The sequence below is a fragment of the Nocardioides sp. YIM 152588 genome, from assembly GCF_040191335.1.
In the GTDB taxonomy this organism is placed as follows: Bacteria; Actinomycetota; Actinomycetes; order Propionibacteriales; family Nocardioidaceae; genus Nocardioides.
Genome location: NZ_JBEGDJ010000018.1, coordinates 1 through 56,598 on the forward strand (window position 1 = coordinate 1; position 56,598 = coordinate 56,598).

The window sequence follows — 56,598 nt, forward strand, 5'->3', positions numbered from 1 at the left end:
GGCGCCGCGCTCGCGGCCGCCGCGCTGGCCGAGCCCGGACCGCTCACGGTCTGGTCCCACGGCGACCACCCGGCCGCCGCGGCGATCGCCGCGCGCTCGGGGCTGGCCCGCGTGCGCGAGCTGTGGGTGATGCGCCGCCCCGCTGCGGACCTGCTGCCGGAGGTCGACCTGCCGCCCGGCGTCACGATCCGCGGCTTCGCCGGACCCGACGACGTGGCCCCCCTGCTGGCGGTCAACGCCGCCGCCTTCGCCAGCCACCCCGAGCAGGGCGCGCTCGACGAGGCCGGCCTCGCCGAGCGGATGGCCGAGGACTGGTTCGACCCGGCCGGGCTGCTGATCGCGGTCGACGCCGAGGGCGTGGTCCTGGGGTTCCACTGGACCAAGCGCCACGACGCGGCCAACGGCGAGGTGTACGTCGTCGGCGTCTCCCCCGCCGCGCAGGGCCTCGGGCTGGGCCGCGCGCTGACCGTCGCCGGCCTGCGCCACCTGGCCCGCCGCGGCGTCCACGAGGTGCACCTGTACGTCGAGTCCGACAACGCCCCCGCCCGCCGGCTGTACGAGGGGCTGGGCTTCGCACACCGGGCCGCCGACACCCACGTGCAGTATGCGCGACACTGAGTTCACCTCATCTCCGTCAACCGGCCCTCACGGGGCTCCAGCCTGAGTACGATCACGGCTCATGAGTTTTCTCACCGACGACGGGCGCGATCATGGGGAGTCGGGCGCTGAGTCCGGCTCCGTCCGCGCGCGCCGCGGACGGCGGTGGGGACGCGGCAAGAAGGCGGAGCAGGACGCCGCCGCGCCCGGGCCGGCGGCCGACGGTGCGCCCACCGTCGCCGGCGACGAACGTCCGGACGCGACGCCGCCGGCGGACTGGGGCAGCGTGATCGACCGCTCCGTCGCGCTCGCGCGCGCGTCGTCCGACGCGGCCGCGGCCGAGACGCCGGCAGAGGCCCCGGCCGATACGCCGGCAGAGGCCCCGGCCGAGGACCACGACTGGCCCTCCACCGACACCACCGAGCGGGTCTACTTCCCGACCTTCGAGGAGGACCCCCTCACCGGCGAGCTGCCCGCCGCGCTCGTCGACGACGGGCGGCGACCGGAGCCCCGGCCCGCGGCGCAGGACAACCCCGACGACACCGCGCCCGCCGCCGAGCCGGCGCCGACCGGCGCCGCGGCGGACGCGACGCAGGGCGCCACCACATCGCCCGAGGAGAGCCCGATGGACGAGACCGCAGCCACCGAGCCGGAGGCCACCGCCGGTCCCCCCGAGCCGCCCGCGCTCCACCACCTGGACGCGCCGCCCGAGCCGCTTCCCGCCGAGGAGGTCGCCGCCGCGGCGGCCGAGGTCGCCGAGCCGCTGAACGGTGAGAACGCCAAGCAGGCCGAGGCCGTCGCCGCCCAGGCCGCCCGGCTCCGACGCGACGCCGAGATGGCGGCCGCCGAGCAGGCCGCGGAGCGGATGCTGGCCGAGGAGGCCGCCCAGCGTGCCGCCGAGGCCCGGGCCGAGGCCGACCGGCTCGCCCTCGAGCAGGCCGAGACCGCCGAGGAGGCCCACCGCGCCCGGGTCGAGGCGGAGAGCCTCGCGCACGCGGAGGCGCAGGCCCGCGAGGCCGCCGAGCGCGCCGCCCGCGAGCGCGCGGAGCTGGCCGGCGCCGAGTCCGCCCGCCGCGCCGAGGCGGAGCGGAACGCCGTCGAGCAGGCCGAGCGGGCCGCGGACGCCCACGCGGAGCGGGAGGCGGCCGAGGCCCGCGCCCGCGCGCAGACCGAGCTCGCCGAGCAGGCGACCCTGGCCCGCCAGGAGGCCGAGGAGACGGCGCAGCGGTTCGCCGGCGAGGCCCAGCGCGCCCACGAGGAGCGGGCCGCCGCCGAGGAGCGGGCCCGCAGCCTGGCCGAGGCCGCCGCGTCCACGGCGGCCGAGCACGCCGACTTCGCGCGCCGGATGCTGGAGGAGCGGGAGGCGGCGGAGCGGACCTCGGCGGAGATCGCCGCGGCGCGCACGCTGGCCGAGGAGGCCGCCCGGCAGCAGGCCGCCCTCGCGGCGGAGGCCCACCAGGCCGCGGTCGAGGCCGAGGAGCGGGCGCTCGCGCTCGCCCAGCAGGCCGCCGAGCACGGGGCGCTCTCCCGGGACGCCGCCGAGCAGCGCGCCGCCGCCGAGGTGGCCGCGACCGAGCACGCCCGCCTCGCCGAGGAGGCGCACGCGGCCCGCACCGCCGCCGAGCAGTCCGCACAGCACCAGGCCGAGCTGGCGATGATCGCCCTGGAGACCTCCGAGGCCGCCGAGCGCCGGGCGCGCGAGGCCGCCGAGCGGGCCGAGCAGCAGGCGACCGCCCGCAGCCAGGCCGATGAGGCCGCCGCGGAGCAGGCCCGGCTGGCCCGGGAGGCGTACGACGCCCGTCGCGAGGCCGACGAGGCCGCCGCGCTGCAGGCCCGGCTCGCCGAGGAGGCGATCGAGGCGCGCCGCAACGCCGAGCAGGCCGTGCAGGCGCAGAGCACGATCGCCCGCGAGGCGCAGGCCTCCGCGGCGCTGGCGCACGCCTCCGCCGCGGCCGCCGCGGAGGAGCAGAGGGTCACCGCCGCGGCGCTCGCGTCGGCCGAGCAGCGCGCTGCCGAGGCGTTCCGCGCCCGCGCCGCCGCCGAGGAGCGGGCCGTGGAGACCCTGGCCCGGTTGCACGAGGCGGGCCAGGAGCACCAGCAGTCGATGTCCGCGCTGCGCCGCGAGCTGATCGCCGTCCAGGAGCAGCTGCTCTCCGCCACCCGCGCCCGCGCCGACGCCGAGCGCGCCGCCACCGAGCAGGCGCTCGCCCGGACCCAGGCCGAGGCGCGCGCGGCCGAGCTGATCCTCAAGCACGAGGAGACGCTGGCGTCGCTGCGCACCGACGCCGACCACGAGCGGGCGAACCTGGCCGAGGAGGAGCGAGCCCGGGCGATCGCGACCGCCCGGGCCGCCGAGATCGCCCTGGAGGAGGCGACCGAGCGCGGCGCCGCCCAGCTGGAGGAGCACGAGGCGGCACTGGCCGAGCTGCGCCGCCAGGCCGACGCCGACCGCGAGGCCGCCGTCGCCGAGGTCCGCGCCGAGCTCGAGGCCGCGCCGGCCGCGGAGCCCGAGCCCGAAGCGGAGCCCGAGGCGCACGTCGCCGAGGCCACGGCGGACGCCGAGCCCGAGCGCGAGGTCCACGCCGAGGTCGACGCGGGGGTCGACGTCCTCGCCGAGGCCACGGCGGACGGGGAGCCCGAGGCCGCGCTGGACGCCGAGCCCGAGCCCGCGCTGGACGCCGAGCCCCAGGCCGAGGTCGACGCGGATGCCGAAGCGGAGGCCGAGCTCGTCGCGGACACCGAGGCCGAGCTGCTGGACGGGCTCGACACCGAGCTCGACGCAGACGCCGAGCCCGAGCCAGAAGCAGACGCCGAGGCGCGGGCGGAGGAAGCGGCGGACACCGGCGCTTCGAGCCTGCTCGCCCAGTGGCTCGCCCGCCGCCACCAGCCCGACGAGCCGGCGGCCCCTGCCGGGCCGGACGTCGACCACGAGGCCGGGCCGGACGTCGAGCCGTACGCCGACCAGGACGGCGAGCCGGCGCTCCCGGTCGAGACCGTCGAGGCGGTCGAGACCATCGAGGCGGAGGAACCGGTCGAGCAGGTCGGGGGCCCCGCCGCCTTCGACGCTGCCGCCGCGTCCCTCGCCTTCGACGAGCCCGAGGCCGAGCGCACCGTCGAGCGCGCCGCGATCACGGCGCTCATCGACCAGGCCGCACCCACCGCCGACGGCGAGGCGGAGGGCGACACCCGCGTCGAGGCGGAGGGCGAGACCGACGCGACCGAGGGGCCGACCGGGCGCCCGTACCGCTCCAAGCGCGGCACCGACATCCTCGCTCCGCTGGCGATCATCGTCGCGCTGGCGTGCGCGGCGGTCGTCGGCCGGATGGCGTTCCGCGGCACCCTGCGCGAGGACATGGGCCTCGCGGTCGCGATGACCGTGGCGGCCGCGGCGCTGCTGCTCTACGCGCTGCGCGCCAGCAACAGCTCGCGCAGCGTCACCATCGACGAGCACGGCTCGATGACGGTCACCGTGGGCGACGAGGTCAGCCAGTTCGACCTGGCCAACCCCCAGACCCACCTGCAGCAGGTCGGCAAGCCCGGCCGCCGGGGCTGGCGGGTCATGGTGCTCCGCCGCGGCATGCCGCCGGTCGTGATCGACTCGCGGACCGTGCAGTCCGCGAGCTTCCTGGAGGCGGCCCGTCAGTGGCGACCGGACCTGTAGGCGACGACTGCGCGGCGCTGCGCGCCCAGGTCGACGCCCTCGCGGCGCGGCTCTCCCTCGCCGAGGCCGAGGTGGCCCGGCTGTCGGCGGCGCTCGGAGACGCCCGGGCGGTGGCGCCGCCCCTGACGCCGGGCGACGAGCTCGGCCTGTTCGGGCCGGACGACGACGGACCGCTGGCCGACGGCGCCGACCGCCAGCTGCTCTCCAAGGTCCTCACGGTGACCGCGGTCGTCGCCGGCCTGGTGGCTCTGCTGGCCGTCCGCACCGGCACCCTCTTCTCCGCGTTCGGCGTGCTGATGGTGGTCCTGACCGTCGGCCTGGCCTGGGCCGCCGTGCGGACCCGCGTGGTGCCGGTCGAGGTGTCGGTGACCCGCGGCATCGTCTACGTGACCCGGGGCGACTCCACGCACCGGTTCGACGTGCGCGAGTCCGCCTCCTCGGTGCAGATGGTCGGTCGCCCGGGCGACCCCGGCTGGCAGCTGCAGTTCCCGCGCCGCGGCCTGGACCCGTTCGTCATCGACGCCAGCATGGTCGACGCCGACGACTTCGTACGCCGGCTGCGGGAGTGGCGCCCCGAGCTCTGACGGAAGCGCGAGTCGGCACAAACTGACGCGCCGGTCCGGACCGACGAGCGCGAGTCGGCAGAAACTTTCTGCCGACTCGGCGCAATCGACCGTCAGTTTGTGCCGACTCGCGTCATCGCGCCCGCCAGCCGGTCGGCGATCTCGTCGACCGCGGCGCGGCTGCGGCGGCCCACGCCGACGATGTTGAGGAACCCGTGGATCTGGTCGGCGAACCGCCGGGTCTCGACCGCGGCGCCCGCCGCGGCCAGCCGGGCGGCGTACCCCTCCCCCTCGTCGCGCAGCGGGTCGAAGCCCGCGGTGACCACGTACGCCGGCGCCAGCCCCACCGGGAGGTCGGCGTGGAGCAGGTTCACCCGCTCGTCCGCGCGCGCCTCCGCGGTCGGCAGGAACGTCCGGGTGGCCAGCTCCATGAAGTCGCCGGTCAGGTAGAGGTCGCGCTGGAACAGGTCGTAGCTGGCCGTGGCGTGCGTGGTGGTCGCCACCGGGTAGACGAGCAGCTGCCAGGCCAGCGGGAGGCCGCTGCGGGCCGCGTGCACGGCCACCCAGGCGGCCAGGTTGCCGCCGGCCGAGTCGCCGCCCACCGCCAGCCGCGCGGGGTCCAGGTCGAGGTCCGCCGCGTGGTCGAGCACCCAGGCGTGGGCGGCCTCGGCGTCGTCGAACGCCGCGGGGAAGGGCGCCTCCGGAGCGAGCCGGTACTCCACCGCCAGCACCGGTACGCCGGAGCGCTCGGCGAGCACGCGGCACGGGGCGTCGTGGGTCTCCAGGTCGCCGTAGAGGAAGCCGCCGCCGTGGAAGAAGAGCAGCAGCGGGCCCGGGCCGCCGCGCCGGCCGCTCGGCAGGTAGTGCCGCGCCGGCAGCCCGGCCACCTCCAGGTCCCGGACCGCGCCGACGGGCTGCCGCCCGCGGACCACGTCGGTGTGGTGGCGCATCGCGTCCCGGCCCGCCGGGATCGGCAGCGTCTCGGCGCCGGGGATGCGCAGCAGCCGCTGCAGCCGCAGCGTCACCTGGGTCTCGGCCGCCAGCGTCTGGCCGTCCAGCCGCACCGGAGGGCCGGCGAGACGGCGCAGCACGCCGTCCGGGAGGGCGAGCAGCCCGCGCAGGGAGGTGGCCTCGATCACGGTTCGCAGCGACACCTGAGGCAACCTACCGGCGCGTCACCTCGGTGTGGGCCGGTCGTCACCCGATCCGTCATCTTCCGTTCACCGATAGGTGCCAAACTCGTGGACATGACGGCGGAGATGCACGCGGAGCCAGGACCGACCCCCGCGGAGCACCCGATCGACGTCGTACCGACCGACGAGGCGACCGACGAGACCCCGGCGATCGAGGACTTCAAGGACCGGTTCCTGGACCGCGAGCTCTCCTGGCTGCGCTTCAACGAGCGCGTGCTCGAGCTGGCCGAGGACGACTCGCTCCCCCTGCTGGAGCGCGCCCGGTTCCTGGCGATCTTCACCAGCAACCTCGACGAGTTCTTCATGGTCCGGGTGGCCGGCCTCAAGCGCCGCATCGCGACCGGCCTGGCGGTCCGCGCCGCCTCCGGCCTGATGCCCCGCGACGTCCTGGAGCGGATCTGGACCACGGCCCGCGAGCTCAGCGAGCGGCACGCGGCGGTGCTCCGCGACGACCTGGTCCCCTCGCTCGCCGAGGAGGGCATCCAGCTGGTCCGCTGGGCCGACCTGGAGCCCGACGAGCAGCAGCAGTGCAAGACGCTCTTCCGCGACCGCATCTTCCCCGTGCTCACCCCGCTCGCCGTCGACCCCGCGCACCCGTTCCCCTACATCTCGGGGCTCTCGCTCAACCTGGCCGTCGTGGTCCGCAACCCGCGCACCGGCAAGGAGCACTTCGCCCGGGTCAAGGTCCCGTCGAACTTCGACCGGTTCATCCCGCTCGGCAACGCCCGGTTCGTGCCGCTCGAGGACGTGATCAGCGCGCGCCTCAAGCGGCTCTTCCCGGGCATGGAGGTGGTCGAGGCGCACACCTTCCGGGTCACCCGCAACGAGGACCTCGAGGTCGAGGAGGACGACGCCGAGAACCTCCTGGCGGCCCTGGAGAAGGAGCTGCTACGCCGCAAGTTCGGCCCGCCGGTGCGCCTGGAGGTCGAGGAGTCGATCACCCCCGCCGTACTCGAGCTGCTGGTCTCCGAGCTCGACATCAGCTCCGAGGAGGTCTTCCGGCTGCCCGGCCCGCTCGACCTGCGCGGCCTGCACGGCATCGCCGACCTCGCGCGCGAGGAGCTGAAGTACCCGGCGTTCCTGCCCTCGACCCACGCCCGCCTCGCCGAGGTCGAGTCGGCCGCGCCGGTCGACGTCTTCAAGGCGGTACGCCGCCGCGACGTGCTGCTGCACCACCCGTACGACTCGTTCTCGACGTCGGTGCAGCGGTTCATCGAGCAGGCGGCCGCCGACCCGCACGTCCTGGCGATCAAGCAGACGCTCTACCGGACCTCCGGCGACTCCCCCATCATCGACGCCCTGATCGACGCCGCCGAGGCGGGCAAGCAGGTCCTGGTGCTGGTGGAGATCAAGGCGCGCTTCGACGAGCAGGCGAACATCCGGTGGGCCCGGAAGCTGGAGCAGTCCGGCTGCCACGTGGTCTACGGGCTGGTGGGCCTGAAGACCCACTGCAAGCTGGCGCTGGTGGTCCGCGACGAGCCCGACGGGATCCGCCGCTACGCCCACATCGGCACCGGCAACTACAACCCGAAGACGTCCCGGCTCTACGAGGACCTCGGGCTGCTGACCACCAACCCGGAGATCTGCGAGGACGTCGCGCACCTGTTCAACAACCTGTCCGGGTGGTCGCGCAATGCCCAGTACAACGAGCTGCTGGTCGCGCCGGACTCGGTCCGCAGCGGACTGGTCGAGCTGGTCGACGCCGAGATCGAGCACCACCGCGCGGGGCTGCCGGCCCGGATCCGGATCAAGGCGAACTCGATCGTCGACGAGCAGCTCATCGACGCGCTCTACCGCGCCTCCCGCGCGGGCGTCCCGGTGGAGCTGCTGATCCGCGGCATCTGCGCGCTGCGTCCCGGCGTACCGGGCCTCAGCGACAACATCACCGTGCGCTCGATCCTCGGCCGCTTCCTCGAGCACAGCCGCGTCTTCTGGTTCGCCGGCGGCGGCGACCCCAGCGCCTGGATCGGCTCGGCGGACATGATGCACCGCAACCTCGACCGCCGCGTCGAGGCGCTGGTGCGGCTGCCCGGGGAGGAGTCCAAGCGCGCCGTCACCGAGCTGCTCGACCTGGCCTACGACGACGACACCCAGGCGTGGCTGCTGGAGCCGAACGGCGAGTGGCGTCGCAACGAGGGCACCGTCCACCTCCAGGCGGCGCTCATCGAGCGCCAGCGCCACGGCCACCGGCCGGTCAGCTCGGCTCCGAACCGCCGCTAGGGGTAGTCCCTGACGAAAAGCACCTCCCAGCCGGGTCTGGCGGTGCTTTTCGTCAGGGACTACCCCCTCCGTGGTGGCGCGGAACACGGCGCGGTCAGGGCCCCGCATTTTCCTCGCCCGGGTTGGACACCCCCTAGGCTGTGGACGTTCGTCTCCGCCTCAACAGGAGTCCATGTGGGTCTGCGTCTACGTCCTGTCGACACAACGTTCTTCGACCTCTTCGCAGAGTCGGCCCAGCACCTCGTGACGGGTGCCGGGCTGCTGGCGGAGATGCTGTCGGAGGACTCCGACAAGGCCGACGTCGCCGAGCGGATGCGTGCCGCCGAGCACGCCGCCGACGAGACGACCCACACCCTCGTCCGCAAGGTGAACAGCACCTTCGTCACGCCCTTCGACCGCGAGGACATCTATGCCCTCGGCGCCGGCCTGGACGACGTGATGGACTGCATGGACGAGGCCGTCGACCTGATCCTGCTCTACGACGTCAAGGCCATCCCGGCCCAGCTCTCCGAGCAGGTCGACGTGCTCCAGCGCTGCGCCGAGCTGACCGCCGCCGCGATGCCGCGGCTGCGGTCGATGCGGTCGCTGGACGACTTCTGGATCGAGATCAACCGCCTCGAGAACGCCGGCGACCGCAACCACCGGCAGATCCTGGCCCACCTGTTCTCCGGCGCGTTCAAGACCATCGAGGTGCTCAAGCTCAAGGACATCGTGGAGTCGCTCGAGGGCGCCATCGACGCCTTCGAGAAGGTCGCGAACACGGTCGAGCAGATCGCCGTCAAGGAGAGCTGAGCGGGTGGACGCCACCCTTGCGATCGTCATCCTCGTCGTTGTCGTCGCACTCGTCTTCGACTACACCAACGGTTTCCACGACGCCGCGAACGCGATCGCGACCTCGGTCTCGACCCGCGCGCTGACCCCGAAGATCGCGCTCGCCCTGGCCGCGCTGATGAACTTCATCGGCGCCTTCCTGGGTCAGAAGGTCGCCCAGACCGTCAGCGACGTGATCAGTCCACCCCAGGACAACCACGGGCTGATCATCGTCGCCGCCGGCCTGGCCGGCGCGATCGCGTGGAACCTGATCACCTGGTACTTCGGCCTGCCCTCGTCCTCCTCGCACGCCCTGATCGGTGGCCTCGCTGGCTCCGCGATCGCCGCGGGCGTGACGGTCAACTGGGACACGGTGCTGAACAAGGTCGTCATCCCGATGTTCCTCTCGCCGCTCTTCGCCTTCTCCGCCGGCTTCGTCGTGATGGTGGCGCTGCTGTGGCTGTTCAAGCGCGCCAACCCGCACCGGGCCAACCGCGGCTTCCGGCTCGCGCAGACGTTCTCAGCCGCCGCGATGGCGCTCGGCCACGGGCTGCAGGACGCCCAGAAGACGATGGGCGTGATCTTCCTGGCGCTGCTCACCGGCGGGTACGTCGCCCAGGGCGACCCGTTGCCGATCTGGGTGATCGTCGCCGCGGCCGCCGCGATCTCCGCCGGCACCTGGGCCGGCGGCTGGCGGATCATGCGGACGCTGGGCCGCCGGATCATCCACCTCGACCCGCCGCAGGGCTTCGCCGCGGAGTCGGTGGCGGCGTCGGTGCTCTACACGACGGCGTTCGTCTACGAGGCGCCGATCTCGACGACCCACACGATCACCTCGGCGGTCATGGGCGTCGGCGCCACCAAGCGCCTCTCAGCGGTCCGCTGGGGCGTGGCCCGGTCGATCCTGACCGCCTGGGTGCTGACCTTCCCGGCCGCCGCGGGCATGGCCGCGCTGAGCTACTTCCTGCTGCACGGCATCACGCGCCTCTGAGCGGCACGGTGGTGGTTTCGAGGCTCGCTTCGCTCGCACCTCAACCACCGGCAGTGGTCAGTCGTCGACGGTCAGCGAGTAGCCGCGGCCGCGGATCCGGCGTACCTCGGCGGCCTCGCCGAGCCGCGCCCGCAGCCGCGTCACGTGCATCGCGATGGTGCTGCCGCTGCGGGCGTCGTCGGCGCCGCCCCACAGCGCGACCCGCAGCTCGTCGTCCGAGATCACGTCCGGCGCCCGCAGCATCAGCGCCCGGAGCAGCTCGAACTCCTTGAGCGGCGGGTCGGGGATGCGGTGGCCGTGGATGGTGACCCGGTAGGCGGCGGCGTCGAGGTCGATCGGCCCGAAGGAGAGCCGCGCGTGCTCCTCGAGGGCGCCGGGCGAGGCGACCAGCACGTCCCACAAGTCGTCCACCTCGTAGGGCCGCGCGACCCAGGCGCTGGCACCGGCCACCATCAGGCTGCCGACCGCGGCGTCGGAGGCCTGCTCCAACGCCGCGATCACGTACGGCGACCCGTGCCGCCGGATCGTGCTGACGAACTCCTCGGCGGGGATGCCCTTCGCCTCCGGCGCCACCACGACCGCGTGCGGGTCGGTGCGGCCGAACTCGACCAGGGCGTCCAGGGTGGAGCTCACCCAGGTCAGGTGAACGCCGCGCCCCGCCATCGCGTCGCGGAGGTCGGCGCGCTCGCTGTCCGGGTCGACGACGAGCAGCTGGGCCCCGGCCGTCTCGGCCCAGCGGTGGAGATAGGAGCGGACGGAGGCCTGGCGCGTCGAGACCTCCCCGTCGCCCCCAGAATCCGGCGCCCGCCCGAGCGAGCCGCCCATCGATCAGCCGAAGCGACCCGAGATGTAGGCCTCGGTGGCGGGGTCGTCGGGGTTGGCGAACATCTTCGTGGTCGGGTTGAACTCGACCAGTCGCCCGGGCTCGCCGGTGGCCTTGAGGTTGAAGAATCCGGTCTCGTCGCTGACCCGCGCCGCCTGCTGCATGTTGTGGGTGACGATGACGATCGTGTAGTCGCTCTTCAGCTCGTGGATCAGGTCCTCGATCGCGGCGGTGGAGATCGGGTCCAGCGCCGAGCACGGCTCGTCCATCAGCAGCACCTCGGGCTCCACGGCGATCGCGCGGGCGATGCAGAGCCGCTGCTGCTGGCCGCCGGAGAGGCCCATGCCGGGCTTGCCGAGGCGGTCCTTGACCTCGTTCCAGAGGTTGGCGCCGCGCAGCGACTTCTCGACGATGTCGTCCGCCTCGGACCTCTTCATCCGCTTGGAGTTGAGCTTGTTGCCGGCCAGGACGTTGTCGTAGATCGACATCGTCGGGAACGGGTTGGGCCGCTGGAAGACCATGCCGATCTGGCGGCGCACCGCGACCGGGTCGACCCCGGCGCCGTAGAGGTCGTGACCGTCGACGACGATCTTCCCCTCCACGCGGGCGCCCGGGATGACCTCGTGCATCCGGTTCAGCGAGCGCAGCACGGTCGACTTGCCGCAGCCCGAGGGGCCGATGAACGCGGTGACCGCCCGCGCGCGGATGGACATGTTGACGCCCTCGACCGCGAGGAAGTCCCCGTAGTAGATGTTGACGTCCGAGACGTCGATGCTCTTGGCCATGGTGGTTCCTTCTCTTCCGAGCCGGGTCAGCGGCCGGTCTTGGGGCTGAAGATCTTGCCCAGCAGCCGGGCGATCAGGTTCAGGGTCATCACGATCACGACGAGGACCAGGGCGGCGCCCCAGGCGCGCTCCTCCTGGATCGCGGCGTACTTGCCGCCCTGCGTCACGCTCGAGTAGATGAACACCGGGAGCGTCATCATCCGGTCGGAGAAGACGTTCCAGTTGGTCACGGTCGTGCTGCCCGCGATGATCAGCAGCGGTGCCGTCTCGCCGGCCACGCGGGCGATGGCCAGCGTGACGCCGGTGGCGATGCCGCCGAACGCGGTCGGCAGGACCACCTTGACGATCGTGCGCCACTTGGGCACGCCGAGGGCGTACGACGCCTCGCGCAGCTCGTCGGGGACCAGCTTGAGCATCTCCTCGGTGGCCCGCACCACGATCGGCATCATCAGCACCGACAGCGCGAGCGAGCCGCCGAAGCCGGAGCGGTAGGCCGGGCCGAACATCAGCGTGAGGAGCGAGAACGCGAAGAGGCCGGCGACGATCGAGGGGATGCCGGTCATCACGTCGACCAGGAAGGTCAGCACCCGGGAGAGTCGGTTCTTCTTGCCGTACTCGACGAGGTAGATCGCGGCCATCACGCCGACCGGGACCGAGATCAGGGTCGCGGTCGCGGTGATCATCAGGGTGCCGACCAGCGCGTGCTTGATGCCGCCGGGATCGCCGGTGAGCCGGTTGGTCTCGCCGAGCACACCGACCATGTCGTTGGTGAAGAAGTCGGCGCTCAGGGCGGCGTGGCCCTTGCTGATGACCTCCCAGGTCACCGCGACCAGCGGCACCATCGCGATCACGAACGTCGACCAGACCAGGGAGGTGATCAAGCGGTCGGTCGCCTTGCGGCGACCCTCCACGGCCAGGGCCCAGACGGAGAGGCCGATCACGAACACCAGCCAGGCGACGACGGACAACGCCACGAGGCCGGAGCCGGCCACGACGGTGACGAGGCCACCGACGGCCAGCGCGATGACGGCGACGAGCAGCGGGGCGATCCGCGGGAGCTGCGGGGTCCGGAGCGGCACGCTCGGGCGCTGCTCGGTCTTCTGCAGGGTGTCACTCATGACTTCACCTCACCGCGCGCGGCGATCCAGCGGCCGGCGAAGTTGACCGCGAACGAGACGACGAAGAGCACCAGGCCGCTGAAGATCAGCGTGTTGATCTTGCTGCCCGACGCGTTGCCGAAGTTGAGGGCGATGTTGGCCGCGATGGTCGAGGGCTGGTCGGTGCCGATCAGGTTGATCGTCACGAATCCGCCGGCCGAGAGGACCATGGCGACGGCCATCGTCTCGCCGAGGGCCCGGCCCAGGCCGAGCATCATCGCCGAGATCACACCGGACCGCGCGTAGGGGAAGACGGTCATCCGGATCATCTCCCAGCGGGTGGCGCCCAGCGCCAGGGCGGCCTCCTCGTGCATCCGCGGGGTCTGCAGGAAGACCTCGCGGCAGATGGCGGTGATGATCGGCAGCGCCATCACGGCGAGCACCAGGCCCGCGGTGAGGATGGTACGGCCGTGCGTCACGGGCGGCTGGAAGAACGGCAGCCAGGACATGTGGTCGCCGAGCCAGACGTAGAGCGGCAGCACCAGCGGGGCGAGGACGACACGGCCCCAGAGGCCGTAGACGACCGACGGCACGGCGGCGAGCAGGTCGATCGCGTAGCCGAGGTACGTCGCCACCCGGCGGGGCGCGTAGTGGGAGATCGCCAGCGCGATGCCGATCGCCAGCGGGGCCGCGAAGATCATCGCGAGGATCGCCGCGAGGATCGTGCCGTACAGGAGGGGCCACACGTAGACGACGATGTTGTCCTCGCCGTAGACGGACTCACCGGTCGCGGTGATCGCGGGCGCGCCCTCGATGAGGAGGAAGATCGCGACGCCGGCGAGGGCGAGCATGATCGTCAGGCCGGCGGCGGTGGCCAGGCCCGAGAAGACGCTGTCGCCCAACCGGTGGGAACTGGTCCGGGGCTCGGCCTCGGGGGCCGGCGGTTCGGTGGTCGTGGTCACCGCTGGAGTCTCTCAATCATGTGGTGCTGCAAGGAAGTGACGGGTGGGGTCCGGGCCCGGTGCGCGGCCCGGACCCCACCCGGATCAGTGGATCGTCACTCGATGGTGATGCCGTCGATGATCCCCTGGACCTTCTCGGACAGGTCCGCGCTGAGCGGGGCCGAGCCGGCCTCCTCCGCACCGAAGGCCTGGCCGTCCTCGCTCACGATGTAGCCGAGGTAGGCCTTGGTGAGCTCACCGGCCTCCGCCTCGTCGCCGCTGTAGGACTGGCAAGCGAGGAGGTAGGAGGTCAGCACGATCGGGTAGGTGCCCGACTCGGTGGTGTTGTAGTCGAGGTCGAAGATCAGCGCGGTGTCGGTCGCGCCCTCGGCCTCCGGGGAGACCTCGAGGATCTTCGCCGCGGCCTCGGCGGTGGGGCCGACGAACTCGTCGCCGACACCGATGTTGGCCACGCCCAGGCCACCGGCCTGGCTGGCGTCGGCGTAGCCGATGGAGTTGGTGCCGCCCTTGACGGCGTCGACGACGCCGGAGGTGCCCTGCGCGCCCTGGCCGCCGTAGGACTTGGGCCAGATCTCGATCTCGCCCGCGTCCCAGGCGTCGCTGGCGACGGTCGAGAGGTAGTTGGTGAAGTTGCCGGTGGTGCCCGACTCGTCGGAGCGGTGGACCGCGTCGATCGGGGCGCTCGGCAGCTTGGCGTCGGGGTTGTCGGCCGCGATCGCCTTGTCGTCCCACTTGGTGATCTTGCCGGCGAAGATCCCGGCCAGCGTGTCGGGCGACAGGTTGAGCTCGTCGACGCCATCGATGTTGAAGATGACGGCGATGGGGCTGACGTAGTTCGGCAGCTCGATCGGGGCCTCGCCACCGCAGCGCTCGGTGGCGGCGGTCAGCTCGCCCTCGTCGTCGGTGAGGTAGGAGTCGGAGCCCGCAAACGGGAAGGCGGCGGAGATGAAGTTCTCGCGGCCGCCGCCCGAGCCGATCGGGTCGTAGGTGACGGTGACGTCGGGCGCCACGGCGGTGAACCCGGCGATCCAGGCCTCCTGCGCAGCCTGCTGCGAGGACGCGCCGCCGGCGGCGAGGGTGCCGGAGAGCGAGGCGGTGTCGTCGGAGCCGGAACCGGAGCCGGTGTCGCCGTCGTCGTCGCTACCGCAGGCGGTCAGCACGAGGGTCAGGGCAGCCAGGCCCGGGACCAGCGCGCGTCGAAGGTGGGTGAGCTTCAAGGGAATTGCCTCTCGGGAGCTGAGGGGCACGCACTCTGGCCCCCCGGTTGAATCACTGGACACCGAGGAACGTAGGGACCGTCGGTAACGCAAATGGCCAGCCGATCTGAACGGAACGTGAACAGCGACCGAGCAGTCGGCGACACCCCTGGTGCTCTCGGTCACAGGCGCCGCGCACGGGCCTCAGAGACCCCCGACGGCGTGCCGCTCCATCGCCACCGGGCTCCCCTTGCGCAGGTGCAGCACCAGCATCTCCCCGGGAGCCAGCGGCTTGCCCCGACGGCTCCGCTTGACCCCCAGCGCGTCCAGCACGAGCGGCAGCACCGGGCGGTGGGTGCACAGAACGGCACCCCGCTCCGCGGCCAGCAGCTCCTCGACGACGTCGGTCACGCCGGCGGCGGTCGCCCCCTCCTCGCTCAGGCGCTTGTCGCGCTCGATCTCGCGGTCGGCGGCGAAGGGCTCCAGCGTCTGCAGGCAGCGGGTGCTGCTGGAGGAGACCAGGCGCCCGGGCTGGTACGCCGCCAGCATCGGCGCCAGGCGCAGGGCGTGCGCCTCGCCGGTGCGCAGCAGCGGGCGCAGCGCGTCGTCCTCGTGCCAGCGGGAGCGCGAGCGCGCCTCCGCGTGACGCAGCACCACCAGCGGCCGGGTCTTGTGCCGCACCTCCAGCGCGGCGGCGAGGGTGGCCCGGTCGCGGGTGTGCGTGAGCAGCCTGGCCGCCTCGGCGGCCGGCACCCAGCGCACACCGTCGATCTCCGCGTTGGGCTGGTAGCCGCCCACGTCGTCGCTGCCGAGCACCCGGCCGGTCCAGTAATGGACGACCTTCGGCCGGTCGTTCACCGGGTAGTGCTGCTCGGCCAGCGGCGGCCCGAGCCGGACCTCGACGCCGGTCTCCTCGACCACCTCCCGCACGGCCGCCGCCGTGGCGTGCTCCCAGCGGTCCAGCTTGCCCTTGGGGAACGACCAGTCGTCGTACTTGGGGCGGTGGACCAGGAGCACCTCCCGGCCCGGCCGGAACGTGACCACGCCCGCCGCGACGATGGGGGGCTTGTTCGATGCTGCACCTGTGATCAACGGGGAGTTGGGCACGGCGCTAGTCTCACACCCCGCCGGAACCCCCTCCAGGAGGCCCCCACCGATGCCACGCCCGTCACATCGCCGCTGGTTGGTGATCGCGCTGGCCACGGCCGTGGTCGCGGGCGCCGCGGTGGTCGCCGTCGCGGTGGTCCGCCGGGTCACCGACACCGGCCAGTCCCGGCTGGCGACGGCGATGGAGCTCGCGCCCGCCGACGCGGTGCGGTTCACCTGGACCGACTGGGCCTCGGTGCGCGAGGAGCTCGGGTCGCCGGTGTCCGCGGCGACGCCCGCCGAGGACCTCGACGACTTCCTCGACGCCGCCTTCGACGCCGACCTGAGCCCGATGTCGACCCTCGTCTCCTCCACGCCCGTGCTGCAGGACGAGTACGGCGTCAGCCCGGCGTCGCTGGACTGGGAGCTGTACGCCCAGAGCCGCGCCGGCGCCGTGCTGCTGCTCGGGCTCCCCGAGGCGCTCGACCTCGACGAGCTGCGGGTGCGCCTGGGCCGGCTCGGGTATGCGGTGCCGGACGAGGCCGACGGCGTGTGGGACGGCGGCGGGGAGCGGCTGGCCGGGATCGGCCCGGTCACCCCCGAGCTGACCTACCTGCGCATCGACGACGAGCACCGGGTGCTCGCCGCCAGCGACCAACGCGCCACCGTGGCCGCCCTGGACGGCTCCGTGCGCGGCGACGAGGACACGACGGCCGGCACCTCCTCCGACGGCTCCGCCGGCGGGGTCTCCGCCGCGGTGGGCGCACTCGGCGACGTGCGGGCCGCGGCGGTCTACAGCGGCGACTACGCCTGCGTGGCGCTGTCGATGACGCAGGCCGACACCGACGACCAGGCGGAGGCGGCCCGGCTGGTCGACGAGGCCGGCGGGGTGCACCCGCTGGACGGGTTCGCGATCGGCACCGCCGGCGACGGGGACCTGCGGGTCGCGCTCGCCCTCGAGTCGGAGGAGGCCGCCCGCGAGGACGCCGACAGCCGTTCCGTGCTCGCCGCCGGACCCGCTCCCGGGCAGGGCGGCACCTTCCCCGAGCGCTTCCGGCTCGGCGAGGTCGTCGCCGACGGCCGCGTGGTCACCCTCGACCTCGCCCCGGAGCCGCGCACGTTCGTGCTCTCCGACCTCTCCGCCGGGCCGGTGCTGTTCGCGACCTGCTGAGGTCGGTGCGGCTCCTGCGAGCCGTCGTCACATCCAGATCGGCCCCTGAACGCGCGATTCTGGGGCCAATCTGGTTGTGACGACGCGCGCCGCGGCCGCTACCGGAACCGCCGCAGCCGCAGCGAGTTGGTGACCACGAAGACGCTCGACAGCGCCATGGCCGCCCCGGCGATCATCGGGCTGAGCAGCCCGGCGGCGGCCAGCGGCAGCGCGGCCACGTTGTAGGCGAACGCCCAGAACAGGTTGCCGCGGATCGTGGCCAGGGTGCGGCGGGCCAGCCGGACGCCGTCGGCCGCCACCCGCAGGTCGCCGCCGACGATGGTCAGGTCGCTGGCCTCGCGGGCGACGTCGGTGCCGGTGCCCATCGCGATGCCGAGGTCGGCGGTGGCCAGGGCCGGGGCGTCGTTGATGCCGTCGCCCACCATCGCCACCACCCGGCCGCGCTCCTGGAGGGCGCGGACGTGGTCGACCTTCCCCTCCGGCAGCACGCCGGCGACCACCTCGTCGATGCCCACCTCGGCGGCCACGGTGCGGGCGGCGCGCTCGTTGTCGCCGGTGAGCAGGACCGGGCTCAGCCCGAGGTCCCGCAGCCGGGCGACCGCCTCGGCGGCGCCGTCCTTGACCGCGTCGGCCACCACCAGTACGCCGCGGGCGGCTCCGTCCCACCCGACCACGACCGCCGTCGCGCCCCGGTCCTCGGCGGCCTCCACCGCCGCGTCCAGCGCCGGCGTCAGCGTCATCCCGCGCTCGACGAGGAGCGACCGGCGGCCGAGCACGGCTTCGACGCCGTCGACCGTTCCGGTGACGCCGAGCCCGGCCAGGGCGGTGAAGCCCTCCACGGCACCGACCGCGCCGTCCGGCGCACAGCCGGCCACGACGGCACGGGCGATCGGGTGCTCCGAGCCGGACTCGAGGGCGGCCGCGCGACGCCGTACCAGGTCCTCGGGGGCGCCGTCGGCGACCACGTCGACCAGCCGCATCCGTCCGGTGGTGACGGTGCCGGTCTTGTCCAGCACCACGGTGTCGACGGCACGGGTGGCCTCGAGCACCTCCGGGCCGCGGATCAGGATGCCCAGCTGGGCGCCCCGGCCGGTGCCGACCATCAGGGCCGTCGGGGTGGCCAGGCCGAGCGCGCAGGGGCACGCGATGATCAGCACCGCGACGGCGGCGGTGAACGCGACCGCGGCGCCGGCCCCCGTGACCAGCCAGAACGCCAGCGTGGCCAGCGACAGCAGGATCACCGCGGGCACGAAGACCCCCGAGATGCGGTCGGCCAGCCGCTGCACGGCGGCCTTGCCCGCCTGGGCCTCCTCGACCAGCCGGGCCATCTGCGCCACCTGGGTGTCGGCGCCGACCCGGGTAGCCCGCACGACGAGGCGCCCGGTGGTGTTGACGCTCGAGCCGACCACCGGGGTCCCGGGGCCGACCTCGACGGGGAGGGACTCCCCCGTCATCAGCGACTGGTCCAGCGCGGAGGTGCCGGCGACGACCTCGCCGTCGGTGGCGACGCGCTCCCCGGGGCGGACCACGAAGAGGTCCCCGACCTCGACCCGGTCGGCGCGGACCGACCGCTCGGGTCCGCCGATCCCCTCCGGCAGCACCCGGACCTCCGCGACGCCGGCGGTGGCCAGCGCGCGCAGGGCCTCGCCGGCGCGGCGCTTGGACCGCTTCTCGAAGTAGCGGCCGGCCAGCAGGAACGTGGTGACCCCCGCGGCCGTCTCCAGGTAGATGTTGTCCAGCCCCGAGGTCGGGCCGTCGCCCCACGCCACGAGAGCGTCGTAGGAGTGGGTCATCCCCGGCATCCCGGCGTCGCCGAGGAAGAGCGCGACCAGCGACCACCCGAAGGCGGCGAGCACGCCGAGGGAGACCAGCGTGTCCATCGTGGTCGTCCCGTGCCGCAGGTTGACCCAGGCGGCGCGGTGGAACGGCCAGGCGCCCCAGGTGGCCACCGGGGCCGCGAGCGTCAGCGAGGCCCACTGCCAGTTCTCGAACTGCCACGCCGGCACCATCGCCATCGCGATCACCGGCACGGTGAGCACCGCGGAGGTGATCAGGCGGGTACGCAGCGACTCGAGCTCGGGATCGGGCCGCTCCGCGCCCGCGGTGCCCGCCTCGTCCACATCCGCGGGCTCGGGCGGCGGCTCGGGCAGGTGCAGGGTGGCGCCGTACCCGGCGGCCTCGACCGTCTCGATCAGCCGCGCCACGTCGATCGCGGGGTCGTGGCTGACCCGGGCGCGCTCGGTCGCGTAGTTGACCGTGGCGGTGACCCCGTCGAGCTTGTTGAGCTTGCGCTCGATCCGGTTGGCGCACGAGGCGCAGGTCATCCCGGTGAGCTCCAGGTCGACGTCGTGCTCGGCGCCCGTGTCGGCCTCCGGCTGCCGCCGCTCGGTGTCGGTGCTCATCGCGGGCGCTCAGGCGAGGTCATAGCCGGCCTCCTCGACGGCCGCGCCGACGGCGGTCCGGTCGAGCGGCTGCGCGCTGGTCACGGTGACCGCTCCGGTCGGCAGGTCCACGGCGACCGACTCGACGCCGTCGATCTCCTGGATCTCCTCGGTCACCGACGCCACGCAGTGGGCGCAGGTCATGCCGGTCACGGTCCAGGTGCTGGTGGTGCTCATCTCTTCCTCCGGTGCAGCGGTTCGTACGACGGTCGGCCGTTCAGGGCCGATCAGGAGCGGACCAGGCGACGGATCGCCGCCATGGCCTCCTCGAGCTTCTCCTCCGCCTCGGGTCCCCCGGCCGCGGCGGCGTCGACGACACAGTGGTTCAGGTGCTCCTCGAGCAGGGCCAGCGAGAACGCCTCGAGGGCGCTCTTCATCGCCGAGACCTGGGTGAGGATGTCGATGCAGTACTTCTCCTCGTCGACCATCCGCTGAAGACCGCGGGCCTGGCCCTCGATCCGGCGCAGGCGCTTGACGTAGTCCTGCTTGTGATGGAGGTACCCGTGCACGTGGGGCTGTCCCGCGTCGGACGGGGCGAGGCTGTCGTCCATGCCCTCCAGCATACCCCCATGGGGTATCCAATCAAGTCGCCGCCGGGTCAGAGATGAACGAAGGGCCCTCCCCCGCTCACGGAGGAAGACCCTGGGTCGGCGCGTCGATCGGCGCCTCGATCAGCGCGCCGGGTGGACCCCGAGGATCCGGTCGATCTCCTCGGTCGGAAGCCTCTCCTCGGACGCGGTGGCAGCGATGATCAGGTTCGTCGTCAGCTCGACCTCGATCAGCAGGTCGTCATCTTCCAGCTTCACGTCGAACGGGTCTGCCACGACTTCACCTCCCGCCGGGCGCAGGTTCCAATTCCGAGGGGCGTCGGCGTGGCCCGGATCCACAGCCACCTCCATAGTGCCCCCTGGCGGAGCGCCCAAACCGGAATAACGATGAAAAATCACGAACCCCGCCGGATCGGTCCGGCGGGGTTCGATCAGTCCCGGTTCAGATCAGAGGGGACGCACGTTCTCGGCCTGGGGACCCTTGGGGCCCTGGGTGACGTCGAACTCGACCTTCTGGTTGTCCTCCAGGGACTTGTAGCCCTGGGTCTGGATCGCCGAGTAGTGGACGAAGACGTCGTCGCCGCCACCCTCCTGCTCGATGAAGCCGAAGCCCTTCTCGGCGCTGAACCACTTCACGGTGCCCTGAGCCATGTTCGCTCGCTACTCCTAGTGTCGGGGCGTGAGCCGCCACTTCGGCGACCCGCACCAGATGCGTGACACGTCGTTCCGGAACCGTGATGGGTGACCACACAAACCAGAAACGCCGTCGGCCAACTAGCTCCGCAGGCGTCCAACCTCAGACCTTGCATCTGTTGCAGCATGGACAGTACCAATCCGAAGGGCCGCCGGAAGGCTCCCTCGAGATTGATCTCAGGATGGTCCGTGAAGGTTGCGCGTCAGGGTCGTGACGCCCATGCAAATGCGCAATTCTCGGGAGCACGGAGAGCCACGGGCGAGAAAGTCCCGCGCAGTGCGACCGACGAGCGATTGAACCGTTCAACGTATTACCCAATTATGGGTAAAGCGCCACGCCGAGCCCTTGCGTGAGACTGCAGACATGGGTACGCGCAAAGTCAATGGCCCGAAGCGGCCCCGCACCAGCCGGCGCATCGCAGCGCTGCTGACGGGACTGGGAGTGGCCCTGTGGGTCCTCGTCGGGACCGCCGCCCTGCCGGCGCAGGCGATGCTGCTGTCCACCAGCAGCGGCTCGGACGGGTGCGTGGGCTCGCCGGACTACTGCGGAACGACGACCCCGCCGACGACCACCACCCCGCCGGGCGGCGAGACGCCGCCGCCATCGACCACCCCGCCGACCACGCCGGCGACCACGCCGCCGGGTGGCGAGACGCCGCCGCCGTCGACCACCCCGCCGACGACCGCGACGACCCCGCCGACCACGACCCCGCCGGGTGGCGAGACCCCGCCGCCGTCGACGACCCCGCCGACCACGCCGCCGACGACCGCGACGACCCCGCCGACCACGACCCCGCCGGGCGGCGAGACCCCGCCGCCGTCGACCACCCCGCCGACCACCCCGCCGATCACCACGCCGCCGGGTGGCGAGACCCCGCCGCCGTCGACCACTCCGCCGGGCGAGGAGACCACCCCGCCGACCACCACCCCGCCGACGACCACGACGACGACCACGCCCCCGGGCGAGGAGACGACGCCGCCGACCACGCCGCCGACGTACAAGTGCCCGACCTGCACCCCGCCGGGCACCTCCGGAGGGACCCCGCCGAGCCTGCCGTCGACCGGCTCGCCCGCGTGGGCCGTGCCTGCCGCCGGGCTCGGAGTGATCCTGGTGGCCGCGGGAGCCGCGCTCTTCGGCACCTCGTTCCGCAACTCGCAGCGACGCAAGGCGAACCTGGCCTGACCCGACGGGTCGGCTAGACACGGCATCGGCTCCCGGGACCGCGGTCCCGGGAGCCGATGCCGTTGCGTCGTGGGGCCCCGCTGCCGGGGCTCCTGGGAGCCGCTACTCGGCCGTGGCCTCGGACGCGGGCTCGAGGGCGAGGGTGCGGGCGGTGGTGGCCGCCACCTCGGCTGCCAGCTCCGGGTTCTGGGTGAGCAGCGTGCCGTAGGAAGGCATCGCCTTCTCCAGGGCCGGGCGCCACTCCGCGAGGTGCTCCGGGAAGCAGCGCTCCATCACGTCCAGCATCGCCGCGACCGCGGTGGAGGCGCCGGGCGAGGCGCCGAGCAGGCCCGCGATCGAGCCGTCGGCGGAGGTGATCACCTCGGTGCCGAACTGCAGCGAGCCGCCCCGCCAGAACCTGCCGGAGCCGGTCGGCTTGATCACCTGCACCCGCTGCCCGGCGACGATCTTCTCCCAGTCGTCGGCGTTCGCCGCGGGGTAGAAGTCGCGCAGCTGCGACAGCTGCGCCTTCTTGGAGGCGAAGACCTCCGCGATCAGGTAGCGCACCAGGGAGAGGTTGCGCAGGCCGACGACCAGCATCGGGATCAGGTTGTGCAGGCGCACCGACTTGAGCAGGTCGAAGATCGAGCCGTGCTTGAGGAAGCGCGGCGAGAAGCCGGCGTACGGGCCGAACATCAGCGAGGACTCGCCGTCGACGACGCGGGTGTCCAGGTGCGGGACCGACATCGGCGGCGCGCCGACCGCTGCCTTGCCGTACACCTTGGCCTGGTGCTGGTCGACGACCTCCGTGGTGCGGGTGCGCCAGAACACGCCGGAGACCGGGAACCCGCCGAAGCCGCGGACCTCCTCGATGCCGGAGCGCTGCAGCAGCGTGAGGGCCTGGCCGCCGGCGCCGACGAAGACGAAGCGGGCCGTGACCGAGAGCGGGCCGCCGGCGTCGCGGCTCTTCCCGCGGATCCGCCAGCCCTCCTCGTCGCCGGCCGTGAAGCGGCGCAGGCGCCGCACCTCGACGCCGGTGAGCAGGTCGATGGCGTCGGTGTCGGTCAGGTGGTCGAGCATGGCGGCCGTGAGCGCGCCGAAGTCGACGTCGGTGCCCTCCATCGAGCGGGTGGCGGCGACGGGCTCGCCGGCCGCGACGTCGCGGCCGGCCACCAGCAGCGGCGCCCACTCCTCGATCACGGCGGGGTCCTCGGTGTACTCCATGCCGGCGAAGAGCGGGTGGGCGGCGAGCGCCTCGTACCGGTCGCGCAGGTAGGCGACGTTCTCCTCGCCCCAGACGAACGAGAGGTGCGGGGTGGCCCGGATGAACGCCGCCGGGTCCGGGATGTGGCCGGACTCGACGAGGAAGGCCCAGAGCTGGCGGGAGAGCCAGAACTGCTCGTTGACGCCGACGGCCTTGGTGATGTCGATCGTGCCGTCGTCGAGGCGCGGCGAGTAGTTGAGCTCGCAGAGGGCGGCGTGGCCGGTCCCGGCGTTGTTCCACGGTCCGGAGGACTCGGCGGCGAGCCGGTCGAGTCGCTCCACGATCGCGATCCGCCAGGTCGGCTCGACCAGGCGCAGGAGGGTGGCCAGCGTGGCGGACATGACGCCACCGCCGACCAGCACGGCGTCGTAGGTGAAGGCGTCCTCGCCCGGGGCGGCCTCGGACGCCGCGGGGTCGATCGTCGTGCCGGTCAGGTCTGTCGGTCGGGTCACGAGTGCTTGTCTCCTACAGCAAACTGCTCAGCGAACTCTCAGGCGCGCACATCCGAGGCACTTTGGTACCGGTCGACGGGACTGGCGCCCTACTTGACGCGAATGTGCGATTTCCCACACACGTGACTTCTTGGGAACTCCAACGGGCACTTCGGGACCCGTCCGCCCATGTCAGACGCCATCCCCGAGCTCCGCAGCGGAGCGACTGCCGCCGGACGACCGGGCCGTTCGCCCCGATAGGGTGACCCCGTCGGATCAGCGCTCGGCGGCGGACCACACGGGAGATGTCCCGGGGGTCAGGCCGGCGTCCCTGATCCCCCGGGCCCCTAGCTCAATTGGCAGAGCATCGGACTTTTAATCCGCGGGTTGTGGGTTCGAGTCCCACGGGGCCTACCGGTTCGGAGAACCCGGCCGGCGCCTGCTCAACCGGCCGGCGGCGTCAGGCCTGGCAGTCGGCGCAGGTGCCGAAGAGCTCGATCGTGTGGCTGACGTCGGCGTACCCGTGCTCGTCGGCGACGCTGCGCGCCCAGCGCTCCACCGCCGGCGCGGCGATCTCCACCGTGCGGCCGCACTGGCGACAGACCAGGTGATGGTGGTGGTCGGGGCTGCAGCGACGGTACGTCGCCTCCCCCGCCGCGCTCTGGAGCACGTCGACCTCGCCGGAGTCGACCATCGCCTGCAGCGTCCGGTAGACCGTCGCGAGTCCGACCTTCTCCCCGCTCCGGCGCACCGCATCGTGGATGTCCTGGGCGCTCCGGAAGTCCTCGGAGTGCTGCAGCGCCTCGGAGATCGCCCTGCGCTGGCGGGTCGGACGCAGTCCGCTCGACCGCTCGTCGATCTGCGGCACCGGCACCTCCCTCGTCTCACGTCCGCCGTTCGGACCTCTCGGGCCCAACCTATCGTCGCCCCGACCCGGGACCCGCGTGGCCGGCGCCACAGGACGTATGGCCTGAATGCGCTGACGATCGCAGACCGCAGCACTACGCTGCCACGCGGGGGAAAGGAAGGGATTCGTCATGGGGATGGATGGCGAGTTCGGCAGGGACACCGACGCGATCAAGTCGTGGTTGGCCAAGCGGGCCAGCTACACCGACGACGAGTCACTGCCGGGTGTCGGCGACGCCGACGCGATCGAGGCCGACACGACGGTCCGGCTGGACGACGAGCCGCAGCCCGCGCACGCCGAGCCGGCCGAGCCGACGTCCGCCTTCGACCCGCTCAGCGAGCCGCTGCGGGACACGCTGCCGACGGCCCCGCCCGCCTTCGACGAGGCGTTCGTCGAGCCCGCCGTCGACGAGCCCGCGCTCGACGCGACCGCGATTGCGCCCAGCGCGCCGACCTGGACCGCGCCGCGGCCGACGACGCCGCAGTGGAGCGGACCGGAGCGTCCGCGCCGCGGCAGCACCGCGGACATCGAGTTCACCCCGCGGGTCGGCGGTCGCTGGCTCGCCACCGTGCTCACCCTGGTCGCCTTCGTCGGCGCCGGGGCGGCCGGCTACCTGGCCTTCCACGAGCCGACCGCGACCCGGATCGGCTTCGCCGCCGGCCTCGGCCTGATCGCCCTCGTCGCCTGGGCGGCGCACGTCGGCGCCGGACCGGTCGAGCTGGCCGTCAACGGCGGCAAGCTGGAGGTCCGCCAGGGCGGCCGGACCCGCGTGTACGACCTGGCCAGCCCCTACACCCCCGTCGCGGTCGTCGGGCGCCCCGGCCGCCGCGGCTGGAAGGTGCTCGTCGAGCAGGCCGGCGAGCCGGTGCTGACGGTCAACGCGAGCATGGTCGACCCGGTCTGGTTCTCCGACGTGCTCTACCGGCTGCGCCCGGACCTGAGGGAGCCGGCCGCGCGCCCCGTCTTCAGCCGACGCTGATCCAGTAGCGGCGCTTGATGCCGCGCACGTCCTCGAGAACGCCGCCGTTGCGCTCGATGGTCCGCGCCGACGCCTCGTTGTCGTCGTCGCAGGTGACGAGCACCCGGTCCAGGCCCAGCCGACGGGCGTCCTCGAGCGCGCCTGCCAGCGCGCGGCCGGCGTGCCCCTCGCGCCGGCGCGACGGGCGTACCGAGTAGCCGATGTGCCCACCCTGGTCGAGCAGGAAGTCGTTGAGCTCGTGGCGGGTGTTCAGGAAGCCGACCAGCTCCTCGCCCGGCGCGCCGTCACCCTCGGCGATCCAGTAGTACGTCGACGCCACCCGGGTGCCGTCCCCGTCCGCGGTCGCCCGGAGCGTCGCGACGAACGCCGCACAACCGGCCTCGGTCGGCTCCGGGTCGCCCTCGATGAACCAGTGGCCGGAGCCGTGCATCTCCTCGACGCCGCCGAAGTCCTCGACCATGGCCGCCCACTCGCGCCAACGGGACGGGTCGGGGCTCACCAGCGCAGTCATGCGGGCCATCCCACCAGACCCGGCCGGGCGGCCACCAATCGGTTTCCAAGGACCCCGGAAGTAGAACATGTTCTAGCATCGGGCGCATGAAGGGGATGAAGGCGTTCGAGCCGGACGAGGCCACCGACGACGAGGTCGCGCAGGAGGCTGCGGCGTTCGGCCCGTTGGCGCAGGCGGTCCGCGAGCTCGCCGACGCGGCCCTGCGCACCCGGGTCGACCCCGCCGACGCCCGCGCCGCCACCGACGAGATCGAGGCGCTCACCGCGCGCCTGCGGGCCGACCAGCTCCCCGGCTCGTACGGCGTGCGCCGGCGGCCCGACGGCAGGGGCCGCCCCTGGGGCAACGCCGTCATCGGCCTGCGGAACCCGATCGCGCCGCCGCTGGCACCGGTGGCCGAGGCGGACCGCGTCGTCGCCGACTTCGACCTCGGCGCGGTCTACGAGGGTCCGCCGGGGCTGGTCCACGGCGGGGTCGTCTCCCTGATCCTCGACCAGATGCTCGGGCAGGCCGCCGGCGCCCGTGGACGCCCCGGGATGACCGGCACGCTGACCATCGTCTACCGCCAGGCGACCCCGCTCGGCCCGCTGCGCGCCGAGGCCTGGATCGAGCGCGCCGAGGGGATCAAGACCTGGGCCCGCGGCCACGTCATCGGCCCCGACGGCGTCACGGCCGAGGCCGACGGCGTCTTCATCCTGCCCCGCTGGGCCCGGAAGCTGATCGAGGAGCGCGGCCCGGACGCGCCGACGCCGGCCTACTACGAGTAGCAGGCCGGCGTCGTCAGGCGGGTGGGTCCCTGGGACCCGACGGGTCACCCGGGCAGGTGCACGCCGCGCAGGTTGTCGTCGGTGAGGTGGGCCTCCTCGGCGGCACGCGCCTCCAGCTCCTCGCGCCGGACGCGCTCCGCCTCGGCGTCGTACTCACCCGGCTCGGAGACGAGCTCCGTGGTGCCGCCCTTGAGCCGCTGCAGCGCGATCCGCGCGAAGATCTGCTGCTCGGTCATCGTCCGCTCCGAGCGGCCGCGGCCGATGAACGAGATGAACCAGTGCAGGATCGCGGTGACGCGGTTCTTGAAGCCGGTGATGTAGAAGAGGTGGACGATCAGCCACATCAGCCACGCCAGGAAGCCGGTCAGCCGGAGCTTGCCGACCATCGCGACCGCCTCGAAGCGGCTGACGATCGCCATCGAGCCCTTGTCGTGGTAGCGGAAGGGCCCCTGCGGCGCCTTCCCCTTGAGGCGGTTGTCGATCTCGTGGGCGGCGTACTTCGCGCCCTGGATCGCCACCTGCGCCACGCCGGGCAGGTTGTCCAGCGAGATCATGTCGCCGACCACGAAGACCTCCGGGTGGCCCGGGAGGGTGAGGTCGGGGTTGACCGAGATCCGGCCGGCGCGGTCCAGGCCGGCGCCGGTCTGCTCGCTGAGCGTCTTGCCCAGCGGGTTGGCCTGGACACCGGCGGCCCACACCTTGGTGACCGACGAGATCCGCTCCTCGGAGCCGTCCTTGTACTTGAGGACCAGCCCGCGCTCGTCGACGTCGGTGACCATGCCACCGAGCTTCACCTCGACGCCGAGGGTCTCCAGCTTCTTCTCGGTCCACGTGCCGAGCTTCTGACCGAACGGCGGCAGCACCTGCGGCGCCGCGTCGACCAGGATCACCCGCGCGTGCTTGGAGTTGATCGCGCGGAAGTCCTTCTTCAGCGTCCGGTGGGCGAGCTCGGCGATCTGGCCGGCCATCTCCACACCGGTCGGACCGGCGCCGACGACGACGAAGGTCAGCAGGTGGTCGACGTTCTCGCCGCGGGACGCGCCGAGCTCGGCCATCTCGAAGGCGCCGAAGATCCGGCCGCGCAGCTCGAGGGCGTCGTCGATGCTCTTCATGCCCGGCGCGTACTCGGCGAAGTGGTCGTTGCCGAAGTACGACTGGCCGGCGCCGGCGGCGACGATCAGGGAGTCGTACGGCGTCTTCAGCTCGCGGCCCAGCACGTGCGAGGTGACGGTGCGGGTCTCGAGGTCGATGTCGGTGACCTCGCCCAGCAGCACCTGCGCGTTCTTCTGGCTCGAGAGCACCTCGCGGGTCGGCGGGGCGATCTCGCCCTCGGAGAGGATGCCGGTCGCGACCTGGTAGAGCAGCGGCTGGAACAGGTGGTGGCTGGTCTTCGCGATCATCGTCACGTCGACGTCGGAGCGCTTGAGCGCCTCCGTGCCGAACAGCCCGCCGAAGCCGGAGCCGATGACGACCACCTGGTGCCGGTCCGACCGACGGACCAGCTCACGGTCGCTGCTGATGGCTTCCTCTGCTGCCATGAATGCTGCCTCCTGAGGCATGGGGCCCTGCGCGCCGGGACAGGCGTGGCGCCCCTGGCACGACCATCCCCGGGGATGGGTGTGTCTCGCCGTCGATTCTCCCAAGAGCCGGAGCCCCGGGCCAATCGCGGCATGGTCTGCTGCGTCACAGCAACGGGCGTCGTACGAGCCCCGAGACGCCGACCCCGATGTCGACGAACTCTTGCTGTTTGAGCCCGGGCGCTGATGGGTAAACGCTGCGAGATCGGACTTACTCGCCGATCGTAGACATGTCACCATCATCCACGGAACGCTGTAGGTTCCTGCGCCCGAGCAACCTGGGGGTTTCACCACGTGCCGTACCGGCCGGCTCTGGACCTGGAGCCAGGACCACGCAGCGCGCAGGAGGCGCGCCGCTGGGTGGTGTCCCGGTGCGTCGACCTGGGCCGGCTCGACCTGCGCGAGTGTGCCGAGCTGGCGATCTCCGAGCTGGTGAGCAACGCCGTCCTGCACGGCGAGCCCCCGATGCGGCTCTGCCTCAGCGGCACCACCGAACACCCCCGGTTCGAGGTCCGCGACGCCTCGACGATCCCGCCGCAGCCGATCCAGCCCGGCAGCCAGCTCGACCTCACCGACGTGGAGATCACGGAGGAGATCGTCGACGGCCTCGACGACGACCAGCTGGTGTCGCTGCTGACCGTGGGCCGGGGCCTCGACATCGTCGCCCGGGCCTCCGTCGTCTGGGGCGCCGAGATCGAGGAGGACGGCAAGACCGTCTGGTTCGAGCCGGCCGCCGAGCTGGCCGAGCACTCGCGCGCCGAGTACCAGGTGACCCGTACCTCGTTCGCGGGCATCGAGGACCACACGCGCGCCGACCAGATCGCGGTCCAGGTCCGCGGCGTACCGGTCGAGGCCTTCGAGCGGTTCCAGGACCACTACCGCGACCTGCGCCGGGAGGTGCGGTTGCTGGCGCTGGCGCACGAGGAGGACTACCCGCTGGCCAAGGTCCTCTCCGAGCACTTCGACGCGCTGGAGACGCCCCTGCGCGCCAACATGGGCCGCGAGCAGGTGGCCGCGGCCCGGGAGGCCGGCGCGCCGACCACCGACCTGCGGCTGCGGATGACGCCCGACGCCGCGCGCCAGATCGCCGGGCTGATCGACCTGATGGACGCCTCGGACGACTTCAGCCGCGCGCAGCGGCTGCTGACCGCCCCCCGGAGCACCGACCAGCGCGCGTTCCAGATCTGGTTCCTCGGCGAGTTCCGCCGCCAGGCGTCGGGAGCCACCCCCGTGCCGTGGGACGGCACCCCCGGCGCGGCCCCCTCCGCGGGCCGTTGACCGGTGCCCGCGCGTTCCGGCCCCGGCCGATCGCCGGCTCAGCCGTAGCCGAGCGCGTGCAACCGGTCGTCGTCGATCCCGAAGTGGTGGGCGACCTCGTGGACGACGGTGATCCGGATCTCCTCGGCCAGGTCCTCCTCGTCCTCGCACATGTCGAGCAACGGACCCCGGAACAGGAAGATCCGGTCCGGGAGCGCCATCGTCGTCGCGCTGTCCCGCTCGGTCAGGGCGACGCCGTCGTACAGGCCGAGGAGGTCGTCGGGCTCGCCCTCGGGCGGCTCGTCCTCCACCAGGACCACCACGTTGGTGACCAGGCGGGCGAGCTCGTCGGGGATCTGGTCCAGCGCGGCGTCGACCAGGTCGTCGAACCGGTCCGCGTCCATCTGCACGGGCACGGCGCCATTGTGCCCGGTCGCCGATGTGGGACGGTGGTGCCCCGATGACACCGGAGCCCCGCGAGGAGCGGCCGCACGCCGCGCACCCGTTCACCGACCTCCCGGTCGACCCCGACGTCGACCCGATCTGCCCGCCGGAGGGCCCCGCCCCCGCCGGACCGCCGCCGTCGCTCGCCGCGATCCTGCGCCGCGACGTCGCGCTGCTGCCGCTGATCGCGCTCGGCGGCGCGCTGGGGGCGCTCGCCCGGTGGGGGCTCGCCGAGGCGCTGCCCGCCCAGCACGTGCACTGGGGCACCGTGGCCGCGAACGTCGTCGGCTGCTTCCTGCTCGCGGTGCTGATGGAGCTGCTGCTCGAGCGGGCCCCGCACTCCCGGTTCCGGAGGCCGTTCTTCGGCGTCGGACTCCTCGGCGGCTTCACCACGTTCTCCACCGCCATGCTCGAGCTGCACGGCTTCCTCGCCGACGGGCGGTTCCCGCTGGCGATGGCGACGCTGGCGCTGCACGTCGGCGGCGGCATGATCGCCGTCATCCTCGGCCTGGTGACCACGCGCCGCCTCGTCGAGGCCTGGCGCACCGGGCGCGAGGTCCGGGGGGCGGTGCGATGACCGCGCTGATGGTGCTGCTCGGCGGCGCGGTCGGGGCGCCGAGCCGCTACCTGATCGACCTCGCCGTCCGGTCCCGCAGCAGCGGCGCCTACCCGTGGGGCACGTTCGCGGTGAACGTCTCCGGCTCGCTGCTGCTCGGCCTGCTGGCCGGCCTCGCCCCTGCGACCTGGCTCGGCAGCGCCGTCGGCACCGGGTTCTGCGGGGCACTGACCACGTTCTCCACCTTCGGGTTCGAGGCGGTGCGGCTGGTCGAGGACGGCCGGTGGCGCACCGCCGCCTGGTACGTCGGGGGGTCGCTGCTCGTGGGGCTGGCGGCCGTCAGCGTCGGGTGGTGGGTCGGCAGCGGGCTGTGAGGCCGGCTGGCGGCGACGGTGGGGGCTCGGTGGGGGCTCGGTGGGGGCGGGTCGTGTGCCTGAGAACGACCTATAGGCGGGTGTGGGGCACACGAGCCCGAGCGGCCCGGGGTCGTGTGCCCCAGGACCCCGCATAGGCGGGCCTCAGGCACACGACCCACCGCCGGCGGACGGACCGACCGACCGACCGGCCCGCCGGCGTACCCGAAAAAGCACGAAGGCCCTCCCAGCTGGGAGGGCCTTCGCTTCTGCGACCCCGACGGGACTCGAACCCGCGGCCTCCGCCGTGACAGGGCGGCGCGCTAACCAACTGCGCTACGGGGCCTCGCTCCTCGTCCGCTCTGCCTTTCGGCTCTCGCGGCGAGGTGGTAGAACCGTAACCCATCCCCGCGACGGAAGCCCAATCGGGGACGCACCCCGCGGCGACGCCGGGTCCCGAGGCGAGCGTTCGCCCAGGTCAGACCTGATTTCCGCGGGCAACGGGCGACCGGGAGACCGACGACTCCGGGCCACCGGCCCGCATCATCGGGCCGGTCGACCACGAGCGACCGCGGCGAGACGGCGCTTGGCCCCGGGGCCCGAGCCGGGCCGGCGCAGAGGCTCGACCGCGCGACGACGCGGGAGCAGGAAGTGAAGCACCCCCGACCGGATTCGAACCGGCGCTACCGCCGTGAAAGGGCGGGGTCCTGGGCCGCTAGACGACGGGGGCCCACCACGGCGTACCGCGGTGCGCCTCAGCATAGTGCCGCCGCGACGAGGGGCCCCATCGGCGACGGAGCGAGGGCGTGTCGACACCGGAAGTCGGCGCCGCTTTCACTGTTCGGGAGGGTGTCGGGTAACGTTCTCATCGCTCGGGCAGGTAGCTCAGTTGGTACGAGCGTCCGCCTGAAAAGTGGAAGGTCGGCGGTTCGACCCCGCCCCTGCCCACCGAGCCAGAAGCCCCCGTCGGGTCACCGACGGGGGCTTCTGCGATTCCGGACCGCCTCCGCGCCGCGACCGGCCGCCAGCCAAGATGGGTCCGTGACGATCCTCGACCAGCCGCTGACGCTCCCCCACGGCCCCGCGTGGCGCAACCGCTTCGCCCTGGCACCGCTGACCAACACGCAGAGCCACGACGACGGGACGCTCTCCGACGACGAGCACCGCTGGCTCACCGCCCGCGGCGAGGGCGGCTTCGGCCTGGTGATGACCTGCGCGGCGTACATCGTCCCGGCCGGGCAGGCCTGGCGCGGCCAGCTCGGCGTGGCCACCGACGAGCACGAGGCCGGCCTCACCCGCCTCGCCGCCGACCTGCGCGCGACCGGCGCCGTCTCCTCGGTGCAGCTGCACCACGGCGGCCGCCGGGCCGACCCCGCGGTCACCGGGCTCACCAACCAGGCGCCGTGGGACGACCCGGCTCGCCGTACCGCCGCGATGTCGACGGCCGACGTGGAGCGGATGGTGGCCGACTTCGTCGCCGCCGCGGTGCGCGCGGAGCGGGCCGGCTTCGACGGGGTCGAGGTGCACGGCGCCCACGGCTACCTGCTCGGCCAGTTCCTCGACGGCCGGCACAACCACCGCACGGACGGGTACGGCGGCTCGCTGGAGCACCGCGCCCGGCCGCTGCTCGACGTGGTCACCGGGATCCGCGCCGCGACCGGCCCCGACTTCCAGCTCGGTCTCCGCCTGAGCCCCGAGGGCTACGGCGTGACGCTGCCGGAGGGACGCGAGGTGGCGGCGATGGCGCTGGGCACCGGCGCCCTCGACTACCTCGACATGTCGCTGTGGGACGTGCGCGCGGGCTCCCGCGACGAGCGGTACGACGGCCTGCTCATCGAGCACTTCACCGACCTGCCCCGCGGCGGCACCCGCCTCGGCGTCGCGGGCAAGGTGCTGACGTCCGCCGAGGCCGCCTGGTGCCTGGAGCAGGGCGCGGACTTCGCCACCGTCGGCGTCGGCGCGATCCTGCACCACGACTTCGCCCGCCGGGCGTTGGCCGACGCCGGGTTCGCGGCCCGGTCGCGGCCGATCACCCGCGAGGAGCTGCGGGCCGAGGCGGTCGGGCCGGCGTTCGTGGAGTACCTGGCCGCGGGGTGGCCCGACCTGGTCGCCTGAGTGGTCTCCCGGGGCGGCGCGTGAGCGGGGTCGTGTGCCCCACGCATCGCCATAGGCGGGTCTCAGGCACACGACCCCACCCAGCGAGGGGTCAGCCGCCCATCCGCCCGATCCGGTCGACGTAGCCGACCAGCCGGGCGAAGAGCGCGGTCGACGCGGCGGGGTCGGCGGGCGTGGGCAGCGCGCGGAGGGCGTCGCCGGTGGGACCGGCGGCGACGATCCCACCGGCCGCACCCCGACCGTCGGCGGAGGCGCCGCGGGCGACCTCGCGGCACACCGCGGCGGCCTCGGCGACGTCGGCCGGCTCCAGCGACCAGGCCACCTCGAACTCGCGGTCGCGGTCGGGCACGCCGCGCTGGCCGGGCAGCTCCCACGCGGTGAGCACCACCGGGAAGGCGTCGGCCAGGCAGACGATGGACCACTCGCGGCGCAGCGGGGCGCCCGGCGCCAGCGCGACCCGCGCCGGTGACGCGTCGGGGTCGGGGTCGGAGAAGTCGGCGAAGACGGTGGCGGAGGACGCGGCGAGCGCCAGCTCCTCCCACCGGCCCCGGGAGGCCTCGAAGAAGCGCTCGCGCTGGAAGGCGCCGTACAGCTCCGGGGCGTGGGCCTGTGCGCAGAACTCGTCCTCGATCGCCCAGGACATCGCGATCAGCGTGGACTTGCGCAGTCGCTGCGTGGGCAGCGTGGCGTTGCGCCGGCGCAGGCGCGCGTAGACCGAGGCCGGCTGCGGGCTGGCGCCGCGGACCGTCTCGGCGATCGCAGTGTCGAGGCGCATCCCCGCGTCGCGGTGCCGCAGCACCTGGCGGACCAGCGCCACGTCGGCCTCGGTGTAGCGACGGTGGCCGCTGGGCAGCCGGGACGCCTGGGGGAAGCCGTGCCGCTGCTCCCACATGCGCAGGGTCGGCACCGCGACGCCCGAGCGCTCGGCAACCTCCCCGATCGAGAGGGATGCCCCCTCCACGGCTTCTTCCGATGCGACCTCCGACGTCATGCAGACAGAATACCTGATTTCCTTTGTTGAGGTTTTTGGTTATGGTCTGTTTAGGTATTTCGACAGCACCCCCAGGAGCCCGCGATGAGCAGAGCACCGGCGTCCCCACCGGCGGCGCCCAGCGATGCGCAGCTGCGTATATTGCTGCGCCGCGCGGCCTCCTCCGACCTCACTGCGGCGAGGCGCTTCTACGACGCGACGGCGACGGATGCCTGGCGACTAGCCGTGGCCGTCACCGGGTCGGAGCGCACCGCGACGCGGGCGATGGTCACCGCCTACCAATCCGCGTGGGCAGGGGCACCGAAGTACCTAGCGGGCGGGGCCCGTCCCCGGCCCCGCCCGCGCACCTGGCTCCTCGGTCACGTCCGGGCGAGCGCGCGAGCAGCAGCACCAGCAACGACTGATTGAAGGAAGACGGAGGTACGGCGGCGTGGCTGACCTTGGCACCGGACCCGACACCGGACACGGCGACCGGCACAGCACCGGGCACGGCACGGGATTGGCGACCATCCAGCGGGAGCGGGACCACGACGGGCGGGAGGCGCCGGCGCACGAGCCGGCGCACCGCGGCGGGGGCCCGGCCCACCTCGGCGGCGGCCACGGCGGCAGCCACCGGCACCGTGGCCCGGTCGCGGTGTCGTCGTTCCTCACCTCGCGCCGGTGGGCCTGGCTGGTGGCGCTGGTCCCGCTCGTCGCGGCGCTCGCGGTGATGGGCATCGTCGGCGAGGCCGAGCGCACCCCGAGCCCGACCGACTCGATGCCCAGCGGCCTGGACAGCACGCTGGGCGTCGAGCTGAGCGAGCGGCTGCCGGACGCCGACGCCTCGACCGCCGTGGTCGTCTACCAGACCACCGGCGGCCGGCCGGGGATCAGCGCGCTGCTGCCCGACCTCGAGCCGCTCGCCACCGACCTGGGCGCCGTCCCCGCCGGCGACCCCGGCACCGGCCGCCCGTCCACGCTGCTCGTCTCGGACGACGACACGGCCGCGCTGGCGGTCGTCCCGATCTCCGGCGGCTCGGCCACCGACGTGGCGAACGAGGTCACCAACCTGCGCTCCGGCGCCGCCCAGGACCTCCCGGCGGGCGTGGAGACGCTCGTCACCGGCCCCGCCGCGGTCCAGGCCGACCTCGCCGAGGTGTTCCAGGGCGCGGACATCCGGCTGCTGCTGGCGACCGCCACCGTGGTCGCGCTGCTGCTGGTGATCACCTACCGCTCGCCGTTCCTGTGGGCGATCCCGCTGCTCGTCGTCGGGATCGCGGACCGGTTCGCCGCGGTCGCGGCGACCCAGACCCTCGCCGCGCTCGAGATGGCCTGGGACGAGTCGACGGTCGGCATCCTGTCCGTCCTGGTCTTCGGCGCCGGCACCGACTACGCGCTGCTGCTGATCTCGCGGTACCGCGACGAACTGCGCCGCGAGCCCTCCCGCCACCTCGCGATGGCGCGCGCGCTGCGCCGTACGGCGCGGGCCGTGCTGTCGAGCAGCATCACGGTCGTCGTGGGCGTGGCCACGCTGGCGCTGTCGCTGACCCCGACCACCCGCGGCCTCGGCGTGGCCTGCGCGGTCGGCGTCGTGATCGCCGCCTTCGCGGCCCTGGTCGTGCTCCCCGCGGCGCTGGTGCTCTTCGGGCGCTGGGTCTTCTGGCCGCGGGTCCCCCGCGTCGAGGAGTCCGCCGTGGTCGACGAGGCCGCGCGGCGCACGCTGTGGCACCGCCTGGGCAGCGTCGTGGCCCGCCGCCCCGGCATCTTCGCCGCCGGCACGCTCGCCCTGGTCGCGGCCCTCGCCGGCGGCGTCCTCCAGGTGCAGACCGGACTGGACACCGCCGACCAGTTCCTCGACAAGCCCGAGGCGATCGCCGGCGCCGAGCGGATCGAGCAGTCGTTCCCGGCCGGGGTCGCCTCGCCGACGCAGGTCGTCTCCACCGCTGCGCCCGAGCAGGTGCTGGCGACGGTGGAGGGCGTGGACGCCGTGAGCTCCGCCCGCCTCTCGGCGCAGGGCGCGGGGGTCACCGAGGTCTCGGTGGTCCTGGACGCCGCGCCCGGCTCGGCCGCCGCGGAGGCCGCCGTGCTGGAGCTGCGCGACGCCGTCGGGCAGCTGCCCGACGGGCACGTCACCGGCCCCGAGGCCGAGGCCATCGACGAGGACGCCGGCGCGGCGCGCGACCGCCTGCTGATCTTCCCGCTGATCCTCGGCCTCGTCCTCGTCGCGCTGGTCTTCCTGCTGCGCTCGGTGGTGGCGCCGGTGCTGCTCGTCGCGACCGTGGTGGCCACCTACGCGGCGAGCCTCGGCGCGTCCTGGTGGATCTTCACCCAGGTCTTCGGCTTCGGCGCGCTCGACTCCGGCGCCCCGCTGCTGTCGTTCCTCTTCCTGGTCGCCCTCGGCGTGGACTACAACATCTTCCTGCTGGCCCGCGCCACGGAGGACCTGACCTCCGCCGGGCCCCGGGACGCCATGCTGCGCGCCCTCGCCGCGACCGGCGGCGTGATCACCAGCGCCGGCATCCTGCTGGCCGCGGTCTTCCTGGTCCTCGGCGTGCTGCCGCTCGTGGTCCTCGCCCAGCTGGGCGTGATCGTGTGCATCGGCGTGCTGCTGGACACGCTCGTCGTGCGCACCGTGCTGGTGCCCGCGCTGGCGTTCCTGCTCGGCCCCCGGTTCTGGTGGCCGCGGCTGCGCGGCGGGGCCACCCAGACCGCCGGGGCGGCCCACTAGACCGCCCGGAGGACCTCGGTAAAGGTTCCACAATCCCCTGCGGGAGCCACACCGATTGGGCATGATCTTGGATGTCCTCACGGTGACCCGAGACGCCAAGGACCAGACGCCCGCGACGCCACCCCACAGCGTCGCGGGCGTTCCTTTTTCCCCGCGCGGGTGGTTTCGAGGCTCGCTTCGCTCGCACCTCAACCACCGATAGCGCTCGCTTCGCTCGCACCTCAACCACCGACAGCGCTCGCTTCGCTCGCACCTCAACCACCGAAGCGGCGCGGATGCCCAGTGTGCCGCCAGCCCTCACTAGAGTGGAATGTGATCCGCACCACCCCCGCGGGTCGCCCACCGCCACACCACCCCGTGGCCTCAGGAAAGCGACACCACCATGTCCACGAGCACGCCTCACTCCGCCTCCCCCGATCCGACCTCCGTCTTCGACCACGGCGTCGAGCACGAGCAGGTCGTCTTCGCCCAGGACCCCGCGAGCGGCCTGCGGGCGATCATCGCCATCCACTCCACCGCGCTCGGTCCCGCCCTCGGCGGCACGCGGTTCTACCCCTACGCGTCCACCGCGGCCGCGCTGGACGACGCCCTGGCCCTCTCCCGCGGGATGTCCTACAAGGCGGCCGTGGCGGGCCTCGACCTCGGCGGCGGCAAGGCCGTCATCATCGGCGACCCCACCACCATGAAGTCCGAGGCGCTGCTGCGCGCCTACGGCCGGTTCGTGGAGTCGCTGGCGGGCCGCTACGTGACCGCGTGCGACGTCGGCACGTTCAGCGAGGACATGGACCTCGTGGCGCGCGAGTCCGGCCACGTCACCGGTCGCACCCTGGCCGCCGGCGGCGCCGGGGACAGCTCGGTGCTGACGGCGTACGGCGTCTTCCGCGGCCTCCAGGCGGCCGCCGAGCACGCCTGGGGCGACCGCGACCCGGCCGACGTGCTGGCCGGCCGCACGGTCGGCGTGGCCGGCGTCGGCAAGGTCGGCCGCCACCTCGTCGGGCACCTGGTCGAGGCGGGCGCCCGGGTCGTCGTCACGGACGTGTCGGAGGCGGCCCTGGACCGGGTACGGCAGGCGCACCCGTCGGTACGGGCGGTCGGGTCGACCGAGGAGCTGGTCGCGTCGGCGATCGACGTCTACGCGCCGTGCGCGCTCGGCGGCGCGCTGACGCCCGAGGTGGTCGCCGGCCTGCAGGCACGGATCGTCTGCGGCGCGGCGAACAACCAGCTGGCGCACGCCGGGGTCGACAAGCTCGTCGAGGAGGCGGGGCTGGTCTACGCGCCCGACTTCGTCGTCAACGCCGGCGGCCTGATCCAGGTCGCCGACGAGCTCGTCGGCTTCGACTTCGACCGCGCCCGCGCGCGGGCGGCGACCATCTACGACACCACCCGCTCCGTGCTGGAGCGCGCGGCGACGGACGCGGTGCCGACCGCCGTCGCGGCCGACCGGATCGCCGAGCAGCGGATGCGCGACGTCGGGCGGCTGCGCGGGATCTGGCTGCGCTGACCGGCGCCGACCGAGCGCCCGGGGCGGGCCCCGGGCGCCGTTCGGGCGCGCGTCACCGGCGTTGCGGGGTGAGACCCCGCGGCGCCGGTGGCGGCGCCGAACGCGAGTCGGTCAGTCCCGGCGGTCTGCGTAGTCCGACCACTCGTCGACTTCGTCGACCTGGTCGGACTGGTCGGGCTCACCGTGCAGCTCGCGGGCGAGTGCCCCGAAGTCTGTCTCGTGAGTACGGTACTTCAGGTCGCGTGCGACCTTCGTCTGCTTGGCTTTCGCTCGGCCGCGGCCCATAGGGTCCAGCCCCCTCGCACACTTGGCCGGGAACCCCCAGGGCCCCGGACTGCTGATTCAGAGTCTCGTGGGGGCAACGCTACCTGCTACCTGGGTGTTCCCGCACGCCAGGGGGTGCAGTTCGATGCCATGTATGAGATGAACCTCAGCCGACGGCGCCTGCGGACAGGCTCCACGGGCCCCCAGGAGGGCCTCTCGGCCCGCTGGGCGCCCGGGCGCGTCACCAGCCCGGGTGCTGCCCGACGAGCTCGACGGTGCCCTCCTGGGCCGGGTCCACGTCGACCTCGCCGGCGACCCAGGCGTCGATGCCGAACTCGCCCAGGCGGGCGATGGCGCCGTCGACGGAGTCCGGGGCGGTCAGCGCGACCATGCCCACGCCGCAGTTGAGCGTGGCCTCGAGGTCGGGCTGGGAGACGCCGCCGACCTTGCGGACGGCGTCGAAGATCGGCGCCGGGGTCCAGGTGGTGCGGTCCACCGTGGCGCGCAGCTCGACCGGCATCACGCGGGCCAGGTTCGCCGCCAGGCCACCACCGGTGATGTGGGCCATCGCGTGGGTCTCCGTGTTCCGCGCGATGTCCAGGCACGGCTTCGTGTAGATCCGGGTCGGCTCGAGCAGCTCCTCGCCGAGGGTCCGGCCGAACTCCTCGACGTGCCGGTCGACGGTCCAGCCGGCCTCGGTGAAGAAGACGTGGCGGGCCAGGGAGTAGCCGTTGGAGTGCAGGCCGCTGGCGGCCATGGCGATCACCACGTCGCCGGGGCGCACCCGACCGGGGCCGAGCAGGGCGTCGGCCTCGACGACGCCCGTGGTGGCGCCCGCGATGTCGTACTCGTCCTCGCCGAGCAGGCCCGGGTGCTCGGCGGTCTCGCCGCCGACCAGCGCGCAGCCGGCCTCGACGCAGGCCTCGGCGATGCCCTTGACGATCGCCGCGATCCGCTCGGGCACGACCCGGCCGGTCGCGATGTAGTCCGTCATGAACAGCGGCTCGGCGCCGCACACGACGAGGTCGTCGACGACCATGCCGACCAGGTCGAAGCCGATCGTGTCGTGCTTGTCCATCATCTGCGCGACGGCGACCTTGGTGCCGGCGCCGTCGGTGGAGGTGGCCAGCAGCGGACGCTTGTACTTCGTCAGCGCGGAGGCGTCGAAGAGGCCGGCGAAGCCGCCCAGGCCACCCAGCATCTCGGGGCGGCGCGCCTTCTCCACCCAGGTCTTCATCAGGTCCACCGCGCGGTCCGCCGCGGCGATGTCGACGCCGGCGCGGGCGTAGGCGCCGGGCTCGGTCACGTCGTCCTGGGACTGGGTCGGGTCGGCCACGGTCGGCTCCTCGTTCACGGGGTCGGTGTCGGTGACGGCGCCGGTCGGTGCGTCGGTCACGGGTTGTTCAGGACGGGCAGCGCCTCGTCGCGGTTCGACGCGGCGAGGGTCGCCTCGAGCAGGTGCTTGCCGAGCTTGCTCTCGTCGGGCAGCGCGATCGGGTACTCGCCGGTGAAGCACGCGGCGCAGAGCGACCCGGCCGGCTGGCCGGTCGCCTCGACCATCCCCTCCAGCGAGATGTAGCCCAGGCTGTCGGCGCCCACGCTGGCGGCGATCTCGTCGACGTCCAGTCCGTTGGCGATCAGCTCGGCGCGGGTCGCGAAGTCGATGCCGTAGAAGCACGGCCACTTCACCGGCGGCGAGGAGATCCGGACGTGGACCTCGGTGGCGCCGGCCTCGCGGAGCATCCGGATCTGGGCGCGCTGCGTGTTGCCGCGGACGATCGAGTCGTCGACCACGACGACCTTCTTGCCGCGCACCATGTGCTCGAGCGCGTTGAGCTTGAGCCGGATGCCGAGCTGGCGCAGGGTCTGGCTGGGCTGGATGAACGTGCGCCCGACGTAGGCGTTCTTGACGAAGCCCTGGCCGAACGGGATGCCGCTCTCCATCGCGTAGCCGGAGGCGGCCGGGGTGCCGGACTCGGGCACCGGGATCACCAGGTCGGCCTCGACCGGGAACTCCCTCGCGAGCTTGCGCCCCATCTCGACCCGCGCCTCGTGGACGCTGCGGCCGGCGACGGTGGCGTCGGGGCGGGCGAGGTAGACGTACTCGAAGACGCAGCCCTTGCGGCGCGGCTCGGCGAACTTGTGCGACCGCAGCCCCTCCTCGTCGATGACGAGCAGCTCGCCCGGCTCGACCTCGCGGACCACGCTGGCGCCGATCGTGGCCAGCGCGGCGTCCTCGCTGGCGACCACCCAGCCGCGGTCCAGGCGACCCAGCACGAGGGGGCGGATGCCCTCGGGGTCGCGGGCGGCGTACAGCGTCTCCTCGTTCATGAAGACGAACGAGAAGGCGCCCTCGACCTGGGGCAGGAGCTCGAGCGCCCGCTGCTCCAGGGAGACGTCGGGGTGGTGCGCCAGCAGCGCGGTGACCAGGCTGGTGTCGTTGGTCGACGCCTCCAGGTTGACGGCGTGGATGTCCAGCTCGTCCTCGTCGCTGGGCAGCGCGGCGACCATCTCGGCCAGGTCGTGGGTGTTGACCAGGTTGCCGTTGTGACCGAGCGCGATCGAGCCGTGCCCGGTGGGCCGGAACGTCGGCTGCGCGTTGTGCCACGTGCTGGCGCCGGTGGTCGAGTAGCGGCAGTGGCCGACCGCGAGGTGGCCCTGGAAGGACTCCAGGGTGTTCTCGTCGAAGACCTGGGAGACCAGCCCCATGTCCTTGTAGACGAGGATCTGCCGCCCGTTGCTCACCGAGATGCCGGCCGACTCCTGCCCGCGGTGCTGCAGGGCGTAGAGGCCGAAATAGGTCAGCTTGGCGACGTCCTCACCGGGAGCCCAGACGCCGAACACTCCGCACACGCACCGCAGCCTACCGGTCGGTCGCCCGCAACCTTGATTCGCGGCGGCGGGCGACCGTCCCGTGTCCGGTGCGGGTCAGGCGCCGAGGTTGCGCAGCATCAGCGCCTCGGCGAGCAGCACCTTCTCGAACTCCGCCAGGTGCAGGCCCTCGTTGGCGCCGTGGGCCCGGGTGTCGGGGTCCTCCACGCCGGTGACCAGCACCGATGCGCCGGGGAAGGTCTCCAGGAACTCGGCGATGAACGGGATCGAGCCGCCCACGCCCATGTCCACCGGCGCCGTGCCGTCCCAGGCCTCGGCGAACGCGCCCCGCGCGGCGTCGTACGCCGGACCGGTGGCGTCGATCGCGATCGGCTCGCCCGTGTCGCAGACCTTGGTGGTCATCCGCGCGCCCCAGGGGATGTGCTTCTCCAGGTGGGCCTGGAGGCAGGCGACGGCGTTCTCGGCGGTGTCGCCGGGGGCGAGGCGGACCGTGATCTTCGCGCGGGCCGCGGGGGTCAGGGTGTTGGAGGCGCCGTCGACCTTGGGCGCGTCGACGCCGGTGACGGTGATCGCGGGCTGGGTCCACAGCCGCTCGACGACCGAGCCGGTGCCGACCCACTCGAGGCCCTCGATGGCGCCGGACTCGGCGCGCAGGCGCTCCTCGGGGTACTCCACGTCGGCCGCGGGGCCGCTGTGCAGGCCCTCGACCGCGCATCCGCCCTCGGGGGTCCACAGGGTGTCGAGCAGGCGGATCAGGGTCATGATCGCGTCCGGCTCCAGGCCGCCCCACATGCCGGAGTGGACGGCGTGGGTCAGGGTCCGCACCTCGACGTCGACGCGGATCATGCCGCGCAGGCTGGTGGTCAGCGCGGGGACGCCGATGTCCCAGTTGCCGGAGTCGGCAATCACGATCACGTCCGAGCGCAGCTCGTCCTGGAACTTGTGCAGCAGCGCCGGGAGGGTCGCCGAGGCGACCTCCTCCTCGCCCTCGATGAAGAGGCGCACGGTGACCGGCAGGTCGTCGCCGAAGGCGCGGAGCGCGGCCAGGTGCGTGACGATGCCGGCCTTGTCGTCGGCGGCGCCGCGGCCGTAGAGCCGGCCGTCGCGCTCGGTGGGCTCCCACGGCGGGCTGTCCCAGTCGGCCGGGTCGTTCTCGGGCTGCACGTCGTGGTGGGCGTAGAGCAGCACCGTGGGCGCGCCCTCGGGGCCCTTCTTCTCGCCGACCACGGCCGGCGGGGCGCCGTCGAAGGCGCGCACGATCCGGGCGTCCACGCCCTCGGCGGCGAACAGGGCCTGCGTGCGCTCGGCGCTGCGCTCGACCTCACTCAGCCGCTCCGGGTCCGCGCTGACGGACTGGATCCGGATCAGGTCCTCCAGGTCGCTGCGCAGCCCGGGCATCAGGTCGGCCAGGCGTGCCTTCAGGGTGGCGGTGTCGAGACTCATGGGGCCACCCTAGGAGCGCGGTGGCCGCCGGCGGAACCCGGGCCGCCGCCCCCTCCCCCAGCCGTGGTCAGGCCGACGCGACCTCGCCCCGGACCGCCTCGGCGACGGCCTTCGCGCCCGTCTCCGCCATCGTGATCGTGTAGTGGTTGACGTCGTCGACCTCCCGGGCCCGCAGGGTGGGCTGCTGGGCGACGAGGCCGGCCAACCGGGTCGGCTCGTAGAGCCCCGGGGTCTCGTCCAGCAGCCCGCGCGGCGCGGTCAGCAGCAGGGCCGGGTGGCGCAGCCGCCCCAGCGCCTCGACGAGGGCGGTACCGGTGATCAGGTCGACGGTGTCGCGCGCCACCACCTCGTAGCTGGTGGCCGGGCGCAGCTCGGGCGCCTCGCCGACCAGGTCGTAGGCGAGGTAGTCCTCCAGGGCCGCGGACCAGTCGCCGGCGAACGCGGGGTGCGGCCGCCAGAAGTCCAGGTAGTCGGCCGTGCTCGCGAACCGCATCGCCAGCCGCTCGGCGGCGGGGCCGAGGATGTAGGAGATGACCTCGTCGGCGCTCAGCCCGTCGGGGACCTCCAGCGGCAGGCCGCCGTCGACCAGGACCAGGCGGGAGACCCGGTCGGGGTGCCGGTCGGCGAGCACCAGGGAGGCGAAGGCCCCCATCGAGTGGCCGACCACCACGGTCCGCTCGATGCCCAGGTGGTCGAGCACGGCGGCCAGGTCGTCGGCGTGGGCGGCCATCCCCGCCTCGCCCTCGGGGTGGCTGCGGCCGCGGCCACGCAGGTCCGGCGCGATCAGCCGGAGGTCGGACAGCTGGTCGGCGACCACCGGCCAGGAGCGGTGCGAGGCGGTGACGCCGTGCACCAGCAGGGCGGTCGGGGTGTCGGGCGCCGGGCCGTCCCAGATCCCGACCCGCAGCGTGCCGCCGGCCACCGGGACGTCCGTCGTCGAGTACCGCTCGCTCATCGCGCGGTCCACCCCCCGTCCATCGAGTAGGAGGCGCCGGAGACCATGCCGGCGTCCTCCGAGCACAGCCACGCCACCAGCGAGGCCACCTCGTGCGGCTCGACCAGCCGCTTCACGGCGCTCTCGGTCAGCATCACCTTGTCCACCACCTCGTCCTCCGCGATCCCGTGCGCCACCGCCTGGGCCGCGATCTGCTTCTCCACCAGCGGCGTGCGGACGTAGCCGGGGTTGACGCAGTTGCTGGTCACCCCGTGTGGTCCGCCCTCCAGCGCGGTCACCTTGGAGAGCCCCTCCAGGCCGTGCTTGGCCGAGACGTAGCCGGACTTGAACGCGCTGGCGCGCAGGCCGTGCACGCTGGAGATGTTGACCACCCGACCCCAGCCCCGCTCGTACATCCCCGGCAGGGCCGCGCGGACCAGCAGGAACGGCGCCTCCAGCATCAGCCGGTGGATCAGCCGGAAGGCGTCGGGGTCGAACTCGGGCAGCGGTGCGACCCGCTGGATCCCGGCGTTGTTGACGAGGATGTCGGCGCGCAGCTCGAGGCTCTCCAGCGCGGCGGTGTCGGCGAGGTCCACGGCCCACGCCTCGCCGCCGATCCCGTCGGCCACGGCGCGGGCGCCGTCCCCGTCGAGGTCGGCCACCACGACGCAGGCACCCAGCCCGGCCAGCCGCTCCGCGACCGCGCGGCCGATGCCGCTCGCGCCGCCGGTGACGACGGCGCGCCGGCCCGTCAGCGGGGCGGCGGCCTCGCGCCGTACCGTCTCGACTGCTGCGCTCACTCCTGGTCCTCCTTCGTCCGCTCGGTGGCGGCCCGGTCGGCGGCGTCACCGGACGGGGCGAGCGCCGTCTCGATGAACCGCATCATCTGCTCGAACACGTGCGGGTCGATGCTGGTCGGGGCGCGGTCCTGGCCGTCGCGCTCCCACAGGATGTAGCGGGCGCCGATCAGCTCGCCGATGCCCATCAGCGCCCAGGCGGCGACCTCCGGGTCGATGTCGGAGACCTCGCCGAGCCCCTGGGCCCGGCGCAGCCCCTCGACGTACCCCTCGACGATCCGCGTGTAGTGCAGCTGCAGCACCTCGGGCGAGACGAACTCGGCCTCGCGCACGACCCGGTAGAGCGCCGGGTGGGCGGCGGTGAACTCGAAGAAGCCCGCGAAGCCGGCCCGCTCCGCCTCCAACCGCGTCGCGGCGCCGTGCATCTTCTCGGCCATGGAGTGCCGCACCCGCCGGTTGAGGTCGATGACCAGCGCCTCGAAGATCGTCTGCTTGCTGTCGAAGTACAGGTAGAACGTGCCCAGGCCGATGCCCGCGCGCTCGGTGATCTTCACGATCGAGGCCTCGTGGTAGCCGAGCTCGGCGAAGACCGCCTCGGCGGCCTCCAGCAGCCGGCGCTGGGTCGCCTCGCCGCGCTTGGTGCGGCGCGGCGCGTCGGAGGACCGCGGGTCCGCGCGCCGCTCGAGCTCGGTGAAGTCCGGTTCCGTCATCCGCGTGCCTCCTCCAGCAGCCGCTGCCGGGCCACCTTGCCGATGTCGGTGCGGGGCAGCGCGTCGACGACGTGCACCTCCCGCGGCAGCTTGAACGAGGCCAAGCGCTCCCGCGCGTGCGCGAGCACCTCCTCGCCGGTCAGCCCGACGCCGGCCACCGGCTCGACGAAGGCGACGCCGACCTCGCCCCAGCGGTCGTCGGGCACGGCGACCACGGCGGCGTCGGCGACCAGCGGGGAGCTCACCAGCACCTGCTCCACCTCGGCAGGCGCCACGTTCTCGCCGCCGCTGATGTAGATGTGCTTGAGCCGGTCCACGATCCGGTAGCAGCCGTCGGCGTCGCGCTCGGCCAGGTCGCCGGTGCGCAGCCAGTCGCCGTCGAAGGCCGCGCGGGTCAGCGCGGGGTCGTGCAGGTAGCCCGCGAAGACGCCGGGCCCGCGGACCTGCACCTCGCCGGCGCCGGCACCGTCGACGACGGCGCCGTCGAGGTCCACCAGCCGCACCTCCACGTAGGGGTAGGGCCAGCCGACCGCGCCGGGGTGCTCGGCGGCCCGGGAGGGCGGCAGGTAGAGCACGTTCGGCGAGGCCTCGCTGAGGCCGTAGCCGTGCGCCACCGCGATCCCCCGCCCGCTCCAGACCTCGTCGAGGGCGCCGGACATCGTGGCGCCGCCGACCAGGACCTGGCGCAGCGAGGAGAGGTCGGCGGAGCCGAAGCCGGGGTCCGACGCGAGCTGGTGCAGCTGGGTCGGCACGCTCATCGTGGTGCTCACCCGCCGGTCCGCGACCAGCTGGAGCACCCGGGCCGGCTCGAAGGTCCGCTCGAGCACCACGGTCGCGCCGTGCCACCACGCCGCGAGCGGCTGGCAGTTCCAGGCCGCGACGTGGAACTGCGGGAGCGTCGCCAGCACGACGTCGTGCTCCGACAGGCCCATCGCGCGGGCGAGCGCCAGGCTGTTCCAGAAGCAGTTGGCGTGCGTGAGCACGACGCCCTTGGGGGACGCCTCGCTGCCCGAGGTGTGGATGACCAGCACCGCGTCGTCGTCCCGGGGCTCGCGCTGCTCGGGCCAGGGCTCGCCGGCGGCGACCACGCGGGTCGGCACGGTCGCCTCGATCCCGGTGCTGCCGGGCAGCACCAGCGGCACCGTCACGCCGGCCACCTCGACCGACTCGCGGGCCAGCCGGGTCAGCTCCTCCTCCGCGACCAGCAGGGAGGCGCGGGTACGCCGCAGCAGCGGGCCGAGCTCGGACGGCGTGAGCCGCCAGGACAGCGGCACGAGCACCAGGCCGGACTTGGCGCAGGCGAAGAAGAGCACCACGTGCTCGGCGGAGTTGCCGCTCAGCGTGGCCACCCGGTCCCCGACGCCGTACCCGGCGCGCCGCAGCGCGGCGGCGAGGTCGTCGCTGCGCCGCTCCAGGTCGGCGTAGGTGACCCGGACGCCGCGGTCGTCGATGGCGACCCTGTCGGGGTGGCGGCGGACGCTGTCGACGAGCCAGCGGGCCAGGGCGTGGGTGTCGCTCACCGCGTCGCTCACCGGGTCGGCTCCAGCACGCCGTCCCGCGGCTCCGCCGGGCTGTCCGCGGCCTCCAGGGCGGCCTCGCCGGCGCGGGGGCGTCGCCGCCCGGCCAGGGTCGCGGCCGTGCCGGCCACCCCGCCCGGCAGGAAGAGCACGACCAGGATGAACAGCGCCCCGAGCAGGAACATCGGCTCCGACAGCGGCACCCGCAGCACCGGCGGCAGCCCGTCGACGCCCTCGGAGCCGGCGAGCAGCGTGAGCCGCTGGTTGAGCAGCGTGTAGGTCACGCCGCCCACGATCGCGCCCCACCGGGACCCGACGCCACCCAGCACCACCATCACCAGCACCGTGATCGTCAGGTCGGCGCCGACCGAGCGCGGCACCGTGCCCGACTGGAGCAGCAGGTAGGCGACGCCGGCCAGGGAGGCGATCAGGCCGCCGACGACGAAGACGAACAGCTTCGCGGCGTACGGCTGCAGGCCGAGCGACCTGATCCGCGCCTCGTTCTCCCGCGCGGCGGCGGCGACGTGGCCCACGCGGGAGCGGTCCACCCAGAGCACCAGGAGGTAGGCGAGGACCACGACGACGAGGGCGAACCAGTAGAGGTTGCGGGTGTGCACGACGCCGACGAGGGCGGCCGGCACGTGGTCGGTGCGCAGCCGGAGCCCCTCCTCGCCGCCGGTCAGGCCGTCCGGGTTGCGGCGCACCAGCACCGACCCGGCCTGGGCGAACGCCAGGGTCACCATCGCGAACGGGATGCCGGTGACGCGCAGGCTGATCGAGCCGGTGAGGACCGCGACCGCCCCGGCCAGGAGCAGGGTGACCGCGATCGCGGGCCACAGGGAGAGCTCGGTGTTCTCCAGCAGGATGCCCAGCCCGTAGGCGCCGGCGCCGAAGTAGAGCGCGTGGCCGAACGAGAGCAGGCCGCCGGTGCCGAGCAGCAGGTTGTAGGAGAGCGCCAGGGCCGCGAAGACCATGCAGAGCGCGAGGAGCTGCAGCGTGCCGGGCGTGTACGTCGGCCCCGGCAGCACGCCGGGCACGGTGATCGCCAGCTGCGGCAGCACCGCCAGCAGCGCCACCACGGCCACGCCCACCAGGAGCGGGAGGCGCCGCAGGAGCAGACGGCGGGGCGCCGGCCGGGTCGAGGGCTGGGTCGAGGGCTGGGTCGAGGGCTGGGTCGTCGCGGACATCAGGCGGCCACCTTCCCCATCAGGCCGGAGGGTCGCAGGAGCAGGACCCCGGCCAGGGCGAGCACGATCACGAAGTCGCCGGTGCCACCGGCGTAGTAGTTGGCGAACTGCTGGAGCAGCGCCACCAGCACGGAGGCGATCGCGGCGCCGGTCAGCGAGCCGAGGCCGCCGATCACCGTGACGATGAAGGCGAAGATCAGCAGGCTGCCGCCGAGGCTCGGCGAGACGTAGCCGAAGTAGTGCGCGGCGAGCACGCCGCCCAGGCCGGCGGCCGCGCCGCCGATCGCGAAGACCAGCGTGAACGCGCGGCGCACGTCGATGCCGAGCGCGGTGACCATCGCGCGGTTCTCCACGCCGGCGCGGATGATCATCCCGTAGCGGGTGCGGCGCAGGAAGACGACGATCGCCAGCAGCACCAGCGCGGCGAGCCCGATGATCAGGAACCGGTCGTTGGGGATCCGGGCGCCGAGGATCTCGGTCGTCCGGTCCAGCCAGGCCGGGCCGCGGACGAAGTCGGGGTCGGTGCCCCAGATGCCCTCGAACAGCGCCACCGTGGCCAGCGAGAGCCCGACCGTGACCAGCACCTGCTCGATGTGCCGCTCGTAGAGGGGCCGGATCAGCAGCAGCTCGGTGAGCGTCGCGACGACCGCGCCGACCAGCGCGCCGACGACGATCGAGGCCGCGAAGCCGAACCAGCTGGTGGCGTCGAGGCGCTGCGCGACGGCCCAGCCCAGGAACGCCCCGAGCGTGAGGAACGAGCCGTGGGCGAAGTTGAGGACGTGCATCAGGCCGTAGATCAGCGACAGGCCCGAGGCGACGAGGAAGTAGAGCGCGCCCAGGCCGAGGCCGGTCGCGAGGAGCAGGACGACGGTGCTCACAGCGCCACCCCCGTGTCGGTCTCGGCATGGACCCCCAGCAGCCGCTGGGTCAGCGCGTCGTCGGCGAGCAGCTCGGCGGCGGGCCCGGCATGGACCACGCGGCCGCCGCTGATCACGACGGCGTCGCCGGCCAGCCGGCGTACCACCTCGAGGTTCTGCTCGACGAGGAGGATCGGGACGGTCCGCGCGGCCTCGCGCAGCGCCTCGGTGACCTGGTCGACGATCAGCGGCGCCAGGCCCTTGGTGGGCTCGTCGACGAGCAGCAGGCGGTTGTCGTTGATCAGGGCGCGGGAGAGCGCGACCATCTGCTGCTGGCCGCCCGACAGCGTGCCGGCCGCCTGCTCGCGGCGCTGCACGAGGTCGGGGAAGAGCCGCTCGACCAGCTCGCGCCGCTCGGGGCTGCTGGCCCCGGCGCGCTCGGCCAGCCGGAGGTTCTCGGCGACGGAGAGCCGGGAGAAGACCTCGCGGTCCTCGGGCACGTAGCCGATGCCGCGCTGGACCACCTTGTGGGTCGGCAGGCCGTCGATGCGCTCGCCGGCCAGGGTCACCTCGCCGGTGCGCTGGTAGAGGCCCATGATGCCCTTGAGGGTCGAGGTCTTGCCGACCCCGTTGCGGCCGAGCACGGCGGTGATGCCGGTGGCCGGCACGGTGAAGGAGACGTCCTCCACGACCTGCTGGCCGGCCGCCGAGGCGGCGAGGTGGGCGACGGTCAGGATCGGGTCGCTCATGCGCTCTCCCCCAGGTACGCGCGCTGGACGGTCGGGTTGTTCATCACTGCCTCGGGGGTGTCGAAGGCGAGGATCGAGCCGAAGTACATGACCGCGACCTTCTCCACGAGGCCGAGCAGGACCTCCATGTGGTGCTCGACCATCAGGACCGTCGCGCCCTTCTCGCGGTGCATCTCGCGGATGGTCTCGCTGAGCCCGGCGACGTCGCCGGAGCCCACTCCGGCCATCGGCTCGTCGAGCAGGATCACGTCCGCGTCGGTCGCCCGCAGCACGGCGATCTCCAGCTTGCGCTTGTCGCCGTGGGAGAGGGCGCCCGCCGGCAGGTCCAGCCGGTCGGCGAGGCCCACCTCGGCCAGGTGCTCCTCCGCCTCCCGGGTGGCCCGGTCGCCGGGCCGCGGGAACCGGAACGGCGACAGGCTGCCGCCCAGCGCGACCTGCGCGGCGATCCGGACGTTCTCCCGGACGGTGAGCTGCGGGAAGAGGCTCGAGCTCTGGAAGGTGCGACCCAGCCCCGCCCGCGCCCGGCGGTGCACCGAGACGCCGGTGACGTCCCGGCCGTCGAGGTGCACACTGCCGCTGGTCGGCGTCGCGATCCCGGAGATGACGTTGAAGAGCGTCGTCTTGCCGGCACCGTTCGGTCCGATCACGCCGATGAAGGAGCCCTTCTCGACCTCGAGGTCGACCCCCTCGAGGATCGTGGCACCCCCGATCCTGAGACCGAGGTCCTTCACCTGCAGCGCGGGCGTGGCTGTGGTCATCGTGCTGTCTCCCTGCTCCTGCTCGTCTCCTCGCTCGTGTCCGGCTCAGCCGGCCTCGGGCGGGGCGACGTCCTCGGCCGGGACGGCCGCGACCAGCTCGGGCGCCCAGCCCTCGCCGTCCTTGACCAGCTTGGCCTGGTACATCTCCTGGACCAGGGCGTGGTCGCCGGCCCGGACCGTGACCGTGCCCTTGGGGGCGTCGAAGGTGTAGCCCTCGAGCGCGGCCACCATCGCGTCGACGTCGCCCTCGCCCTCCTCGATCGCGTGCACGATCATCTGGGCGGCGGTGAAGCCGTCCGGGGTGAAGAGGTCGACGGTGCCGCCGGCGGCCTCGACCGCCTCGACCATCGCGTCGTTGACGGCGTTGTCCGGGGCGGTGCCGAAGTAGTGGGACAGGAAGCTGATCTTGTCCGCGACCGGGCCGTAGGCGCCGTAGCTGGCGACGTCGCCGAGGCCGGTGACGACCGGGGCGATGTCGAAGACGCCCTGCTGCTCCAGCGACTGCCACATCGAGCCGGTGGTCTCGCCCGCCCAGGCGACGAAGATCAGGTCGGGCTTGGCGTCCTTGAGCTGCTGGGAGAACGAGGTGAACTCCTTGATGTCCTCGCCGACGAGGAGCGGCTGGACCTTGGCGCCGCCCGCGCCGAGCAGCGCGTCGACGGCCGCGGCGTTGCCCTGGCCGAACGCGTTGTCCTGCGCGTAGACGACCACCTTCTGGCCGGCGACGTCGTCGAGGAAGGTGCCGGCGGTGGCGACGTCCTGCATGCTCTGGCGACCGGAGCGGAACGTGTAGCCGTTGACGCCGGTGATGGCGTCGGCGGCCGCCGGGCCGGAGACGTAGAGCACCTGGTTCTGGGCGGCCTGCTCGGCCACACCGAGGGCGACGCCGGAGGAGACGGTGCCGGTGAGGACCTGCACGCCGTCGCCGATGTACTCCTTGGTGAGCTGGACGGCCTTGTCCGGGTCGCCGGCGTCGTCGCCGTTGCGGATCTCGATCGTGATCCCGTCGACCTCGCCGGTGCCGTCCGTGGCGTAGTCCAGGCCGGCGTTGAAGCCGTCCAGGAACGACTGGCCGTAGGCGGCCAGCGGCCCCGTCTCGGAGGTGATCACGCCGACCTCGATGGTGTCGGTGCCCGAGCCGGCGTCCGTGCTCTCGGCCGACGGAGCACAGGCCGAGAGGGCCAGCGTGGCCGCCACGGCCACCGAGCCCAGGACGTGCTTGGTGCTGACGCGCATGTCGTCCCCTTTCGATTTCGGTCCCAACCTGAGACCCGATTCAGGTTACGGAACCTAGGTGACGACAGTCACACTGTCAACCGGTTCGAGGGGATGCGGTCGTCGCTGGGCGGGCCGGGGCGGCCCGTCCTCCGCGAGGAGGGGGCGCTCAGGCCTCCAGCAGGGGCAGGTACGGCGCCAGGTCGGTGCGCTCGCCGCTGGCCGTCGCCCGGCCCTCGGCGAGCACCTGCTCCCAGGTGGTCGCCCCCGTGGCCAGCGCGATCCAGGTCGACGCGTCGGTCTCGACCACCGCCGGCGGCGTACCGCGGGTGTGGCGGACGCCCTCGACCACCTGGACCGCCGCGAAGGGCGGCACGCGGACCTCGACCGAGCGGCCCGGGGCACGCTCCTCGAGCAGCGCCAGGAAGTGCTTGGTGAGCAGGCGCAGGTCGGCCCGGTCGGGCTTCTCGCCGGCGCCGGCGCTGGCGTCGAGGCGGGTCAGCGCGGCCGCGACCTCGGCGGGGTCGGCAGGGCGGAGTCGGGCGGGCATCGGGGTGATTCTGCCCGCCGACACCCCGATCGCCGAGTTGGGGGTTGCCGACACCCGAGTCCCGGTTCGGCGACAACCCGTGCGTCAAGGCGAGAGAAGCCCGTCGCGAACCCTCAACTCGCGGGTCGGCAACCCCCAACTCGCGGGTCGGCAACCCCCAACTCGCGGTTAGGGGGTCAGCTCGTCGGCGATCGCGGCCAGGCCGACCGCCACCTCGTGGAACGACGTGCTCAGCGGCGACAGGCCGACCCGCAGGCCGTGCGGCGGGCGGAAGTCGGGGATCACGCCGCGCTCCCAGAGCCGGGCGGTGACCGCCTTGAACTCCGGGTGGTCCAGCGTGATGTGGCTGCCGCGCTGCTCGGGGTCGAGCGGCGTCGCGATCGTCACCCCGAGCGGGACCAGCAGCTCCTCGGCGACCTCGACCGCGAAGGCCGTGAGGGCCCGCGACTTGGCGCGCACGGCCGGCATCCCGGCGGCGTCGATCAGGTCGAGCATCGTCCGCATCGGGACCATCGCGAGCACCGGCGGGGTGCCGCTGATCATCCGGCGGATGCCGGTGGCGGGCTGGTAGGCCTCGCCCATCGCGAACGGGTCCGCGGCGCCCATCCAGCCCTGGATCGGCTGGCGCATCGTGGCCTGGTGGCGGTGCGCGACGTAGCCGAACGCGGGCGAGCCGGGGCCGCCGTTGAGGTACTTGTAGGTGCAGCCGACCGCCAGGTCGACCCCGTCCTCGTCCAGCGCCAGCTCGATCGCTCCGGTGGCGTGGCTCAGGTCCCACAGGACCAGCGCGCCGGCGTCGTGCGCGGCGGCGGTGATGCCGGGGATGTCGGCGATGTGGCCCGAGCGGTAGGCGATCGCGCTGAGCAGCACCAGCGCGGTGCGCTCGCTGACCACACCGGCGACCTGCTCGCGGGTCACCCCGCTGTCGTGGGGCGCCTCCAGCCAGCGCACGGTCAGGCCGAAGTCGTCCGCGAGCCCCTCGACGATGAACCGGTCGGTCGGGAAGTTGTCGCGGTCGATGACGATCTCGTCGCGCCCCGCCTGCGCGCCGAGCGCGGCGCGGGCCAGCTTGTAGAGCATCACGGTCGTCGAGTCGGCCACGATCGTCTGCCCGGGGGCGGCGCCGAGCGTCACCCGCGCGAGGGTGTCGCCGAGCTCGGTCGGGGCGTCCATCCAGCCCTCGTCCCAGGCCCGGATCAGCCGGTCGCCCCAGGCGCCGTCGACGAGCTCGACCAGCCGGTCGCGGCTCGCCTTCAGCGGCCGGCCCAGCGAGTTGCCGTCCAGGTAGGCGTGGACGCCCTCGGTGGTCAGGAACGCGTCCCGGTACGACGCCAGCGGGTCCTCGCGGTCGAGCACCGCCGCCCGCGCCGCCACCGACGCCGGCACCTCGGGCAGCCCGCTCACGGCGCCTCCGCCTCGACCCGCACGGACGTCTCCAGCCACTTCACCAGCTCCTCGGCGTCGCGGGGCCGCGGCCCCGGTGCGGCCAGGCGGGGACCGCTCCCGTCCTCCGGCGCGAGCACGGCGGCGAGGAGCTCCTCGCCGGCCAGCCCGGCCTCCCCCAGTGCCCGGATCTCGTCGGCCACGACGCCGGCCGGGGCCGGGCCGTTGCCGAGGTCGGTGCCGTGCACGACCCGGCCGCCGGCGGCCAGGAAGCGGCGCACGTTGTCGATGGCCACCGCGCGCTCGGCCGGCCCGTGGATCGCGAGGGTCGAGATCCAGGTCATCCGCGCGCCGGCGGCGAGGACCGCGTCCGGCACCCGCTCGGTCCACGGCGCGTGCGCGAGCATGTCGGCGCCGGCGGCGACCGCCCGCGCGACCTGGCCGGGCCCCTCGGCGTGCACCACGGCCGGCAGGCCGGCCTCGTGGGCGGCGTAGACGAGGGCGTCCAGCTCGGCGTCGCCGAGCAGCGGCATCCCGGCGTGCAGCACGATCTTGATCCGGCTCGCCCCCTGGGCGGCGGCGACGTGTGCGGCGGCCCGGGCGTCCTCGGCGTCGGCGATCGGGCGGACCGCCTCGACCGGGGCCCACGAGCGGCCCGTGGGGTAGCCGCCGGGGGCGGTGTGGAACCTGCCGGCGTACCGGACCCGGACGCCGGTCGGCGGCGCGCTCGCCCAGGCGGCGATCTGCTCCGGCACCCAGCCCAGGTCGTGCACCTCGACGACCGGCGAGCCGGCGAACAGGTCGCGGTCGACGAGGCCGAGGTGGACGTGGTGGTCGACGACGCCGGGCAGCACGGTCAGGTCGGCCGACCCGGTGGTCCCGGGGCCGGCCGCGACGAGGTCAGCCACGGTGGTCAGCCACCGAGCTGGGTCCGGACCGAGATCAGCTCCGGGAAGAACGTGAGGTCGAGGGCCCGCTTGAGGAACCCGACGCCCGAGGAGCCGCCGGTGCCGGTCTTGAAGCCGATCGTGCGCTGCACGGTGCGCAGGTGGCGGAACCGCCAGAACTGGAAGGCGTCCTCGATGTCGACCAGGTCCTCGGAGGTCTCGTAGAGGTCCCAGTGCGTCTCGGTGTCGGTGTAGACCTCGCGGAACACCTCGACCAGCGCCGGCACCTCGACCCACGGCTCGCGCACGTCGCGCTCGAGCACCGACGCCGGGACGGGCAGCCCGCGGCGGGCGACGAGGCGCAGGAAGGCGTCGTAGACGGTCGGCTGCTCGTAGACCTCGGTCAGCATCGCGTGCGCGGGCGGGTCGGACTCGAAGACCTTGAGCATCGCGGCGTGCTTGTTGCCGAGCATGAACTCGATCGCCCGGTACTGCACCGACTGGAACCCCGAGGACGGGCCGAGCACGTCGCGGAACTGGGCGTACTCGGTCGGGGTGAGGGTGGCCAGCACCGACCACTGCTCGGTGATCGTCTTGAGGATGTGCTTGACCCGGGCGAGGCTCTTCAGCGCCGGCGCGAGGTCGTCGGCGTCCAGGAACGCGCGGGCGCCCCGCAGCTCGTGGATCATCAGCTTCAGCCACAGCTCGGTGGTCTGGTGCTGGATGACGAAGAGCAGCTCGTCGTGGTGGTCGCTCAGCGGGTGCTGGGCCGACAGCAGCCGGTCCAGGTCCAGGTAGCCGCCGTAGGTCAGGCGCGACTCCAGGTCGGTGTGCACGCCCTCCTCCAGCGGCCGCACCCCGTGCTCGATGCTCATCGGACCGTCCTCAGCCGAGCGCGTCCGGCAGCGTCGCGCTCCACGCCTCGCGCGCCTCGGCGAGCGGGATCTCGAAGCGACCCTCGACGGCGATCGCGTCGCCGCCGGTGGTGCCGATCGGGGCGACCGGGACGCCGTGCTCGGCGGCGAGGGCGGTGACCCGCTCCACGGCGTCGGCGGGCACGGTGACCAGGGCGCGGGTGGCGGACTCGGAGAAGAGCGCGATGAACGCGTCGCCGGCGACCGCCGTCAGGTCGACGCGGGCGCCGACGCCGTTGGCCAGGCCGGCCTCGACGAGCGCCTGGGCGAGGCCGCCGTCGGCGAGGTCGTGGGCGCTGGTGGCGGTGCCGACCAGCTCGGTCAGCAGGGTGCCGAGCGCGGCCTCGGCGGCGAGGTCGAGCACCGGCGGGCGGCCGCCGAGGTGGCCGTGGACGACGTGCGCCCACTCCGAGCCGGAGAGCTCCTCGCGGGTGGCGCCGAGCAGCAGCACCGCCTCGTCCGCGGCGGTGAAGCCGGTCGGCGTACGGCGGGTGACGTCCTCGATCACGCCGAGGACGGCGACCACCGGGGTCGGCAGGATCGCGACCTCGCCGGTCTGGTTGTAGAGGCTGACGTTGCCGCCGGTGACCGGCACGCCGAGCTCGAGGCAGGCGTCCTTGAGGCCGCGGCAGGCCTCGGCGAACTGCCACATCACGTCGGTGTCCTCGGGCGAGCCGAAGTTGAGGCAGTCGCTGACGGCGAGCGGGGTGGCGCCGCCGGTGGAGACGTTGCGGTAGGCCTCGGCCAGGGCGAGCTGGGCGCCGGCGTAGGGGTCGAGCTTGGCGAAGCGGCCGTTGCAGTCGGTGGCGACGGAGACGCCGAGGTTGGACTCCTCGTCGACCCGGACCATGCCGCTGTCGGCGGGCTGGGCGAGCACGGTGTTGCCCTGGACGTAGCGGTCGTACTGGTCGGTGATCCAGGACTTGTCGCACAGGTTCGGGCTGGCGGCGAGCTGCAGCACGGTGGCCCGCAGCTCGGCGTCGGTGGTGGGCCGCGGCAGCACCTCGGCGGCGTCGGCCTGGAGGGCGTCCTGCCACTCCGGTCGGGCGAACGGGCGCTGGTAGACGGGGCCGTCGTGGGCCACGGTGCGCGGCGGTACGTCGACGACGACATCGCCGTGCCAGGTGATCTCCAGGCGGCCGGTGTCGGTGACCGCGCCGATGTCGACGGCCTCGACGTCCCACTTGGCGCAGATGGCGAGGAACTCGTCGACGTCGCCGGGCTCGACGACGGCCATCATCCGCT

Annotated in this window: 52 protein-coding genes and 4 tRNA genes (1 of these 56 only partly in view); 17 read left to right on the forward strand and 39 right to left on the reverse strand. The window is 73.5% G+C overall.

The annotated features are described in order from the left end of the window. The 3 genes from mshD to ABLM29_RS10805 form a co-directional block, all read left to right on the forward strand. The coding region (gene mshD, locus ABLM29_RS10795; protein ID WP_349714113.1) for a mycothiol synthase at positions 1-618 on the forward strand (618 nt) is incomplete at its 5' end. Positions 619-679: 61 nt separating this feature from the next. Then, positions 680-4,258 (forward strand): hypothetical protein, encoded by a 3,579-nt coding sequence (locus tag ABLM29_RS10800; RefSeq protein WP_349714114.1) that lies wholly within the window; start codon positions 680-682, stop codon positions 4,256-4,258. Further along, positions 4,240-4,842 carry a hypothetical protein gene (locus ABLM29_RS10805; protein ID WP_349714115.1) on the forward strand — a complete coding sequence of 201 codons (603 nt, stop codon included), beginning with the start codon at positions 4,240-4,242 and terminating at the stop codon, positions 4,840-4,842. Before ABLM29_RS10800 ends, ABLM29_RS10805 begins: the two co-directional genes overlap by 19 nt. Before the next feature lie 92 nt (positions 4,843-4,934). Here the strand turns inward: ABLM29_RS10805 and ABLM29_RS10810 are convergent, their stop codons facing one another. Further along, complete coding sequence (locus ABLM29_RS10810; RefSeq protein ID WP_349714116.1) at positions 4,935-5,975, reverse strand: alpha/beta hydrolase; 1,041 nt, start codon at positions 5,973-5,975, stop codon at positions 4,935-4,937. A gap of 105 nt (positions 5,976-6,080) precedes the next feature. Here ABLM29_RS10810 and ABLM29_RS10815 point away from each other — a divergent pair, with 105 nt between their 5' ends. The 3 genes from ABLM29_RS10815 to ABLM29_RS10825 all read left to right on the forward strand — a co-directional run bounded on the left by ABLM29_RS10815 (position 6,081) and on the right by ABLM29_RS10825 (position 10,035). Then, positions 6,081-8,234 carry an RNA degradosome polyphosphate kinase gene (locus ABLM29_RS10815; RefSeq protein WP_502889215.1) on the forward strand — a complete coding sequence of 718 codons (2,154 nt, stop codon included), beginning with the start codon at positions 6,081-6,083 and terminating at the stop codon, positions 8,232-8,234. 174 nt (positions 8,235-8,408) lie between these two features. Then, positions 8,409-9,026, forward strand: coding sequence for a DUF47 domain-containing protein (locus ABLM29_RS10820; protein WP_349714118.1), 618 nt, complete (start codon positions 8,409-8,411; stop codon positions 9,024-9,026). A gap of 4 nt (positions 9,027-9,030) precedes the next feature. Next, positions 9,031-10,035 (forward strand): inorganic phosphate transporter, encoded by a 1,005-nt coding sequence (locus tag ABLM29_RS10825; protein ID WP_349714119.1) that lies wholly within the window; start codon positions 9,031-9,033, stop codon positions 10,033-10,035. Positions 10,036-10,092: 57 nt separating this feature from the next. On the opposite strand, the gene ABLM29_RS10830 is transcribed toward ABLM29_RS10825, so the two are convergent. The 6 genes from ABLM29_RS10830 to ABLM29_RS10855 all read right to left on the reverse strand — a co-directional run bounded on the left by ABLM29_RS10830 (position 10,093) and on the right by ABLM29_RS10855 (position 16,005). Then, complete coding sequence (locus ABLM29_RS10830) at positions 10,093-10,860, reverse strand: winged helix-turn-helix transcriptional regulator (RefSeq protein WP_349714120.1); 768 nt, start codon at positions 10,858-10,860, stop codon at positions 10,093-10,095. Between the two features lie 3 nt (positions 10,861-10,863). After that, positions 10,864-11,643 carry a phosphate ABC transporter ATP-binding protein PstB gene (gene pstB / locus ABLM29_RS10835; RefSeq protein WP_349714121.1) on the reverse strand — a complete coding sequence of 260 codons (780 nt, stop codon included), beginning with the start codon at positions 11,641-11,643 and terminating at the stop codon, positions 10,864-10,866. Between the two features lie 26 nt (positions 11,644-11,669). Further along, positions 11,670-12,761, reverse strand: coding sequence for a phosphate ABC transporter permease PstA (pstA, locus tag ABLM29_RS10840; protein WP_349714122.1), 1,092 nt, complete (start codon positions 12,759-12,761; stop codon positions 11,670-11,672). Beyond that, positions 12,758-13,702 (reverse strand): phosphate ABC transporter permease subunit PstC, encoded by a 945-nt coding sequence (pstC, locus tag ABLM29_RS10845; protein ID WP_349714123.1) that lies wholly within the window; start codon positions 13,700-13,702, stop codon positions 12,758-12,760. The genes pstA and pstC overlap by 4 nt, the downstream gene beginning before the upstream one ends. Positions 13,703-13,797: 95 nt before the next feature. Then, on the reverse strand, positions 13,798-14,919 hold the full coding sequence (locus ABLM29_RS10850) for a phosphate ABC transporter substrate-binding protein PstS (RefSeq protein ID WP_349714124.1): 1,122 nt from the start codon (positions 14,917-14,919) through the stop codon (positions 13,798-13,800). A 183-nt stretch (positions 14,920-15,102) separates the two neighbouring features. Next, entirely contained in the window at positions 15,103-16,005 is a 903-nt protein-coding gene (locus ABLM29_RS10855) for an NUDIX hydrolase (protein ID WP_349714125.1), read from the reverse strand. Positions 16,006-16,054: 49 nt separating this feature from the next. Here ABLM29_RS10855 and ABLM29_RS10860 point away from each other — a divergent pair, with 49 nt between their 5' ends. Further along, complete coding sequence (locus ABLM29_RS10860) at positions 16,055-17,155, forward strand: hypothetical protein (RefSeq protein ID WP_349714126.1); 1,101 nt, start codon at positions 16,055-16,057, stop codon at positions 17,153-17,155. Between the two features lie 98 nt (positions 17,156-17,253). Here ABLM29_RS10860 and ABLM29_RS10865 read toward each other — a convergent pair whose 3' ends face one another. The 7 genes from ABLM29_RS10865 to mqo form a co-directional block, all read right to left on the reverse strand. Continuing rightward, positions 17,254-19,557, reverse strand: coding sequence for a heavy metal translocating P-type ATPase (locus ABLM29_RS10865; RefSeq protein ID WP_349714127.1), 2,304 nt, complete (start codon positions 19,555-19,557; stop codon positions 17,254-17,256). 9 nt (positions 19,558-19,566) lie between these two features. Then, positions 19,567-19,773 (reverse strand): heavy-metal-associated domain-containing protein, encoded by a 207-nt coding sequence (locus ABLM29_RS10870; RefSeq protein WP_349714128.1) that lies wholly within the window; start codon positions 19,771-19,773, stop codon positions 19,567-19,569. Positions 19,774-19,823: 50 nt separating this feature from the next. Continuing rightward, complete coding sequence (locus ABLM29_RS10875; protein ID WP_349714129.1) at positions 19,824-20,147, reverse strand: metal-sensitive transcriptional regulator; 324 nt, start codon at positions 20,145-20,147, stop codon at positions 19,824-19,826. A 120-nt stretch (positions 20,148-20,267) separates the two neighbouring features. After that, positions 20,268-20,420 (reverse strand): hypothetical protein, encoded by a 153-nt coding sequence (locus tag ABLM29_RS10880; protein WP_349714130.1) that lies wholly within the window; start codon positions 20,418-20,420, stop codon positions 20,268-20,270. 171 nt (positions 20,421-20,591) lie between these two features. Then, positions 20,592-20,795, reverse strand: a complete 204-nt coding sequence (locus ABLM29_RS10885; RefSeq protein WP_136593559.1) for a cold-shock protein — start codon at positions 20,793-20,795, stop codon at positions 20,592-20,594. Positions 20,796-21,377: 582 nt separating this feature from the next. Further along, positions 21,378-21,866: a hypothetical protein gene (locus ABLM29_RS10890; protein ID WP_349714131.1), complete on the reverse strand. Its 489-nt coding sequence runs from the start codon at positions 21,864-21,866 to the stop codon at positions 21,378-21,380. A gap of 256 nt (positions 21,867-22,122) precedes the next feature. Then, entirely contained in the window at positions 22,123-23,715 is a 1,593-nt protein-coding gene (gene mqo, locus ABLM29_RS10895) for a malate dehydrogenase (quinone) (protein ID WP_349714132.1), read from the reverse strand. Positions 23,716-24,035: 320 nt separating this feature from the next. On the opposite strand from mqo, the gene ABLM29_RS10900 reads away from it, so the two are divergent. After that, positions 24,036-24,108: transfer RNA gene (locus ABLM29_RS10900), tRNA-Lys, on the forward strand. Between the two features lie 46 nt (positions 24,109-24,154). Here ABLM29_RS10900 and ABLM29_RS10905 read toward each other — a convergent pair. Then, positions 24,155-24,562, reverse strand: coding sequence for a Fur family transcriptional regulator (locus tag ABLM29_RS10905; RefSeq protein WP_349714133.1), 408 nt, complete (start codon positions 24,560-24,562; stop codon positions 24,155-24,157). Positions 24,563-24,731: 169 nt separating this feature from the next. Between ABLM29_RS10905 and ABLM29_RS10910 the strand changes: the two genes are divergently transcribed. Beyond that, the gene (locus ABLM29_RS10910) at positions 24,732-25,580 is read left to right on the forward strand and encodes a hypothetical protein (RefSeq protein WP_349714134.1); all 849 of its coding nucleotides are present in this window, start codon (positions 24,732-24,734) and stop codon (positions 25,578-25,580) included. On the opposite strand, the gene ABLM29_RS10915 is transcribed toward ABLM29_RS10910, so the two are convergent. Further along, positions 25,567-26,091, reverse strand: a complete 525-nt coding sequence (locus tag ABLM29_RS10915) for a GNAT family N-acetyltransferase (RefSeq protein ID WP_349714135.1) — start codon at positions 26,089-26,091, stop codon at positions 25,567-25,569. The two genes, ABLM29_RS10910 and ABLM29_RS10915, sit on opposite strands and share 14 nt — an antisense overlap. 86 nt (positions 26,092-26,177) lie before the next feature. Here ABLM29_RS10915 and ABLM29_RS10920 point away from each other — a divergent pair, with 86 nt between their 5' ends. Continuing rightward, complete coding sequence (locus ABLM29_RS10920) at positions 26,178-26,855, forward strand: PaaI family thioesterase (protein ID WP_349714136.1); 678 nt, start codon at positions 26,178-26,180, stop codon at positions 26,853-26,855. Positions 26,856-26,899: 44 nt separating this feature from the next. Here ABLM29_RS10920 and ABLM29_RS10925 read toward each other — a convergent pair whose 3' ends face one another. Further along, on the reverse strand, positions 26,900-28,393 hold the full coding sequence (locus ABLM29_RS10925; protein ID WP_349714137.1) for an NAD(P)/FAD-dependent oxidoreductase: 1,494 nt from the start codon (positions 28,391-28,393) through the stop codon (positions 26,900-26,902). A 399-nt stretch (positions 28,394-28,792) separates the two neighbouring features. Here ABLM29_RS10925 and ABLM29_RS10930 point away from each other — a divergent pair, with 399 nt between their 5' ends. After that, positions 28,793-29,710, forward strand: a complete 918-nt coding sequence (locus ABLM29_RS10930) for an ATP-binding protein (RefSeq protein ID WP_349714138.1) — start codon at positions 28,793-28,795, stop codon at positions 29,708-29,710. A 38-nt stretch (positions 29,711-29,748) separates the two neighbouring features. Here the strand turns inward: ABLM29_RS10930 and ABLM29_RS10935 are convergent, their stop codons facing one another. Further along, positions 29,749-30,105, reverse strand: a complete 357-nt coding sequence (locus ABLM29_RS10935) for a metallopeptidase family protein (protein ID WP_349714139.1) — start codon at positions 30,103-30,105, stop codon at positions 29,749-29,751. A 44-nt stretch (positions 30,106-30,149) separates the two neighbouring features. Between ABLM29_RS10935 and ABLM29_RS10940 the strand changes: the two genes are divergently transcribed. Both ABLM29_RS10940 and crcB read left to right on the forward strand, forming a co-directional pair. Further along, positions 30,150-30,710, forward strand: coding sequence for a fluoride efflux transporter FluC (locus tag ABLM29_RS10940; protein WP_349714140.1), 561 nt, complete (start codon positions 30,150-30,152; stop codon positions 30,708-30,710). Further along, entirely contained in the window at positions 30,707-31,063 is a 357-nt protein-coding gene (gene crcB, locus ABLM29_RS10945) for a fluoride efflux transporter CrcB (protein WP_349714141.1), read from the forward strand. Before ABLM29_RS10940 ends, crcB begins: the two co-directional genes overlap by 4 nt. 251 nt (positions 31,064-31,314) lie before the next feature. Here the strand turns inward: crcB and ABLM29_RS10950 are convergent. Together ABLM29_RS10950 and ABLM29_RS10955 are read right to left on the reverse strand one after the other, a co-directional pair. Continuing rightward, positions 31,315-31,388, reverse strand: a tRNA-Asp gene (locus tag ABLM29_RS10950). Positions 31,389-31,699: 311 nt separating this feature from the next. Then, positions 31,700-31,772 (reverse strand) — tRNA-Glu (locus ABLM29_RS10955). 144 nt (positions 31,773-31,916) lie between these two features. Here ABLM29_RS10955 and ABLM29_RS10960 point away from each other — a divergent pair. After that, positions 31,917-31,990 (forward strand) — tRNA-Phe (locus tag ABLM29_RS10960). 93 nt (positions 31,991-32,083) lie between these two features. Continuing rightward, positions 32,084-33,157 (forward strand): NADH:flavin oxidoreductase, encoded by a 1,074-nt coding sequence (locus ABLM29_RS10965; protein ID WP_349714142.1) that lies wholly within the window; start codon positions 32,084-32,086, stop codon positions 33,155-33,157. Positions 33,158-33,248: 91 nt separating this feature from the next. Here ABLM29_RS10965 and ABLM29_RS10970 read toward each other — a convergent pair whose 3' ends face one another. Next, a complete protein-coding gene (locus ABLM29_RS10970) occupies positions 33,249-34,148 on the reverse strand; it encodes a DICT sensory domain-containing protein (RefSeq protein ID WP_349714143.1) in 900 nt (299 codons plus the stop codon). A 430-nt stretch (positions 34,149-34,578) separates the two neighbouring features. Between ABLM29_RS10970 and ABLM29_RS10975 the strand changes: the two genes are divergently transcribed. Together ABLM29_RS10975 and ABLM29_RS10980 are read left to right on the forward strand one after the other, a co-directional pair. Continuing rightward, complete coding sequence (locus ABLM29_RS10975) at positions 34,579-36,855, forward strand: MMPL family transporter (protein WP_349714144.1); 2,277 nt, start codon at positions 34,579-34,581, stop codon at positions 36,853-36,855. 382 nt (positions 36,856-37,237) lie between these two features. Next, positions 37,238-38,356, forward strand: a complete 1,119-nt coding sequence (locus tag ABLM29_RS10980) for a Glu/Leu/Phe/Val family dehydrogenase (protein WP_349714145.1) — start codon at positions 37,238-37,240, stop codon at positions 38,354-38,356. A gap of 111 nt (positions 38,357-38,467) precedes the next feature. On the opposite strand, the gene ABLM29_RS10985 is transcribed toward ABLM29_RS10980, so the two are convergent. The 18 genes from ABLM29_RS10985 to purL all read right to left on the reverse strand — a co-directional run. Further along, complete coding sequence (locus tag ABLM29_RS10985; protein WP_349714146.1) at positions 38,468-38,641, reverse strand: DUF3073 domain-containing protein; 174 nt, start codon at positions 38,639-38,641, stop codon at positions 38,468-38,470. Positions 38,642-38,861: 220 nt separating this feature from the next. Beyond that, on the reverse strand, positions 38,862-39,926 hold the full coding sequence (purM, locus tag ABLM29_RS10990) for a phosphoribosylformylglycinamidine cyclo-ligase (RefSeq protein ID WP_349714181.1): 1,065 nt from the start codon (positions 39,924-39,926) through the stop codon (positions 38,862-38,864). A gap of 86 nt (positions 39,927-40,012) precedes the next feature. Continuing rightward, the gene (gene purF, locus ABLM29_RS10995) at positions 40,013-41,473 is read right to left on the reverse strand and encodes an amidophosphoribosyltransferase (protein WP_349714147.1); all 1,461 of its coding nucleotides are present in this window, start codon (positions 41,471-41,473) and stop codon (positions 40,013-40,015) included. Between the two features lie 75 nt (positions 41,474-41,548). Then, the gene (locus ABLM29_RS11000) at positions 41,549-42,895 is read right to left on the reverse strand and encodes a dipeptidase (RefSeq protein ID WP_349714148.1); all 1,347 of its coding nucleotides are present in this window, start codon (positions 42,893-42,895) and stop codon (positions 41,549-41,551) included. A gap of 67 nt (positions 42,896-42,962) precedes the next feature. Continuing rightward, positions 42,963-43,850 carry an alpha/beta hydrolase gene (locus tag ABLM29_RS11005; protein WP_349714149.1) on the reverse strand — a complete coding sequence of 296 codons (888 nt, stop codon included), beginning with the start codon at positions 43,848-43,850 and terminating at the stop codon, positions 42,963-42,965. Continuing rightward, positions 43,847-44,629 carry a 3-hydroxybutyrate dehydrogenase gene (locus ABLM29_RS11010; protein WP_349714150.1) on the reverse strand — a complete coding sequence of 261 codons (783 nt, stop codon included), beginning with the start codon at positions 44,627-44,629 and terminating at the stop codon, positions 43,847-43,849. Before ABLM29_RS11010 ends, ABLM29_RS11005 begins: the two co-directional genes overlap by 4 nt. Further along, a complete protein-coding gene (locus ABLM29_RS11015) occupies positions 44,626-45,336 on the reverse strand; it encodes a TetR family transcriptional regulator (protein ID WP_349714151.1) in 711 nt (236 codons plus the stop codon). The genes ABLM29_RS11010 and ABLM29_RS11015 overlap by 4 nt, the downstream gene beginning before the upstream one ends. Then, on the reverse strand, positions 45,333-46,868 hold the full coding sequence (locus tag ABLM29_RS11020; RefSeq protein ID WP_349714152.1) for a class I adenylate-forming enzyme family protein: 1,536 nt from the start codon (positions 46,866-46,868) through the stop codon (positions 45,333-45,335). Before ABLM29_RS11020 ends, ABLM29_RS11015 begins: the two co-directional genes overlap by 4 nt. Then, positions 46,865-48,040 carry a branched-chain amino acid ABC transporter permease gene (locus ABLM29_RS11025; protein WP_349714153.1) on the reverse strand — a complete coding sequence of 392 codons (1,176 nt, stop codon included), beginning with the start codon at positions 48,038-48,040 and terminating at the stop codon, positions 46,865-46,867. Before ABLM29_RS11025 ends, ABLM29_RS11020 begins: the two co-directional genes overlap by 4 nt. Continuing rightward, positions 48,040-48,918, reverse strand: coding sequence for a branched-chain amino acid ABC transporter permease (locus ABLM29_RS11030; protein WP_349714154.1), 879 nt, complete (start codon positions 48,916-48,918; stop codon positions 48,040-48,042). The genes ABLM29_RS11025 and ABLM29_RS11030 overlap by 1 nt, the downstream gene beginning before the upstream one ends. Beyond that, positions 48,915-49,646, reverse strand: coding sequence for an ABC transporter ATP-binding protein (locus ABLM29_RS11035; protein ID WP_349714155.1), 732 nt, complete (start codon positions 49,644-49,646; stop codon positions 48,915-48,917). The genes ABLM29_RS11030 and ABLM29_RS11035 overlap by 4 nt, the downstream gene beginning before the upstream one ends. Continuing rightward, entirely contained in the window at positions 49,643-50,404 is a 762-nt protein-coding gene (locus ABLM29_RS11040) for an ABC transporter ATP-binding protein (RefSeq protein ID WP_349714156.1), read from the reverse strand. Before ABLM29_RS11040 ends, ABLM29_RS11035 begins: the two co-directional genes overlap by 4 nt. A gap of 45 nt (positions 50,405-50,449) precedes the next feature. Further along, entirely contained in the window at positions 50,450-51,640 is a 1,191-nt protein-coding gene (locus tag ABLM29_RS11045; RefSeq protein WP_349714157.1) for a substrate-binding domain-containing protein, read from the reverse strand. A 148-nt stretch (positions 51,641-51,788) separates the two neighbouring features. Continuing rightward, positions 51,789-52,169 carry a sterol carrier family protein gene (locus ABLM29_RS11050; protein WP_349714158.1) on the reverse strand — a complete coding sequence of 127 codons (381 nt, stop codon included), beginning with the start codon at positions 52,167-52,169 and terminating at the stop codon, positions 51,789-51,791. A gap of 168 nt (positions 52,170-52,337) precedes the next feature. After that, the gene (locus tag ABLM29_RS11055; protein ID WP_349714159.1) at positions 52,338-53,573 is read right to left on the reverse strand and encodes a kynureninase; all 1,236 of its coding nucleotides are present in this window, start codon (positions 53,571-53,573) and stop codon (positions 52,338-52,340) included. After that, the gene (locus ABLM29_RS11060; RefSeq protein ID WP_349714160.1) at positions 53,570-54,460 is read right to left on the reverse strand and encodes a hypothetical protein; all 891 of its coding nucleotides are present in this window, start codon (positions 54,458-54,460) and stop codon (positions 53,570-53,572) included. Before ABLM29_RS11060 ends, ABLM29_RS11055 begins: the two co-directional genes overlap by 4 nt. Before the next feature lie 5 nt (positions 54,461-54,465). Continuing rightward, positions 54,466-55,314, reverse strand: a complete 849-nt coding sequence (gene kynA / locus ABLM29_RS11065; RefSeq protein WP_349714161.1) for a tryptophan 2,3-dioxygenase — start codon at positions 55,312-55,314, stop codon at positions 54,466-54,468. 10 nt (positions 55,315-55,324) lie between these two features. Beyond that, positions 55,325-56,598, reverse strand: partial view of a phosphoribosylformylglycinamidine synthase subunit PurL gene (purL, locus tag ABLM29_RS11070; RefSeq protein ID WP_349714162.1) — the 3' portion only. The gene runs 1,021 nt beyond the window's last position; the window shows 1,274 of its 2,295 coding nt (coding positions 1,022-2,295); its start codon lies off the right edge, out of view; the stop codon is at positions 55,325-55,327.

Bases quoted from the DNA above. Each gene is read 5' to 3' on its own strand.
- ABLM29_RS10800 (WP_349714114.1), top strand. From the start codon at position 680: ATGAGTTTTCTCACCGACGACGGGCGCGATCATGGGGAGTCGGGCGCT.
- ABLM29_RS10815 (WP_502889215.1), top strand. From the start codon at position 6,081: ATGCACGCGGAGCCAGGACCGACCCCCGCGGAGCACCCGATCGACGTC.
- ABLM29_RS10830 (WP_349714120.1), bottom strand. From the start codon at position 10,860: ATGGGCGGCTCGCTCGGGCGGGCGCCGGATTCTGGGGGCGACGGGGAG.
- pstB (WP_349714121.1), bottom strand. From the start codon at position 11,643: ATGGCCAAGAGCATCGACGTCTCGGACGTCAACATCTACTACGGGGAC.
- pstA (WP_349714122.1), bottom strand. From the start codon at position 12,761: ATGAGTGACACCCTGCAGAAGACCGAGCAGCGCCCGAGCGTGCCGCTC.
- ABLM29_RS10860 (WP_349714126.1), top strand. From the start codon at position 16,055: ATGCCACGCCCGTCACATCGCCGCTGGTTGGTGATCGCGCTGGCCACG.
- ABLM29_RS10865 (WP_349714127.1), bottom strand. From the start codon at position 19,557: ATGAGCACCGACACCGAGCGGCGGCAGCCGGAGGCCGACACGGGCGCC.
- ABLM29_RS10870 (WP_349714128.1), bottom strand. From the start codon at position 19,773: ATGAGCACCACCAGCACCTGGACCGTGACCGGCATGACCTGCGCCCAC.
- ABLM29_RS10875 (WP_349714129.1), bottom strand. From the start codon at position 20,147: ATGGACGACAGCCTCGCCCCGTCCGACGCGGGACAGCCCCACGTGCAC.
- ABLM29_RS10885 (WP_136593559.1), bottom strand. From the start codon at position 20,795: ATGGCTCAGGGCACCGTGAAGTGGTTCAGCGCCGAGAAGGGCTTCGGC.
- ABLM29_RS10910 (WP_349714134.1), top strand. From the start codon at position 24,732: ATGGGGATGGATGGCGAGTTCGGCAGGGACACCGACGCGATCAAGTCG.
- ABLM29_RS10915 (WP_349714135.1), bottom strand. From the start codon at position 26,091: ATGACTGCGCTGGTGAGCCCCGACCCGTCCCGTTGGCGCGAGTGGGCG.
- ABLM29_RS10920 (WP_349714136.1), top strand. From the start codon at position 26,178: ATGAAGGGGATGAAGGCGTTCGAGCCGGACGAGGCCACCGACGACGAG.
- ABLM29_RS10925 (WP_349714137.1), bottom strand. From the start codon at position 28,393: ATGGCAGCAGAGGAAGCCATCAGCAGCGACCGTGAGCTGGTCCGTCGG.
- ABLM29_RS10940 (WP_349714140.1), top strand. From the start codon at position 30,150: ATGACACCGGAGCCCCGCGAGGAGCGGCCGCACGCCGCGCACCCGTTC.
- crcB (WP_349714141.1), top strand. From the start codon at position 30,707: ATGACCGCGCTGATGGTGCTGCTCGGCGGCGCGGTCGGGGCGCCGAGC.
- ABLM29_RS10970 (WP_349714143.1), bottom strand. From the start codon at position 34,148: ATGACGTCGGAGGTCGCATCGGAAGAAGCCGTGGAGGGGGCATCCCTC.
- ABLM29_RS10980 (WP_349714145.1), top strand. From the start codon at position 37,238: ATGTCCACGAGCACGCCTCACTCCGCCTCCCCCGATCCGACCTCCGTC.
- ABLM29_RS10985 (WP_349714146.1), bottom strand. From the start codon at position 38,641: ATGGGCCGCGGCCGAGCGAAAGCCAAGCAGACGAAGGTCGCACGCGAC.
- ABLM29_RS11000 (WP_349714148.1), bottom strand. From the start codon at position 42,895: ATGAGTCTCGACACCGCCACCCTGAAGGCACGCCTGGCCGACCTGATG.
- ABLM29_RS11005 (WP_349714149.1), bottom strand. From the start codon at position 43,850: ATGAGCGAGCGGTACTCGACGACGGACGTCCCGGTGGCCGGCGGCACG.
- ABLM29_RS11015 (WP_349714151.1), bottom strand. From the start codon at position 45,336: ATGACGGAACCGGACTTCACCGAGCTCGAGCGGCGCGCGGACCCGCGG.
- ABLM29_RS11025 (WP_349714153.1), bottom strand. From the start codon at position 48,040: ATGTCCGCGACGACCCAGCCCTCGACCCAGCCCTCGACCCAGCCCTCG.
- ABLM29_RS11035 (WP_349714155.1), bottom strand. From the start codon at position 49,646: ATGAGCGACCCGATCCTGACCGTCGCCCACCTCGCCGCCTCGGCGGCC.
- ABLM29_RS11040 (WP_349714156.1), bottom strand. From the start codon at position 50,404: ATGACCACAGCCACGCCCGCGCTGCAGGTGAAGGACCTCGGTCTCAGG.
- ABLM29_RS11045 (WP_349714157.1), bottom strand. From the start codon at position 51,640: ATGCGCGTCAGCACCAAGCACGTCCTGGGCTCGGTGGCCGTGGCGGCC.
- ABLM29_RS11050 (WP_349714158.1), bottom strand. From the start codon at position 52,169: ATGCCCGCCCGACTCCGCCCTGCCGACCCCGCCGAGGTCGCGGCCGCG.
- kynA (WP_349714161.1), bottom strand. From the start codon at position 55,314: ATGAGCATCGAGCACGGGGTGCGGCCGCTGGAGGAGGGCGTGCACACC.